Raw genomic sequence first — 56,650 nt, 5'->3', positions numbered from 1 at the left:
TTTTCAGAAGTTTTCGAAGAATTCCTCAACAACTTCAACCACTTGCGCTTCAGATCTCTCGTCAGCGGGAGGCGAATTCTACAGCGTTACACGCTGCTGTCAACACCTCTTTTTCAACTTCCTTTCGACTTCGATGAACTGAAGCAACCTGCCGCCGAAACCTACATAACTCATTGAATCTCAAGGAGTTTTCCGTTTCGACTGCGCCGGAAGTGGGGCGAATTATAGACATCTGAAATTCGCCGTCAACCCTTATTTTCAGCTTTATTCGGATTTGAGCGTAATACGTGCAAATGCCTTCTTGCCCGCCTGGCAAACGTGGGTCGCACCCAGTACATATATAAAGGAGCGATCAACCACCTCACCATCAACACGCACACCGCCGGACGCCAACAGGTCGCGTGCCGCCGCAGAGTTCTTGACCAGGCCTGCCTTATTAAGGACAGCCGCGATCGGCATGTCTTCAGTGGAGGCCAGCTCGATCTCTGGCAGATCATCCGGCAGCTCGCCATCCTTCATGCGGTTACCCGCCGCACGATGAGCATTGGCCGCAGCTTCTTCACCATGGAAACGCGCAACGATCTCTTCCGCCAGCTTGATTTTGACGTCACGCGGATTGGCACCTGCCTCTACATCGGCACGCAGCGCATTGATCTCATCCATCGAGCGGAAGCTGAGCAGTTCGAAGTAACGCCACATCAACGCATCTGGAATCGAAACCAGCTTGCTGTACATGACACCCGGCGCTTCCTGAATGCCGACATAGTTGCCCAACGACTTGGACATCTTCTTCACGCCATCCAGACCTTCGAGCAACGGCATGGTCAGAATGCACTGCGCTTCTTGACCATAACCACGCTGCAGTTCACGCCCCATCAGCAAGTTGAATTTCTGATCGGTGCCGCCCAGCTCGACGTCCGCACGCAGCGCCACCGAGTCGTAACCCTGAACCAGCGGATAGAGGAACTCGTGAATAGCGATCGGCTGATTGGTGGTGTAGCGCTTGTCGAAGTCATCGCGCTCAAGCATGCGTGCGACAGTGTATTGCGAAGTCAGGCGAATGAAGTCAGCCGGCCCCATCTGATCCATCCAGGTGGAGTTGAACGCGACTTCGGTTTTCGCCGGATCGAGAATCTTGAACACCTGAGTCTTGTAGGTCTCGGCGTTTTCCAGAACTTGCTCGCGAGTCAGCGGCGGACGCGTGGCGCTCTTGCCGCTCGGATCACCGATCATCCCGGTGAAGTCACCTATAAGGAAGATCACTTGATGCCCCAGCTCCTGGAACTGACGCAGCTTATTAATAAGCACCGTGTGACCCAAGTGCAGATCCGGAGCGGTTGGATCAAAACCAGCCTTGATACGCAGCGGCTGGCCGCGCTTGAGCTTCTCGATGAGCTCGGACTCGACCAATAGTTCTTCCGCACCACGTTTTATCAGCGCTAGCTGCTCTTCAACCGACTTCATAACAGACCCGCAAGGCTCAGATTCAAAGGGAACCAACCATACAAGATCGCGCACCAATTACAAGTTTTGCCCGGCGCACGGACACCAATCCACAGACGTGATGTCTGTAGACTTGCTTCAGAGATGATTTGGTTATATTTTATACAGTTATTTCATCTTCATCATGTCATTCATCTTTTCCAATTCATCATTTTTCAAAGTCAAAATTACTTATGACCACAGAACCGTCTAAAGCGCCCCCGCTTTACCCGAAGACCCACCTGCTCGCCGCAAGTGGAATCGCCGCCCTTCTCAGCCTGGCGCTACTGGTATTCCCTTCCAGTGATGTTGAAGCCAAAAAGACGACCCTGAGCCTGGAACTGGAAAGTCCTGCTGAACAACTGACACAAGATCAAGACGCTGCTGATGCCGCTCAAGCCACAAATGAGCCAGTAGCCTCACCGTTTGCCCAGATCGAAAATGCGGACGACAACACCTCCGAAACGGCTGAAGCCGCGCCAGCACCCGCTCTGGTTGCTGAAAAACCAAAAACTCCCGGCCACCGCGAAGTCATCGTTTCGAAGGGCGATACGCTGTCCACTCTGTTCGAAAAGGTCGGTCTTCCGGCCGCTGCCGTGCATGAGGTATTGGCCAGCGACAAACAAGCCAAGCAGTTCAGCCAACTGAAGCATGGCCAGAAACTCGAATTCGAACTCAGTCCTGAAGGCCAGTTGACCAGCCTGCACAGCAAGGTCAGCGACGTCGAAACAATCACCCTGACCAAGAATGACAAGGGTTATGCGTTCAACCGGGTGACGGCCAAACCTACGGTTCGTACGGCTTATGTACACGGCGTAATCAACAGCTCGCTGTCGCAGTCCGCCGCCCGCGCAGGCCTCTCCCACAGCCTGACAATGGATATGGCCAGCGTCTTCGGCTACGACGTCGACTTCGCTCAGGACATCCGCCAAGGCGACGAATTCGATGTGATCTACGAGCAGAAGGTCGTCAACGGTAAAGCCGTCGGCACGGGCCCTATCCTCTCCGCCCGCTTCACCAACCGCGGCAAGACTTACACCGCCGTGCGTTACACCAATAAGCAAGGCAACAGCAGCTACTACACCGCTGACGGCAACAGCATGCGCAAGGCGTTCATCCGTACACCGGTGGACTTCGCCCGCATCAGTTCGAAATTCTCCATGGGCCGTAAACACCCGATCCTCAACAAAATCCGTGCTCACAAAGGCGTCGATTATGCGGCGCCACGCGGTACGCCAATCAAGGCTGCCGGTGATGGTAAAGTGCTGTTGGCCGGACGTCGTGGCGGCTACGGCAACACCGTGATTATCCAGCACGGCAATACCTACCGCACGCTGTATGGCCACATGCAAGGCTTTGCCAAAGGTGTGAAGACTGGCGGTACCGTGAAGCAAGGCCAAGTGATTGGTTACATCGGCACCACCGGGCTGTCCACCGGGCCGCACTTGCACTATGAGTTCCAGGTCAACGGTGTCCACGTCGACCCGCTGGGCCAGAAGCTGCCAATGGCTGATCCGATTGCCAAGGCCGAACGCGCTCGCTTCCTCGCACAGAGCCAACCGCTGATGGCGCGCATGGATCAAGAGAAGGCCACCATGCTGGCTTCGAGCAAGCGTTAAGCCATGTCCCTGTATATAGGCGTAATGTCCGGCACCAGCCTCGACGGTCTGGACATTGCCCTGATCGAACAAACCTCGGCGATCAAACTGCTCGCCACGCATTACATTCCCATGCCTGAATCCCTGCGCGCCGAGCTGCTTGGCTTGTGCGCCAGCGGCCCTGACGAAATCGCCCGCTCAGCAATTGCCCAACAGCATTGGGTTGATCTCGCCGCACAGGGCATCCGAACACTGCTCGATCAGCAGCAACTCACCCCAGCAGCCATCCGTGCGATCGGCAGCCACGGCCAGACGATTCGCCATGAGCCGGCACGCGGATTTACTGTGCAGATCGGCAACCCTGCCCTGCTGACCGAATTGACGGGCATTACTGTCGTCAGTGATTTCCGCAGCCGTGACGTCGCAGCGGGTGGTCAAGGCGCGCCACTGGTTCCAGCCTTCCATGAAGCTTTATTCGAAGAGCGTACCGGTAACCAGGCGGTCTTGAATGTCGGCGGTTTCAGCAATCTCAGTCTGATTGAGCCGACCAAGCCTGTAGCCGGTTTCGACTGCGGCCCGGGGAATGTTCTGATGGATGCGTGGATTCACCAGCAACGCGGTGAAAACTACGATCCCAACGGCCAATGGGCCGCCAGCGGAGCGATCGAACCAACGCTGCTGAAAACCCTGCTCAGCGACCCCTTCTTCGTGACCAAAGGGCCGAAAAGTACCGGCCGCGAGGTGTTCAATCTCTCTTGGCTGGAACGGCACCTTGCGCAACTACCCAGCTTCGCACCTGAAAACGTGCAGGCCACGCTGCTCGAACTCACCGCACTGACCATCGTCGAGTCGCTGCAGAGCGCCCAATCCGCTACTCAACAATTGCTGGTCTGCGGTGGCGGCGCGCACAACGCTACGCTGATGAAGCGTCTGGCCGACTTGCTGCCGAACACCACGGTCGCCAGCACTGCGATCCACGGTGTTGATCCGGACTGGGTTGAAGCCATGGCCTTCGCCTGGCTCGCCCATTGCTGCCTCGAAGGCATCGCCGCCAACCGACCGAGCGTCACCGGCGCCATCGGTCTGCGCGTACTCGGCGCTATTTACCCCAACTGAACAAAACCCGGGCAACAAAAAACGCCGCAGAACCGTAAGGCTCTGCGGCGTTTTGTTATCTGCAGCGAAGTACGATCAGATCGAGAACGACGACCCGCAACCACACGTCGTGGTGGCATTCGGATTCTTGATCACGAAGCGTGAACCTTCCAGACCTTCCTGATAATCCACCTCAGCACCGGCCAGGTACTGGAAGCTCATCGGATCAACCACCAGACTCACGCCTTCGCGCTCGACGATGGTGTCGTCCTCGGCCACGTCTTCATCGAAGGTGAAACCGTACTGAAACCCTGAACAACCGCCGCCCGTAACGAATACGCGCAGCTTCAAGCGATCATTCCCCTCTTCATCGACCAGGCTCTTCACCTTGTGCGCGGCACCGTGGGTGAATTGCAAAGCCGTGGGGGTGAAGGATTCGACGCTCATGCTGATTATCTCCCGGCGTTACGCCGCCATAATGCGTGATGACGCGCATTATCCGCTTGTCCGAGAAAATCGGTCAACTATTGTTACGGTATATCAATAAAGCCGACGAGCTGTTCAGAATGCAAAAAGGCCCGATTATCGGGCCTTTTTGCTGTACCGCTTAAAGTGTTACGGCAGCATACCGGCGTGGGACAGGCCGAAGCGCTCGTCCAGACCGAACAGGATGTTCAGGTTCTGCACCGCCTGCCCCGACGCGCCTTTGACCAGGTTATCGATCACCGACAGCACCACCACCAGATCGCCATCCTGCGGACGGTGAACAGCGATACGGCAAACGTTGGCACCGCGCACGCTACGGGTTTCCGGATGGCTACCGGCCGGCATCACATCGACGAACGGTTCGTTGGCGTAACGCTTTTCAAACAGCGCCTGCAGATCCACCGAGCGATCAACCACGGTTGCATACAGCGTGGAGTGAATGCCGCGAATCATCGGCGTCAGGTGTGGAACGAAAGTCAGCCCCACGTCCTTGCCCGCGGCACGACGCAGACCCTGGCGAATTTCCGGCAGGTGACGGTGACCTTTCACCGCATAGGCCTTCATGCTTTCCGACGTCTCGGAGTACAGGGAGCCTACAGCCGCACCGCGACCAGCGCCGCTGACACCGGATTTACAGTCGGCGATCAGACGTGAAGTATCGGCCAGACCTGCTTCCAGCAAAGGCAGGAAGCCCAGCTGTGTAGCGGTTGGATAGCAACCCGGCACCGCGATCAGCCGAGCTTTCTTGATCTGCTCGCGATTGACTTCCGGCAGACCGTAAACCGCTTCATCCAGCAACTCTGGCGCGCCATGCGGCTGGCCGTACCATTTGGCCCACTCGTCAGCGTCTTGCAGACGGAAGTCTGCCGACAGGTCGATGACCTTGGTGCCCGCCGCCAGCAATTCACCGGCCAAGGCGTGCGCGACACCGTGCGGCGTGGCGAAGAACACCACGTCGCAAGCACCGAGGGTTTTGATGTCCGGCACGCTGAAGGCCAGGCCGTCGTAGTGACCGCGCAGGTTCGGGTACATGTCAGCCACGGCCAGACCGGCCTCGGATCGGGAAGTGATGACAGCCACTTCTGCCTGCGGATGCTGCGCCAACAGACGCAGCAGTTCGACACCGGTGTAACCCGTGCCGCCGACGATACCGACCTTGACCATAACCTGCCCTCAAAGAACCCACTGGAAAGCCGTCGATAATAGGGGCCGCGCGGCCCTGCGACAACCGTCAAGGTGACGTGCGGACGCTCAAGCCTCTACTATCCGGGGTACCGTGAATCTGGAATAACTAAAAATGCTCTATCTATGGATCAAAGCTTTTCACATTGTCAGCGTCGTTTGCTGGTTTGCCGGCCTGTTCTATTTGCCGCGCCTGTTCGTTTATCACGCGCAAAGCGAGGACACGATCAGCAAGGAACGCTTCAGCGTCATGGAGCGCAAGTTGTATCGCGGCATCATGGGCCCGGCGATGATTGCGACGCTGATCTTCGGCGGCTGGCTGATCTATCTCAACCCGAGCATCTTCAGCACGGGTGGCTGGATTCACGCCAAGTTGACACTGGTCGTCTTGCTGATCGGTTACCACCATATGTGCGGCGCGCAAGTAAAACGTTTCGCCCGTGGCGAGAACACCCGCAGCCATGTCTTTTATCGCTGGTTCAATGAAGTGCCGGTTCTGATATTGCTGGCTATCGTAATTCTGGTCGTGGTCAAGCCGTTCTAACTTCAACAAGTACCGATCTTTGGGGTGTTCATAATGTCGCTGCCCGCTCTGCTCGAACAACGTCTGCGCCTGCCTGTGGTGGCGGCGCCGATGTTTCTGATTTCCAATCCGGAACTGGTTCTGGCCTGCTGCCGCAATGGCGTGGTCGGCAGCTTCCCGGCACTGAACCAGCGCGAAAGCAGCGGCTTCAAAGCCTGGCTGGAGCAGATCGAGGCGGGCCTGGCGACACTGGACAATCCGGCGCCTTATGCGGTGAACCTGATCGTCCATAACAGCAACCCGCGCTTGCAGGCAGACCTGAACATCTGCGTCGGACACAAGGTACCCATCGTCATCACCAGCCTTGGTGCGGTGAAAGAGCTGGTCGATGCCGTACACAGCTACGGCGGACTGGTGTTCCACGACGTGACAACACGTCGTCATGCCGAGAAAGCCGCCGAGGCTGGCGTCGATGGCTTGATCGCGGTCGCCGCCGGCGCCGGCGGTCATGCCGGCACCTGGAGTCCTTTTTCCCTGATCGCCGAGATCCGTCAGTTCTTCGACAAAACGTTATTGCTTGCAGGATGTCTGAACCACGGCCATGAGATCTTGGCTGCTCAGCTGTTGGGCGCGGATTTGGCCTACTTCGGCACGCGATTTATCGGTACGACTGAAAGTCATGCGCCTGACGCTTACAAGCAGATGCTGCTGACAGCCAAAGCGGCCGACATCATCCATACTCCTGCAGTGTCGGGTGTACCGGCCAGTTTCATGCGTCAGAGCCTGGAAGCGGCCGGCTTCGATCTGGCGGCCCTGCAAGGCAAAGGCGAAGTGAATTTCGGCGACAAGCTCAAACCGATCAATGACGAAGCCAAAGCGTGGAAGACTGTGTGGTCGGCAGGCCAGGGGGTTGGCGACATCACGGATCTGCCGAGCGTCGATCAACTGATCGCGCGCCTTGACGCTGAATACCGGCAAGCCCAGGAACGCGCAGCACAATTGCCAAAACACTGGCCGCGCGGATAAAAACCAGGCCAGTCGACCCAAGGCTGGCCTTACACTGACAACCTTTCAACCCACTCGCGACAAGGATGCCTCGGTAATGAGCGAACCCCGTTACAAGATCGTGTTCGACGGTGCTCTGCAGCCCGGCGTCGATATCACCACGGCCAAGCTCAATCTGGCTGACCTGTTCAAAAGTGACGTGGCCGCCATCGAACGCCTGTTCAATGGCCGCGCCGTGGCACTCAAACGCGACCTGTCCCACAGCGATGCGCAGGCTTACCTGCAAGCACTGAGCAAAACCGGGATTGATGCGCGCATTGAAGCCGAGACGGCGATCGAACTGAATCTGGCGGACGTCCAGGAACACACCACTGTCGTGGCAGAACCGGAGTCACCGTATGCGCCGCCTCGCGCCAGTGTCGGGGAACAGCTGCCGGCGTTCGCCACACTCAAGCCATTCAGCGTCGAAGGCCGCATCGGTCGTCTGCGCTTTCTCGCCTGGACGATGGTGCTGAGCCTGGTCACGCTACCCATTGTCGGGATATTCGCCCTGATGGCGCTTGGCCTGGTCAGTGGCGACTCCACCACTGGCTTGATCATCGGCGGGATCTTCGCCTTCTTCCTGTTTATCGGCTTCCTGATTGTCAGCATTCTGTTCAGCGTCCAGCGCTTGCACGATATCGGCTGGTCGGGCTGGCTCTGGCTGCTGAACCTTGTACCGTTCGTGGGCAGTTTCTTTCCGCTGGTGATCATGGTCGTACCGGGCAATAGCGGCGCCAATCGCTACGGCCCTCCCCCTCCGCCGAACAGCACCGCGGTGAAAGTGCTGTGCTCGCTGTGGATCGTGTTTTTTGCGCTGGTATTTGCCGGCGGCATGCTCGGCGGCATTTCCGCCATCCAGCAGGAATACGAAAGCAATCTGGAAAGCAGCTATGAAAGTGGCTCGGTGACCACTGACGAAGTCGAAGTAGAGGTCGAAACGCCAGCGGATTCCGCCGACGAGGCCGCCGAAGCGGCGCAGGCCCCTGTAGACTCTGCGAAAGAATGAACAGCGCTCCCCGCCGTGACACCCGCGTCGCCGGCGCGGAGCTGTTGCGATGGAGAATTGCATGACCCGTTACGCACTGATCACCGGCGCTTCCAGCGGCATCGGCCTGGCCATGGCCGAAGCGTTGGCCCGGCGTGGCCGCAGCCTGATTCTGGTGGCCCGACAGCGTGATCAGCTGGAAAGCATTGCGATCGAATTGACCCAGCGCTTTGGCGTCGAGGTACTGTTCCGCGCCTGTGATTTGGGCGAACCGTTACGCCTGTCCGGCTTTTTACTGGAGCTGGAAGAAGGTGACCGCCAGATCGACCTGTTGGTGAACTGCGCCGGCATCGGCACCTGTGGCCCGTTTCTCGCGCAGGACTGGATGACCGAGCAGGATCTGATCGAGGTGAATATCCTCGCCCTCACCCGCTTGTGCCACGCCATCGGCAATAGCATGGCGCTACAGGGTGGCGGGCAGATTCTCAACGTTGCCTCGGTCGCCGCGTTCAATCCCGGCCCGTGGATGAGCACCTACTACGCCAGCAAGGCGTATGTGCTGCACTTCTCCGAAGCCTTGCGGGTTGAACTCAAACAAAGTGCGGTGAAGGTTTCGGTGCTCTGCCCAGGCCCGACCCGCACGGCATTTTTCCGCACCGCGCAACTCAACAGCGACAAACTCAAAGCCAGCAAAATGCTGATGAGCCCCGAGGAAGTCGCGCTGTATACCGTGCGCGCCCTCGACAAAAACCGCGCAATCATCATTCCGGGACGACGCAATCGCTGGTTCGCGTTCCTGCCGCGGCTGGGTTCGCGCTGGCTCAACCGCACCATCGTCGGCATGGTCAACAAGGCTTACTGCCCGCGCTGAAATGCCCTACAGGTAAAACACTGGGCGGGACAAGCCGCCCTGAGTACACTCAGACCAGCCCAAACAACGGAGAAAACAGCAGTGGATACTCTGTTCACCAAGATCATCAACCGGGAAATCCCGGCCAAGATCATTTACGAGGATGACCAGGTTCTGGCCTTCCACGACATCGCCCCTCAGGCACCGGTGCATTTCCTGGTGATCCCGAAGAAACCGGTGCGCACGCTCAACGACCTGACTGAGGACGACAAGGCACTGGCCGGGCATATCCTGTTCACTGCGCAGCGTCTGGCACTGGAACTGGGCTGCGAAGAAGGTTTCCGCGTGGTGATGAACTGCAATGAGAAAGGTGGGCAAACCGTCTACCACATTCATATGCACGTACTCGGTCAACGCCAGATGAACTGGCCTCCGGGCTAAGGGCACACCCACCCTGTGGGAGCGAGCAGGCTCGCTCCCACAAAAAGCATCACCGCGAAGCAAATGACCCAGCGCAAACCTTCTGCGGCCGATTCGGTTAAACTGGCCGCCGAGATTCTTCCCGGAGGTCAGCATGACTACCCAACGTCACTACTCGCCAATTGACCGTCTTCTGCTGCAAGCCGATGCCGCGATGCGTACCCTGCTGCCTTTCAGTGGTCAGCCGTACCGTCCGTCGCCAGCGATTCTGCAGCCGGACACGCAAATGAGCGACGAAGACACCCGCCACGTCGCCGGCCTGATGCGTATCAACCACACCGGTGAAGTCTGCGCCCAGGCGCTGTATCAGGGACAGGCGCTGACCGCCAGGCTGCCCCAGGTTCGCGAAGCCATGGAGCACGCCGCCGAAGAAGAGATTGATCATCTGGTCTGGTGCGAACAGCGCATCCATCAGTTGGGCAGCCATACCAGCATTCTCAATCCGCTGTTTTATGGCATGTCGTTCGGAATTGGCGCAGTGGCCGGGTTGATCAGCGACAAGGTCAGCCTCGGGTTTGTCGCAGCGACCGAGCATCAGGTGTGCAAACACTTGAATGAACATCTGGAACAGTTGCCGGCCGAGGACGAAAAGTCCCGGGCAATTCTGGAGCAGATGCGTATTGATGAAGAACATCATGCGCAGAGTGCGCTGGAAGCTGGAGGGTTTCGTTTTCCGGCGCCGGTGAAGTTCGGGATGAGTATTTTGGCCAAGGTGATGACCAAGAGTACTTATCGGATTTGAGAAGTGTATTGCCGGACAGGGCCCCATCGCTGGCAAGCCAGCTCCCACAGGGGTCTTTGTTTCAACAATAAAAAAGGCGACTGTCCTGAGACAGTCGCCTTTTTTGTGTGCGGGAATCTTAGGTCGGCATGTTGCGCGCATAGAAGATTTCGAGCATTTCGTGCTTCACCCGGTCGGTCACCAGAGCACGCTGCTCGGGGGACAGATTGCTGGTGGCGTCGCCGAACAGGTAGTTATCCAGTTCGAAGTTCTTCAGCAGCATTTTGGTGTGAAACAGGTTTTCCTGGTACACGTTCACGTCGGTCATCTGGTACGCGTCGCGAGTGTCTTCGGAAAGGTAGTTCTGGATCGAATTGATCTCGTGGTCGATGAAGTGCTTGTTGCCTTCAACGTCACGGGTGAAGCCACGCACACGATAATCCACAGTCACGATGTCCGAATCGAACTGGTGAATGAGGAAATTGAGCGCTTTCAGCGGTGAGATGACACCACAAGTCGACACGTCGATGTCCACACGGAAAGTTGCAATACCGTCGTCCGGATGGATTTCCGGGTAGGTGTGCACCGTGATGTGACTCTTGTCGAGGTGGGCCAGGATAATTTCGGGCAACGGGCCCGGCGATTCTTCGATCTGGCTTTCAGTCGGGGTTACCGGCTCTTCAGAAATCAGAATCGTGACGCTGGCGCCCTGAGGTTCATAGTCCTGACTGGCAATATTCAGGATGTTGGCACCAATGATCTCGACAACTTCTGTGAGAATCTGCGTCAGGCGTTTCGCGTTGTACTCTTGATTGATGTACTCGACGTAAGCCTGCTGGTCTTGCGGGGTTTCCGCGTAGCAGATGTCATAGATGTTGAAGCTCAAGGTCTTTGTCAGGTTATTGAACCCGTGGAGCTTGAGTTTGCTTTTCACCGTTAAAAACTCTCTATGTATGCGGCGCAGCCGCGTGATCAAGCATGCCCGTCAAGTGCGAACAACGCACCTGCGTAGGACGGTTAACACCTCTTCGCGATGGCGATTTTGGTTATCTGTTCAGGCGGCTGACCTGTCGGCTGACCGATCACTGCCCTGAAAAAAAGTGGCGCATTATGCAGACGTCAGCGGGGGGATCGCCAGAGTCTGCACTGCTTTTATGATAGTTGAATGTCGGTTCAACCGAGTTCGATGATTTCGTAGTCGTGAGTAATCGCTACGCCAGCCGCGCCGAGCATGATCGAGGCTGAGCAATACTTCTCGGCAGACAACTCGATGGCACGCTTGACCTGAGCTTCTTTCAAGCCACGGCCCTTGACCACAAAGTGCATGTGGATCTTGGTGAACACCTTCGGATCTTCGGTCGCGCGCTCGGCTTCGAGGAAGGCTTCACAGCTTTCAACGGCCTGACGGGACTTCTTGAGGATGCTGACCACGTCAAAGTTGCTGCAACCGCCGACACCGAGCAAGAGCATTTCCATCGGGCGAACACCCAGATTACGACCACCGGCGTCCGGCGGACCGTCCATCACCACGACATGACCGCTGCCGGATTCGCCGAGGAACATGGCTTCGCCAGCCCATTGGATGCGTGCCTTCATCGCCAAGACTCCACTGTAGAAAAAAGGGTCGCCAGCTTAGCACAGCGCCCCGGCCTGACAGCGAGCGCTGATCCTAGGACGGATGCCTCTACGACGTAGGTAATTTCTCGAATTTTCGACGAAGTGTCTGTTAAGCTGGCGCCAATTCGCTGGCGCCCATGCCAGCTGTGCAGCGACCGCCTTCAGCGCCTCATAAAAAAACCAAACATCACCGTGCAGTCTTTTCGGGATACAACCATGGTTGCTATTACCCCCACACCCAAAATCAAGAACCTCGACAAGCTGTTGATGCATTGTCAGCGCCGTCGCCATGCGGCCAAGAGCAACATCATTTGTGCAGGTGATCGCTCGGACACGTTGTACTTCATCATCAAGGGTTCGGTAACGATCCTGATCGAGGACGACGATGGTCGCGAGATGATCATCGCCTACCTCAACGCCGGGGATTTCTTTGGCGAACTGGGCCTGTTCGAACAAGCCGGCCAGGAGCAAGAACGCAGCGCCTGGGTGCGGGCCAAGGTTGAATGCGAAACCGCGGAAATCAGCTACACCAAGTTCCGCGAATTGTCGCAGCAGGATCCGGACATTCTTTACGTGCTCAGCGGACAAATCGCACAGCGCTTGCGCAATACCACACGCAAAGTCGGCGATCTGGCGTTCTTTGATGTGACCGGTCGCGTAGCGCGTTGCCTGCTGGAGTTGTGCAAACAGCCAGATGCAATGACCCACCCGGACGGCATGCAAATCAAAGTGACGCGTCAGGAAATCGGGCGGATTGTTGGCTGTTCACGGGAGATGGTCGGTCGCGTGCTCAAGGATCTTGAGGAACGCAACCTGGTCGATGTGAAAGGCAAAACCATGGTGGTCTTCGGCACGCGGTAAACCGGTAACGTCAGGCGCTGTACATCTGCGCCAGCATCAGACGAAACAGCTCATCGAGACGCGCCAAGGCATGTGGCGCGTTGAATTTCTCATGCAGGGCAATGTGGCTTTGCGCCCTCACCCGCTGCTCCAGTCCGCATGCCTCGTTGAAACGATTGACCGCCGCGACCATCGATTCGCGCTCGTCATCCATCAGCATTGCCCCGTGCACCAGGCCGACCGGACGTTGTCCGCCCTGGCTCTGACGCCAGCGCTGGGCGGTGCCGACCATTTTCCGTCCGTCGAGATTGACGTTGAAACGACCGTCGCAAAAGGCGCCGTCGATTTCGCCCAACGATGATGTACCGCCCAACTCATCCAGCAACTGGCAGAGCGGATCGCACAGACGCCGGTAGCCGGTTTCGATGCGGTTCAGATCGCCTTCGCTGCGCGGTGGCGCGTAGACCAGAGCGATATTGATAGTCGCGGCTGATTGCGGGACGGGTTCGCCGCCGGTTTCACGTAACAGAACCGGCCAACCGGCGGCGGCGGAGACTTCGCAGGCATGGTCGAAACCCGGGAGGCGATTGAGGCGGCGCGGCATGACCAACGCGCGATCGCTGGGTTGCCAGAACAGCAGGCCGAATTCTGTGTCGCCGGCGCAGACCGAGGCCAGCAGATCCTGTTCGGCTTGCAGGCCGGCTTCGATGGTCAGGGGGGTTGGCAGCGACATTGAGCACTCCGGCAGATCTTAAATCTTTAGGGATGTTGAGGGACTCTTCGCGAGCAAGCTCGCTCCCACAGGGGAAATGCATTCCATTGTGGGAGCGAGCTTGCTCGCGAATGAGTCGACTCGGTCTAGAGCGAATCAGTCGAGGGTCGAACCGCTGATCGAAGTACCACGCTCCGGGAAGAACAGGCGCTGCAGTTCAGTACCCGGGCTTTCCGCACGCATGAACGCTTCGCCGACCAGGAACGAATACACGTCGCTGATTTCCATCAGCTCGACATCGGCACGGTTAAGGATGCCGCTCTCGGTAATCACCAGACGATCGCGCGGGATGCGCGGCAGCAGGTCGAGGGTGGTTTCCAGACTGACATCAAAGGTATGCAGGTTACGGTTGTTGACCCCCACCAGCGGTGTGTCGAGGGTTTTCAACGCACGCTCCAGCTCATCGCCATCGTGCACTTCGACCAGCACATCGAGACCGACGCTTTTGGCGACGGCGGCCAGCTCGGCCATTTTCACGTCATCCAGTGCGGAGACGATCAACAGCACGCAGTCGGCGCCCAGCGCGCGGGCTTCGACGATCTGGTACGGATCGATCATGAAGTCCTTGCGAATCACTGGCAGGCTGCACGCGGCACGGGCCTGTTGCAGGTAAGCATCGGCGCCCTGGAAGTAATCGATGTCGGTCAGCACGGACAGACAGGTCGCCCCGCCCTTCTCGTAGCTTTTGGCGATGTCGGCGGGAACGAAGTTCTCGCGGATCACGCCTTTGCTCGGCGAAGCCTTCTTGATTTCGGCGATGACCGCCGGCTGCTTTTTCTTTGCTTGCGCCAGCAATGCCTGGGCAAAACCACGGGGTGCATCGGCCGCCTTGGCCAGACTTTCCAGCTCGCTCAGACTGACGCGGGCACTACGCTCGGCGACTTCCTGAACTTTGCGCGCCAGAATGTTTTCCAGAACCGTCGGTACACTCATCCCTCATTCTCCACTTTGAATACCGCGGTAAAGGCACCCAGCTCTTCGAGTTTTTCCCGAGCGAGACCGGTGTGCAGCGCGTCGTGCGCAAGCTCGACACCCTGTTTCAAACTGCTGGCCACGTCAGCGGCATACAGCGCTGCACCGGCATTGAGCACAATCATTTCGGCGGCCTTTTGGCCGTTTTCGGTTTTGCGCTTGCCAAGGGCATCGCGGATCAGCGCCAGCGACGCTTCCGGGCCGTCGACCGAGAGGCCGTGCAGGCTCTGGCTCTTCATGCCGAGGTCTTCCGGCTCGACCCAATATTCAGTGATTTCGTTGTTTTTCAGCTCGGCGACAAAGGTCGGCGCGGCGAGGCTGAACTCGTCCAGACCGTCCTTCGAATGCACCACCAGCACATGCTTGCTGCCCAGGCGCTGCAAGACTTCGGCCAGTGGCCGGCACAGTGCCGGCGTGAACACGCCCACCACCTGATGTTTCACACCGGCCGGATTCGTAAGCGGGCCGAGCATGTTGAACAGCGTACGCAGACCGAGATCGCGGCGCGGGCCGGCGGCGTACTTCATGGCTTTGTGGTGGGTCTGGGCGAACATGAAACCGATGCCGACGTTGTCGATGCAACGCGCGACCTGCACCGGCGTCAGGTTCAGATAAATGCCGGCAGCTTCGAGCAAGTCGGCGCTGCCGCTCTTGCCCGATACCGCACGGTTACCGTGCTTGGCCACCGTGCAACCGGCCGCGGCTACAACAAAGGAAGAAGCCGTCGACACGTTGAAGATGTTCGCGCCGTCACCGCCGGTACCAACCACATCAACGACGCCGTCGAGGGTTTTCAGTTCGACCTGATCAGCCAGCTCACGCATCACCGACACGGCACCGACGATCTCGTCGATGCTCTCGCTCTTCATGCGCATGGCCATCATGAACGCGCCGATCTGCGCGTCGCTGCATTGGCCGGTCATGATTTCGCGCATCACATCGCGCATTTCATCGGTGCTGAGGTCGAGGTGATCGACGATACGGCTCAGGGCTGTCTTGATATTCATGGGAAGTCCTTAGCGCGTGCCGCCGGTTTGTTTGAGGAAGTTGGCAAACAGTTCATGGCCCTGCTCGGTCAGGATCGACTCGGGGTGGAACTGTACACCCTCAATGTTCAGGGTCTTGTGACGCAGGCCCATGATTTCGTCGACGGAGCCGTCATCGTGCTGGGTCCAGGCGGTCAGCTCCAGGCAATCAGGCAACGTGTCGTGCTTGACGATCAGCGAGTGGTAGCGGGTAACCGTCAGCGGATGATTCAGACCGGCGAAAACGCCCTTGTCCTCGTGGAATACCGGACTAGTCTTACCGTGCATCACTTGCCGGGCACGCACTACATCACCGCCAAAGGCTTGGCCGATGGACTGATGGCCGAGGCAGACGCCGAGGATCGGCAGTTTGCCGGCAAAGTGCTTGATGGCTTCGATGGAGATGCCGGCTTCGGTCGGCGTGCAAGGACCAGGGGAAACCACGATGCGCTCAGGCTTGAGCGCTTCGATTTCGGCGATGGTCAGTTCGTCGTTGCGCACGACTTTGACTTCGGCACCCAGCTCGCCGAGGTATTGCACAACGTTGTAAGTAAAGGAGTCGTAGTTGTCGATCATCAGCAACATGGCGTTTCGAACCTCTTGAATTCTGACTTGGAGACAGCCTTCAGATGACTTGCCCGCAGGGCGCTGCACGATGTCGGACGCAGACAGGTGCGTCGGCACAGCGGCATTTCAAACGGGCAAGGAAGGCAAAGCGATACAGATCCGGCGAAGCCGGCAGAAAAGATTCAGGCGCGCCAACGCCAGCGGGCGTGTGCCTTGATGACTTGATCCAGAAGTTTGCTGGTGATCAACACGGGGGAGGTCTCGTTCATACGTTCCGGCACAGTAACTTAGCTGGGCGGAGCGTGCAATATGGCCGGGGCTTTGGCGGATAAATCCAGGGGAGGATTCACGACCGATGGCAAAACGCCGGGAGTTTTTGGTACTGTCGTTTCGTTCACCTACAACAATAAATAAACGGACTTGCTCATGATCAAACAGACGTTGTTTGTACCGCTGGCCGGATGCTTGCTCGCACTGGCCTGCGCCCAGGCCAATGCTGCGCCCAATCCCTATTCGAATTTCATTGTTTTCGGCGACAGCCTGAACGATGCCGGGACCTTTACCGACACGGGTGGCCCGGCCGGCGCCACTCAGCGTTACACCAACCGGACGGGGCCGGTGTATCTGGACGGCAGCGGCGAACTGCGCTCGCTGAACTCCACACAATTGCTGGGCGGGCGGCTGGGCTTCAGCCCCGACCAGACCGCCTCCTCAAGTTCGGCCGTACGCGCTAATGAAGGCCTGCCGGACGGCAACAACTGGGCAGTCGGCGGTTATCGCACCGACCAGATTCTCGACTCGATCACCACGCAATCAGCCACGGGCGAACGCACCCGCGCCGGATACCTGCCGTCGAACGGCTTTCGCGCCGATCCCAACGCGCTGTACTACATTTCCGGTGGCGGTAACGACTTCCTGCAAGGGCGAATTCTCAGCCTGCCGCAAGCCAACGCCGCCGCCGATCGCCTCGCTGACAGCGTGCAGACGCTGCAAACCGCCGGTGCCAAATACGTGATGGTCTGGCTGTTGCCTGATGTCGGCCTGACGCCGGCCATCAACGGTACGCCGCTGCAAGCCTTCAGCAGTCAACTCGCCGGCCAGTTCAACAACCAGTTGGTCACGCGCCTGCAAGGCATCAACGCCGAAATCATTCCGTTGAACATTCCGGTATTGCTCTCGGAAGTCTTTGCCGATCCGGCACGCTTTGGTTTGGCGACTGATCAGAACCTGACCGCGACTTGCTTCAGCGGCAGCGGCTGCACCGAGAACGCCCGTTACGGGATCAACAGTGCGACCCCCGACCCGACCAAGCTGATTTATAACGACGGCGTGCACCCGACCGAAGCCGGCCAGAAACTGATCTCCGACTACGCCTACTCCCTGCTCGCGGCACCGTGGGAACTGACGCTGTTGCCGGAAATGGCCCACGCCACTCTGCGCGCGCATCAGGATGAACTGCGCAGCCAATGGCAAGCCGATTGGGAAAACTGGCAGGCGGTCGGCCAATGGCGGGCAATTGTCGCCGCGGGTGGCCAGCATCTGGATTTCGATAGCCAGAGCAGCGGCGCCAGCGCCGACGGTAGCGGCTACAACCTCAACGTCGGTGGCAGCTATCGTCTGAATGACGCCTGGCGCGTCGGCGTGGCAGGCGGTTTCTATCGGCAGACGCTGGAAGCCGGTCATAACGACTCGGACTACAAACTCAACAGCTATCTGGCCACCGCATTTGCCCAGTTCCAGCAGAATCGCTGGTGGGCTGACATGGCGTTGACCGGCGGCAAACTCGACTACGACAACCTCAAGCGCAAGTTCGACCTCGGCGCCAGCGAGGGTGCGGAGAAAGGCGATACCGACGGCCACCTGTGGGCCTTCAGCACCCGTGTCGGTTACGACATTGCCCAGCCGGGCAGCGAGTGGCATCTGTCGCCGTTCGTCAGCGCCGACTACGCCAGCGTTGATGTCGACGGTTATTCAGAGAAGAGCAACCGCGCTACCGCACTGAGCTTCGATGATCAGTCCCGCGATTCGAAACGCCTCGGTGTTGGTATTCAGGGCAAGTACAACATCACCCCGCAAACCCAGGTGTTCGGCGAATATGCCCACGAGCGTGAATACGAAGATGACGTGCAGAAGGTCAACATCGCGCTGAATACTCTGCCGGCCAATGACTTCAAACTCGAAGGCTATACGCCGCAGAGCCATTTGAACCGCTTGAGCCTGGGCGTCAGCCACAAGCTCACGGCTGATCTGGCGCTGCGCGGCGGGTATACGTTGCGCAAGGATGATGACTTTACCCAGCAAGGCGTTAACGTCGGCGTTGTGCTCGACTTCTAAATCGCCGGCACAAAAAAGCGGCGCCCTCACAGGCGCCGCTTTTTTAATGGCTACACACAAATCGAATGTGGGAGCGAGCTTGCTCGCGAAAGCGGTGGGTCAGCCAGCATAAATATTGACTGACGGGGCCTCTTCGCGAGCAAGCTCGCTCCCACAGGGAAGATCAGTGATCAGTCCGGGGTTTGTTCGGCCAGGGCCACGGCGCGGAACATTGCGCGGCGTTTGTTCAGGGTTTCTTCCCATTCCAGCGCCGGCACCGAGTCGGCGACGATGCCGCCACCGGCCTGCACGTGCAGTTCACCGTTTTTGATCACGGCAGTACGGATCGCAATCGCGGTGTCCATGTTGCCGTTCCAGGCGAAGTAACCGACCGCCCCGCCATACACACCACGCTTGACCGGTTCCAGTTCGTCGATGATTTCCATCGCGCGAATCTTCGGCGCGCCCGACAACGTACCCGCCGGCAGAATCGCCCGCAGCGCATCCATCGCCGTCAGTCCTTGTTTCAACTGACCGGTGACGTTGGAAACGATGTGCATCACGTTGGAATAACGCTCGATGACCATCTTCTCGGTGAGTTTCACCGAGCCGATTTCCGAAACGCGCCCGGTATCGTTACGACCGAGGTCGATCAGCATCAAGTGCTCGGCGATCTCCTTGTCGTCCGACAGCAGGTCTTGTTCCAGCGCCACGTCCGCTTCTTCGGTCGCGCCGCGTGGGCGAGTACCGGCAATCGGGCGCACGGTGATCAAGTTGTCTTCAACGCGCACCAGCACTTCCGGCGAACTGCCGACAACGTGGAAATCGCCGAAGTTGAAGAAGTACATGTATGGCGTCGGGTTGAAGCAACGCAGCGCGCGATACAGATCGATCGGTGCAGCCTTGAAATCGATCGACATGCGCTGCGACGGCACGACCTGCATGCAGTCGCCGGCCAGGATGTATTCCTTGATGGTGTCGACGGCTTTTTCGTAATCGTTCTGGGTGAAACTGGAGCGGAACACCGGATCAGCCGCTTGCTGCTTGCTGAAGTCCAGGCCCCGACGCGGGGTGATCGGCTGGCGCAGTTGCTCCAGCAGTTCCTGCAAACGTGCCTGACCTTGTTCGAAAGCATCGGCCTGCGCAGGGTCGGCCAGCACGATCGCGTGCATCTTGCCGGCGAGGTTGTCGAACACCACGACGGCGTCGGAGACCATCAGCAGAATATCCGGTACACCCAGTGGATCCGGGTTCGGGCACTTGCCCAAGCGCTTCTCGACATAACGCACGCAGTCGTAACCGAAGTAACCGACCAGACCACCATTGAAACGTGGCAGACCGGCGATGGTCGGCACGTTGTAGCGCGCTTTGAAGGTTTCGACGAAGGCCAGCGGGTCTTCAACGTCGTGGCTTTCGGTCTCGATGCCATCAACGGTGATGCTGACGTGATGGTCGTGAACGCGCATGACCGTGCGGCACGGCAGGCCGATGATCGAGTAACGGCCCCATTTCTCGCCGCCCTGCACCGATTCGAGCAGGTAGGAGTTGGGCTGGTCAGCCAGTTTCAGGTAGATCGACAGCGGTGTGTCGAAGTCGGCCAGGGTTTCGCAGGCCAACGGAATGCGGTTGTAGCCGTCAGCGGCCAAGCGCAGGAATTCTTCGCGGATCATAAGGTGCCTCGTGGTGTGAGGGGCAAATCAGTCAGGTATGCAAACGCGCCGGCAGGCCGGCCAGGAACAAGTCAGGCGCGCCAACGCCAGCGGGCCAGGGCCTTGATGACTTTCATCCAGAGTTTGCGAGTGACCACCACGATGGCGTTTCCAGAATGGGATTGAGCAGCGTCGGGCAACGTTATCTCAGCGGCGGAACCTAGGCAACCGGGAATTAGCTTGCGCAGATCGTCGATCACCAGTGCCGGCGATTCTTCGGCAATCGGCCTGCCGTGGTTGTAGCCGTAACTCAGCGCCACGCATTTGACCCCCGCCGCTTTCGCCGCCAGCACGTCGCTGCGCGAGTCGCCGACGAACAACGATTGCGAGGCCGGGATGTTGGCCATTTTCATCACGAAGAACAGCGCCGCCGGATCGGGTTTTTTCTGCGGCAAGGTATCGCCGCCGATGATCCACTTGAAGTAGCGGCCGATCTTCATCTGATCCAGCAACGGCGCGACGAAACGCTCCGGCTTGTTGGTGATCAGCGCCATGGCCACGCCCTGCTTTTGCAGCCACTTGAGGGTATCGCGCACACCGGGATAGACCACGGTCAGCTCATGGCTGGCGCCGTAAGCTTGCATGAACACTTCCAGCGCGTGCTCGGCTTCAACGTCATCCACTGCTGAATGATCGATGCCACCGGCCAAGGCGCGGCGCACCAATACCGGCGCGCCGTTGCCCACCCACTCGCGCACCGAATCGATGCCGGCAGGCTGACGGCCGAGGGAGAGCAGCATGGTGTCCACCGCGGCTGCCAGGTCCGGAACCGAGTCGATCAGCGTGCCATCCAGATCGAACATCACCAGCCGTGGCAGTTTCCCCGGGAACAGCTGCTCAAACCCGCTCATGGGCGCGCCAGCGCCAGTTCGGAGCGCATCTTGTCGATGACTTCCTGATAGTTCGGCGCATTGAAGATTGCCGAGCCGGCGACAAAGGTGTCAGCGCCAGCGGCGGCGATTTCGCGGATGTTGTTGACGTTGACGCCGCCGTCGATTTCCAGACGGATGTCACGGCCCGAGGCATCGATGATCGCCCGCGCTTCGCGCAGTTTATCGAGGGTGCCGGGAATGAATTTCTGCCCGCCGAAACCCGGGTTGACGCTCATCAGCAAGACCATGTCGACCTTGTCGATCACGTACTTGAGCACGTCCAGCGGGGTCGCCGGGTTGAACACCAGGCCGGATTTGCAGCCGCCTTCACGGATCAGTTGCAGCGAGCGATCAACGTGCAGGGTGGCTTCCGGGTGGAAGGTGATGTAAGTCGCGCCGGCTTCGATGAAGTCGCCGACGATGCGATCCACCGGGCTGACCATCAAATGCGCGTCGATCGGCGCGGTGACGCCGTACTTGCGCAATGCCGCGCAGACCATCGGGCCAATGGTCAGGTTCGGTACGTAGTGGTTGTCCATGACGTCGAAGTGAACGAAGTCGGCGCCAGCGGCGAGAACATTGTCTACTTCCTCGCCGAGGCGGGCGAAGTCGGCGGAGAGAATCGACGGAGCAATTACGAAGGGCTGCATGACGCACCTTTTCTGAGCTAAATCACGATGGCGCGCATTGTATACCTCAAGTTTCCAAGCGCGCACCGTGACCGCGATGATTGGGTTATGCCATGACGCAGGACCGGCGCAGCCTCAATACGCCGCGCGGTAGATCTTCTCGATATCCACAGCGCTGAGTTTGCGCGGGTTGTTGCGCATCAGGCGCTCGATCCCGGCCGCTTCCACCGCCATCGCCGGGATCGCTTCTTGCGGCACGCCGAAACTGCGCAGGCCGGCCGGAATTTCCACGGCCGCGCACAAATCGGTCATCGCCTGCACGGCTTTGTCTGCGGCCTCGGCGGCACTCAGATGAGCGGTCTTCACCCCCATGGCTTCGGCAATATCCTGCATGCGTTCGACGCAAGCCATCTTGTTCCAGGTCATGACATACGGCAGCAGCAAGGCATTGCTGACGCCATGGGCAATGTTGAAGCGTCCGCCCAGCGGATAGGCCAGCGCATGCACCGCGCCGACCCCGGCATTACCGAACGCCATGCCGGCCATCAGGCTGGCAGTGGCCATGTCTTCACGGGCTTGCAGGTTGGCGCCGTTGGCATAGGCCTTGGGCAGCGCTTTGGCAATCAGCTTGATCGCGCCGATGGCCAGCGAGTCGGTGATCGGCGAGGCGTTGACCGACAGATAGGATTCGATGGCGTGCACCAGCGCGTCGACGCCACTGGCGGCGGTGACGCTGCGTGGGCAAGTCAGGGTCATTTGCGGGCTGACCAGAGCGACATCCGGCAATAGATAGTCGCTGACGATGCCTTTCTTCAGTTGCGCGACTTTGTCGGAGAGGATCGCCACGTTGGTGACTTCGGAACCGGTGCCGGCGGTGGTCGGGATGGCGATCAGCGGCGGGCCTTTGCGCGGTACCTGATCAACGCCGAACAGATCTTCCAGTGCGCCATGGTAACCGGCGTAGGCCGCAACACTTTTAGCAATGTCGATGGCACTGCCGCCACCGAGGCCGATCAAGCCGTCATGCCCGCCCTCGCGGTAAACGCGCATGCAATCTTCGACGATAGCGATTTCCGGGTCTGGCAATACGCGATCGAAAATCTCGTAGTCGCGCCCGCCCAATTGGCACAGAGCCAGCTCAACGGTGCCGGATTTGACCAGCGCGGCGTCGGTGACGATCAGGGGATTGTCGATGTCGAGGCGCGTGAGTTCGGGGGCCAGTTGCTCGATGGCTCCGGCGCCGGTGATCAGTTTGTGGGCGATTTTGAACTGGGACAGACTCATCGTGCGCAGCCTCTTATAGATGTGGGAGCTGGGCACAAGATTAGCTGGGGTTTTGGGGTTGTCTGCTATTCACTCCATGAATGACCAACGAATACCCCCTGTCACTGATTGTTCCCACGCTCTGCGTGGGAATACCGCCGGGGACGCTCTGCGTTCCATTCGCGAGCTGGAACGCGGAGCGTCCCGAGAGGCATTCCCACGCAGAGCGTGGGAACGATCAGCGTCAGACTTGGGCAGTACGCAGTTTTTCGCTGCGGCCACGTAGCCATTCCAGCGTCAGCAGCAGGATTACCGAGAAGGCGATCAGCAAGGTCGCCGCAGCCGCAATCGTCGGACTCAGGTTCTCGCGTATCCCGCTAAACATCTGCCGAGGCAACGTCGCCTGCTCAGGCCCGGCAAGAAACAGCGTCACCACTACCTCATCAAACGAAGTCGCAAAGGCAAACAGCGCCCCGGAAATCACCCCCGGCGCAATCAGCGGCAAGGTCACCCGGCGGAACGCGGTCAACGGCGATGCACCAAGACTCGCCGCAGCACGCACCAGATTATGGTTAAACCCCTGTAACGTCGCCGACACCGTGATGATCACAAACGGTACACCCAGCACCGCGTGCACGACGATCAGCGAGAAGAAGCTGTTGCCCAAGCCCAGCGGCGCGAAGAACAGATAACTCGCCACGCCGATGATTACCACCGGCACCACCATCGGCGAAATCACCAGCGCCATCACCAGCGCTTTACCGGGAAAGTCACCGCGAGTCAGGCCAATCGCCGCCAGCGTGCCGAAAACCATCGCCAGCACCGTCGCCGCCGGTGCGACGATGATGCTGTTCTTCAGCGCGCGCATCCATTCCGCTGAGGCGAAGAAATCCTGATACCAGTGCAGCGAGAAGCCCTGCAGCGGATAGACCAGAAAACTCCCCGAGTTGAACGACAGCGGAATGATCACCAGCACCGGCAGGATCAGGAACAACAGAATCAGGCCGCAGAGGATCCGCAGGCTGTAGAACCACACCCGTTCGATGGGCGACATGTAAGGACTCAGCATCTCGAATTCCCCTTAGCTCAGGCGCAGGCGACTGGCGCCGACCAGCCAGCTGTAAATCAGATAAAGCACCACCGTCGCCAGCAGCAATAGCCCGCCCAGTGCGGTGGCCATGCCCCAGTTGATGCTGGTGTTGGTGTAGAAAGCGACGAAGTAGCTGACCATTTGATCGTTCGGGCTGCCGAGCAGCGCCGGGGTGATGTAGTAGCCAATGGCGAGGATGAACACCAACAGGCAACCGGCGCCGACACCGGCATAGGTCTGCGGGAAGTACACCCGCCAGAAACTGGCGAACGGGTGGCAGCCGAGGGAAATCGCCGCGCGCATGTAGGTCGGCGAGATGCCTTTCATCACGCTGTAGATCGGCAGGATCATGAACGGCAGCAGGATGTGCACCATCGAGATGTATACGCCGGTGCGGTTGAACACCAGTTCCAGCGGTTTATCGATGATGCCCATGGCCATCAGACCGCTGTTGATCAACCCACCGGATTGCAGCAGTACGATCCACGCCGCGACGCGCACCAGAATCGATGTCCAGAACGGCAACAGCACCAGAATCATCAGCAGGTTGCTTTGCCGCGAGGGCAGGTTCGCCAGCAGGTACGCCAGTGGATAAGCCAGCAGCAGGCAGATCACGGTGATGACCAGGCCCATCCAGAAGGTACGGGCGAAAATGTCGAGGTAGATCGCCTGATCCGGAGTGGCCGGGGCGATTTCGCCGAGGTCGTCGATGCGGTGATCGACGGACGCCAGCAAGTAATAAGGGGTGATGCTGCTGGTGTTGCGTTTGACCGCTTGCCAGTAGGCCGGGTCGCCCCAACGTTCGTCGAGACCTTCCAGCGCTTCTTTATAAGAGGCCGGTTCGCTGGCGAAGGGTAGCGCCCGGGCGGTTTTGGTCAGCAGGCTGCGGTAGCCGGCCAACTCCATGTTCAAGCGCTTGGACAGATCGCCCAGCGTCTGGTTTTTACGTGCTTCGGCGAGATCTTCGCCAGCGGCTTTGTAGACCGGTTCAGCGGGCAGGCCGCGGCCGTCCCAACTGGCGATGGCCGCCACGGTGCGCGGCATGCCGCCGACCACTTCGGGGTTGCCGACGCTTTTGTAGAGCAGCGCCACGATCGGCACCAGAAACACCAGCAACAGAAACAGCACCAGCGGCGCAATCAGCGCTTGAGCCTTCCAGCGGTTGACCCGCTCGGCGCGCTTGAGCTTCTGCTTCAAGGTGGGGCTGTTGCCCTCGTTCAGGGGAACGGCGATGGCCATGACGTACTCCGCAAATCTTTGATCGTTACAGAGGTGGCGAATACCACCTCGAACTTTTGCTACTGATCGTTCCCACGCTCTGCGTGGGAATGAATCCAGTGACGCTCTGCGTCACACGGGGACGCGGAGCGTCCCGGGCGGCATTCCCACGCAGAGCGTGGGAATGATCATCCGGAAAGCCGTCGGCCCGTATGCTCGGGTTATTTCGCCGCCCAGGAATTGAAGCGCTGCTCCAGTTGCTCGCCGTTGTCAGCCCAGAAGCTGACGTCGATCTGCACCTGGTTGGCGATGTTTTCCGGGGTGGTCGGCATGTCTTTCAGGACATCCTTGGCCAGCAACGGTACGGCTTGGGTGTTGGCCGGGCCGTAGGCGATGTTTTCCGAGTAGATCTTCTGCTGCTGCGGCTGCACCGAGTAGGCGATGAATTTCTTCGCCGCTTCGGCGCGCTTGGCGTCCAGACCTTTCGGGATGGCCCAGGCGTCGAAGTCGTAGATGCCGCCGTTCCACACCACTTTCAGGTTGGATTCTTTCTGCACGGCAGCGATGCGACCGTTGTAGGCCGAGCTCATCACCACGTCACCGGAAGCGAGGTATTGCGGCGGTTGCGCACCGGCTTCCCACCACTGGATGTTCGGCTTCAGCTCATCGAGCTTCTTGAATGCACGATCCTGGCCGCCCTTGCTCGCCAGTTCCTTGTAGACGTCTTTCGGCGCAACGCCGTCGGCCATCAGAGCGAATTCGAGGGTGTATTTGGCGCCCTTGCGCAGGCCACGTTTGCCCGGGAATTTCTTGGTATCCCAGAAATCCGCCCAACTGGTTGGCGCGGTTTTCAGCTTGTCGGCGTTGTAGGCCAGCACGGTCGACCAAACAAAGAAGCCCACGCCGCACGGCTGAATCGCGCCTTTTACGTAGTCTTCAGTCTTGCCGAACAGTGCCGGGTCGAGTTGTTCGAACATGTCTTCGTCGCAGCCACGGGACAGCTCTGGCGATTCAACCTCCACCAGATCCCACGACACGCTCTTGGTGTCGACCATGGCTTTGACCTTGGCCATTTCGCCGTTGTATTCGCCAGCGACGATCTTGCCGTTGCCCGCCGCTTCCCACGGTGCATAGAAGGCTTTGACTTGCGCCGCCTTGTTCGCCCCGCCAAACGACACCACGGTCAAATCGGGGCCTGCGGCCATTGCGCTGGCCGCACCCATCAGGCCCAGGGTCAGGGCGGTGAACTTCAGGGATCTCAACATTTATTGTTCTCTCCACGTGCAGGGTTGGTGTTGGTATTGCCGGGGCGATCAGTTCGCCTCTAAAAGCGGGTCAAGCGCGCGAACGTGCTCGACCTGCCAGCCAAGCGGAACCACGTCCCCGACAGCAAGCGCAGGATCGAGCTCGGCAATCGGCTGTTTCACGAAGAAGTCGGTCTTGCCGCAGACTTCCAGGCGCACCCGGACGTGGTCGCCCAGATAGATGAATTCCGCCACCCTCCCTGAGAAGCGGTTGACGCATTGATCGCTCGAACCGTTGAGGCTGACGCGCTCCGGACGGATCGACAGGGTCACCGGTTCGCCGGTCTGGCCGACATTGACCGCCAGCGCCTCGACCTTTTCGCCACGACCCAACTCGACCACGCAACGCTCGCCGCTCTGGCTAAGCAGGCGACCGTTGAGGCGGTTGTTCTCACCGATGAAGTTGGCGACGAAGGTGTTTTTCGGCTCCTCGTAAAGGGTTCGCGGCGGGGCGATCTGCTGGATCTCGCCTTGATGGAATACCGCAACGCGATCGGACATGGTCAGCGCTTCACCCTGATCGTGGGTCACGTAGACCACGGTCACGCCGAGGCGCTGGTGCAGGTGTTTGATTTCCATCTGCATGTGTTCACGCAGTTGTTTGTCGAGAGCGCCGAGCGGTTCATCCATCAGCACCAGTTGCGGTTCGAACACCAGCGCGCGGGCCAACGCCACACGTTGTTGCTGACCGCCGGACAACTGCGCCGGGTAGCGCGAGGCGAACGCGTCGAGCTGAACCATGCTGAGGACTTTCTTCACGCGGTCGCTGACGTCGCTTTTGTTCAGGCCACGCACGGTCAGCGGGAAGGCGAGGTTTTCTGCCACGGTCATGTGCGGGAACAGCGCGTAGTTCTGGAACACCATGCCGATGTCGCGCTTGTGCGGCGGCACGTTATTGATCGAGCGCCCGGCGAGGAGGATTTCGCCGGCAGTCGGCGTTTCGAAACCGGCGAGCATCATCAGACTGGTAGTCTTGCCCGAACCGGACGGCCCGAGCAGGGTGAGGAATTCGCCTTTGCGAATGTCCAGGTTGAGGTCTTTGACGATCAGGTTCTCGCCGTCGTAGCTCTTCTGCACTCCACGAAAGCTGACCAGCACATCACTGGCCCCTGCGTTTGTATCGACCTGGCTCATACCCACACCTTTGTTGTTGATGACTGCTTGTGGGTTAAGCCTAGTGGCTGCTGACAGCCGCGCAAATCGGGGCGCAGGAGAGAATCGCCTCAGCCGGATGGAAGGTTGGGGGTAGGGATTGCCCTACACGGATGGCGCGCATTGGCAAGCGAGCGACGAGTGCCAGGCTGCAAGCCGCAAGCAGCGGCAAAAGCGGTTGTCGCTTATGGATATGCCCACATTCTCAGGCAATACAAAGCAACCTGTGGGAGCTGGCTTGCCAGCGATAGCGATGGGTCAGCCGACATTGATGTGACTGACATGCCCTCATCGCTGGCAAGCCAGCTCCCACAGGGATTAGTGGTGTATCTAGAGGAGTTTGTGTTCCATCGCATATTTGACCAGTTCGGCCAGCGAGGTGATGTTGAGCTTCTGCATCAGCCGCGCCTTGTGGGTGCTGATGGTTTTGCTACTGAGGGCCAGTTGTTGGGCGATGTCATTGACGTTGGCGCCTTGGGCGAGGCGTTCGAATACCGAAAACTCGCGCTCGGACAGCAGAGAATGCAACGGCCGGGCATCGGTCAGGCCGACTTCAAAGACCATGCGATCGGCCAGATCGGGATCGATGTAACGCCCACCTGCCGCGACTTTGCGAATGGCAGTGAGCAGCAGCGCCGGATCGCTGTCCTTGGTCGCATACCCGGCCGCACCGACCTTCAGCGCCCGCGCAGCCATCTGCGCTTCATCGTGCATCGACAACACCAGAATCGCTGGAGGGTTGTTCAACGCGCGGATCCGCGGGATCGCTTCCAGGCCATTGACGCCGGGCATGGAGATGTCGAGCAGCACCACTTCGCACGGCACGCTGCGCAGAATCTCGAGCAACTGTTCGCCATTGCTCGCCTCACCCACCACTTGCAGGTCCTTGGCCAGGCCAATCAATTGCTTGATGCCTTCGCGGACGATGGTGTGGTCTTCGGCTACCAGTACACGGATCAAATCTTTTCTCCAGATTTCAGGTACACACCAATCCCTGTGGGAGCGAGCCTGCTCGCGATAGCGTCAGCCCAGACACCACAAACCTTCAAACCTCACTCGCCGGCACCCGCACCAGCAGACTGGTGCCCTCCCCCGGCTCACTTTCCAGCACCAACCGCCCGCCCATGATCAGCACCCGCTCACGCATGCCGACCAAACCAAACGACGTCGGCCGACCGGCAGCGGCGACGAATCCTACGCCATCATCACTAACCGTCAGACACAATTCATCGCCTTCCAGCGCCAGCGTCAGCTCGACAGTATGCGCCTGGGCATGACGCATCACGTTGGTCAATGCTTCCTGCAAGATCCGGAACAAGCCAATCGCCTTGGCATCACTGAGCACCGGCAGGTTGTCCGGCACCTGCACCAGACACGGAATCTGCGTACGCGCCTCGAACCGTCGCGCCTGCCATTCGATTGCCGACGCGATCCCGGCGTCCAGAATCGGTGGGCGCAACGCCGTGGCCACATCGCGCACCAACTGGAACAACTGCGCGATCAGGCGCTTCATGCTGTTCAGCCGCTCATTCAGGCCCGGATCGAGTTGCGCGTAGGCCAGTTCGCACATTGAGGTTTCCAGCTTCAGCACCGTGAGCATCTGCCCCAATTCATCGTGAACCTCGCGGGCAATGCGTGCTTTCTCTTCCTCACGCACGCTTTCGAGGTGCGCCGACAGTTCGCGCAATTGCTCGCGCGATGCCGCCAGTTCCAGCTCGATACGCTTGCTCTCGGTAATGTCCCAGACGATGCCGTCCCACACGTAGGCGCCATCCTCCAGCTGCCGGGTGATCGCCTTGATCTCGGCCCAGCGCTGCTCGCCCTGCCGCGTGAGGATTCGGCCCTGCCACGACCAGTCGCTGTCAGTGTCCAGCGCCTGATCCTGAGTAGCGTGATAACTGGCCTTGTCGTCCGGATGCACCAGACTGCGCAAACCCATGTCGCGATGGGCGATAGCAGCCGGCGCATAGCCGACCAGACTCTCGCTGCCTTCACTGATGTACGCGAAGTCGATCTGCCCGGTCACCGGTGCCCGCTCCAGACGGAACACCAGCCCCGGCACGTTGGCGGCAATGCCCTGCAAACGCGCCTCGCTTTCCTGCAACGCCGCCAGGGCGCGACGGCGCTCGGTAACATCGGTGAGGTAAACCACCAGGTATTCGCTGTCGCGAAAGCGCAGAAAACTCAGCGACACGTCCGCAGGCAACACACGGCCGTCAGCGCACACACAATTGGTTTCGAAACTCAGCGGCCCTTCTTCGCTGGCCCGCGCGCGCTTCCACAGGTTGAGCCAGCGATCCATGTGCAGCCCGGGCTCGAAGTCGATCAGCGGACGCTCGATCAGTCCGCCGGATGGATAACCGAGCATGATTTCCGCCGCGCGATTGGCGTATCGCACATGGCTGTCCCAATTGACCCAAAGGATGCCGACGGTGCTTTGGTCGATGGAAAATTGGGTCAAGCGCAGGGCTTCCTCACTCGCCGCGCGCAAGGCAATGTCCTCGCGCGCCGCCAACAGGCGCTGTTCGAGGCTGTGCTGCTGGCGGCGCTGCCAGAACACAATGGCCACGCAACTGAGCATCATCACCGCAAACAGCAGGCTGAGGTTCTGCCAGAACCCCGGCGACTCCGACAGCCGTGGGTATTTGGGTTGCAGCCATTGATTGTGCAGTTGCTCGAGATCCTTGGCCGGGATCGCACGCAGGGCGCTCTGGACGATGCCGGCCAGCTCCGGCCAGTCGCGGCGCGAACCCACCCGCAACAACTGCGGCAAACCGATATCGCCGACCACCACCAGCTCGGCGAACTCCGGTTCTGCCGACAATCGTCCAAGCTGCGCTTCATCGACCACCGCGTAAGTGGCCTGCTGACTCAACAGCAACTGCAACGCCTGGCGCTCCAGCGGCACACCTTGCAGATTCAGATGCGGATAGTTGCCGCGCAAATAGTCGGCGGTAGTGCTGGGCATGCGCACGGCGACGCGAGTCTGGCTGTCGATTTTCTCCAGATCGACCACGCCGCTGGCCTTCTGATCGCTGACCACCAGTTGCGGTACACGCATGTAAGGATCGGAGAACTGCCACAGGCGCAGCGCACTCGGGGTTTGGCTGAGACCGGGAGCGATGTCGATCTCGCCCTCGCGCGCAGCGGTCTCCAGTTGCTCAAGGTCTGGGAAATTACGCCAGCTCAATTCGACGTTGAGGGCCTTGGCCAGCAGCTTCATCAACTCGACGTTGGCCCCGGACAACTTCTGCAAACGCCGGTCGTATTGCGCATACGGCGCCTGCAAGACCAGGCCAACCCGCAATTCATCGTGTTGCACGAGCCAGTGTTGCTGGCCCTCCGACAATTGCGCGACGTGCGACGGTGGCGCAGGTGCCGCCCACCCCATCAAGGGAAGCCACACCCAGCCGATAACCCACAGGCAGCAAAATCGCTTCATTGAAGTCTCATACACTGACAAATTCTGACCAACCCATTAGGCTGCCGGGATACTTTCTGGCCTGGAATAACCGATGCCCTCTGTTTATCGCCTGGCAATGCCAGCATTGTGCCTGTCGCTGATCCTGCCTTGTGCGTTTTCCGTCAGCGCCGCTGACCCCGCCCCTGCGGCAGAAAAACCGGCTGAAGAAAAACCGGCCGAACGCCAGCCATTGCTTGAGCGTAGTCAGGAAGAAGCCGCAGCACTCAGCCGTACGGTTCCGGCGCAAGAGCAGCAACAGTTGCAGGCCGGCAGCGACACCTTCCTCGCCCTGTGGAAAACCGCGAACACCGCTGAACCCAAAGGCGCGGTGATTATCATCCCCGGTGCCGGCGAAACCGCTGACTGGCCGCAAGCAATCGGCCCGTTACGACAGAAATTGCCGGACGCCAAGTGGAGCAGCCTGAGTATCACCCTGCCCGACCTGCAAAGCGATGTCATCGCCCCGCGCGTGGTTGCCGCCGCTGCGGCACCAAAAGCCGCCGAGACGGGCAGCAAGGACGCCACCACCGCGCAGCCGATCGAGCAAGCCGCTGGCGGTGAAGCCGAAGTCGCCGATCAAGTCGTCGCTGAAACCAGCGAAGAGCAATCCAAGGCTGATGCCGAGCGAATTTTCGCCCGCATTGACGCAGCGATTGCCTACGCCGAACAACAGAGTGCGCGCAGCATTGTCGTCCTCGGTCACGGCACCGGCGCCTATTGGGCCGCGCGATACCTGAGCGAAAAGCAAACCGCGCAGATAGAGAAATTCGTCATGGTCGACGCGCAGACACCTGCCAAGGCCAAGCCGCAACTGGCGGAGTTGACGCCGACATTGAAATTGCCGACCGCGGATATTTTCTACATGGACAAGCCGCTGGATCGCAATGCGGCGCTGGAGCGCATGCAGGCGAGCAAGCGTTTGAAGACGTCGGCGTTCAGTCAGGTGGCGCTCAAGGCCTTGCCGGATAACAAGGCTGAGCAGGAACAACTGTTTCGCCGGGTGCGTGGCTGGTTGAATCCGCAGACCCCGGACTGACCGAATAAGACCGAGACGCCTTCATTCGCGAGCAAGCTCGCTCGCTCGCACAGTTGATCGAGTTCCCTGAGTTGGAATGCGATCGAATGTGGGAGCGAGCTTGCTCGCGAAGGGGCCATTACCGGCAACACATCTTTAACGACTAACGAAAATCCCGCCGCTCACGAATCAATGTGTAGGCATTGTGCAGCTCGCGCGTGCGCTCGGTCGCTTCACGCACCTGCAATGGCGTCGCCCCCGTACCGGCAATCTTGTCCGGGTGATGACGACTGAGCAGGCGCCGATAAGCGCGCTTGATCTGCGCCGGTTCGCTGGACGCCGACACGCCCAGCAAGCGCATCGCCTCTTGATAGCTCACCGCCGCACTGACGATCGGACGTTTGCCCGGTTCGTAATCGCTGGCCAGCGCCTGCACCTGATGCGTCGTCCAGCCTAGCCACTTGCCCCACTGCACCAGCAGTTCACGCTCGCTGACACCCGCGCGGCCATCGGCCCAGACCATCCGCCAACAGGCACGCAATACGCCTTCGGCGGCATGGGGCTGCGCACTCAGGCGTCGCAGATAACCGCGCAGATTGTCGCTGCCGGACTTGCCCCGGTTGAACGCGGCAATGGCACGACGCGTCGCCGGCTCGCTCATCTCCAGCGCCCGCATCTCGTTGCGTGCCTGCTGGATATGCCCATCGGTGACGCGACCGTCGCTCTTGGCCAGACGCCCGAGCAACACGAACAGCAATTCATCATTGCGCAGCATCGGCTGGCCGCCGAGTTTTTCACGCAAGTGCCCCCAGCTCTGCAAATGCAGACGCCGATCCAGCGCCTGTCCCAACAATGCCCCAAGCATGGCCCCCGGAATGCTGGCGATCGCAAAACCCGCTCCGGCTCCAATCAGAGTCCCTGGCCACAACATATCAGCGACTCGCTTTTATCAAGGTTTCAGCTTCGGCCAGACGCTCGTGCGTTCCGACATCGACCCAGTGACCTTTCAGACGCTCGCCCGTGACTTCACCAGCGGCCATGGCCTTGCGCAGCAGCGGTGCCAGTTTGAAAGCACCGTCGCTGCAGCCATCGAACAGTTGCGGATGAAGTACGGCGATGCCGCTGTAGGTCAGGGTTTGCGCGTCAGGTTGGCCGTCGTGCACCTCACCGTCGATCAGTGTGAAATCACCGCTCGGGTGGTGCGCCGGATTGTCGGCCAGTACCAGATGCGCGAGCCCGTTGATCGGCTGGTGCAACACGCTGAAGTCGTAGTCGGTCCAGATATCTCCATTGACCACCAGGAAGGCATCGTCGCCGAGCAGTGGCAGCGCACGGAAAATGCCACCACCGGTTTCCAGCGGTTCACCTTCCGGCGAATACTCAATGCTCACGCCAAGCTGCGAACCATCACCCAGGTAATCTTCGATCTGCTGGCCGAGCCAGGCGTGGTTGATCACGATCTCGTTGAACCCTGCGGCCGCCAAAGCGCGCAGGTGATACTCGATCAAGGGCACGCCACCGGCACGTACCAGCGGTTTCGGCGTGGTCAGGGTCAGCGGGCGCATGCGCTCGCCCTTGCCTGCCGCCAGAATCATTGCCTTCATGCTGTTGCTCCACCCCGCAGGCTGGTGAACAGCGCTTGCAGCTCCGCCAGTTCCGGACGACGCGCGATCACTGCTTCTATATAAGAGAAGAAGCGCGGCACGTCGGCCAGATAACGCGGCTTGCCATCGCGATGGCAGATGCGCGCAAAGATGCCGATGACTTTCAGATGACGCTGCACGCCCATCAGGTCGCTGGCACGCAGGAAGTCTTCGAAGTCCGGCTGCACCGGAATGTTCAGCGCCGAGGCTTGCTCCCAGTAACGTTGCAGCCAGCCGCGCACGCGCTCTTCAGGCCAACTGAGGAAGGCGTCCTTGAACAGGCAGGTGACGTCGTAGGTCACCGGGCCGTAGACCGCATCCTGGAAATCCAGCACGCCGGGATTCGGCTCGCTGAGCATCAGGTTGCGCGGCATGTAGTCGCGGTGCACCAGCACTTTCGGTTGGGCGAGTGCACTGTCGATCAGCAGATCACTGATCTGTTGCCATTGTTGTTGCTGAGCCGCGTCGAACTCCACGCCGAGCTCACGTTTCACGTACCACTCAGGGAACAGTTCCAGTTCACGGCGCAGCAACGCGACGTCGTAACTCGGCAACGGCGCGACCATCGGCAACTGCTGAAAAGCCAACAGTGCTTGCAGGGCATCATCGAACAAAGCATCGGCATTTTCGCCATCGATCACGTCGAGATAGGTCTTGTTACCCAGGTCATTGAGCAAAAGAAATCCGCGTTCGAGGTCTTCGGCATAAATTTTCGGCACATTTATTCCGGATTTCGCCAGCAAAAAGGCGATATCCACGAACGGTTTGCAGTTTTCCTGCGGTGGCGGCGCGTCCATCACGACGAAGCTGCGCCCCTCACCTTCCCAGCGGAAGTAACGGCGAAAACTCGCGTCGCTGCTGGCCGCGGTCAACGTGGCCGGGGGCACGACGCCCCAACCCTGATCTGCAAACAGGATTGCCAACTGCTCATCGAGCCAAACTTTCAGGTGTTGCAAGCGTACATCTTGGTCAGGCATTGCAAGGGTCTCCGACGGCGCTAGCCGTCAAGCGGGTCATGCTTTATTATCCAGCATCTTTTTCAGACCATCGAGAGGCGTGCGGCCCACACCGCGGGCAGATGGCACGCAGGAAGCCCGGACTAATAAGATGGCATTGAAATCCCCCGCGTTTCGTAAAAAATTTCCGTTGTTGGTAACCGGCAGTCTGCTGGCTATGCAACCTCTGGCCAGTCAATTCGTTGTAGCCGCCGAGCAGTATGACTGCTCCGTCTCGGCTGCGGGTGGTTGGGCCTGTGCGCCCAAATCAACCGCTGCTGCGTTGCCGCCGCGTCCGGTGCATGACGGCAGTGCCGTCAGCGCCACTGGCGAAGCTGCGACAGAGAACGGCTCGACGACCGACACTGCCCCGAAAACGGCACTCGTCACCGAAGCCAAAGGCCGTGGCCTGAAATCCCGTAGCGAAGACTTCAGTCACCTCGACTGGGTTCCGCGCGAGAAACTCACCGCCGCCCAATTGGCCGAGACCGGGCCTTACTGCTCTGGTGCTTATATCGAACCGATTCGTCCTGGCATGAATGACAAGACGAACAAAAGCGATGCTCCGACCTTTATCGGCGCAAAAGCCTCGCGCTATAACACCGATGATCAAGTCGGTACGCTGGCCGGCGATGTCGTCCTGCGTCAGGGCAGCATGCAGGTCGAATCCGACGAGGCGAGCCTGTATCAGGCCGAGAGCCGCGCCGAACTCAATGGCGATGTACGCATCCGCGATAACGGCGCGCTGATCGTCGGCGACCATGCCGATGTGCAGCTCGACACCGGTGAAGCCAAGGTCGACAACGCCGAATACGTGATGCACAAATCGCGCATTCGCGGTAACGCGCTGTACGCCAAGCGTGCCGAAAACGCGATCATCCGTTTGAAGGACGGCACTTACACCACGTGCGAACCGAACAGCAACGCCTGGCAGCTCAAGGGCAACAACATCACCTTGAACCCGGCCACCGGTTTCGGTACCGCGACCAACGTGACGCTGCGCGTAAAAGACATTCCGATTCTGTACACGCCGTACATCTACTTCCCGATCGACGACCGTCGCCAGTCGGGTTTCCTGCCGCCGACCATCGGTACCGGCAGCGATACCGGCTTCATGCTGGTCACTCCGTACTACTTCAACCTGGCGCCGAACTACGACGCCACGTTGTACCCGCGCTACATGAGCAAGCGCGGCATGCTGGTGGAAGGTGAGTTCCGTTACCTGACCAAGTCGAGTGAAGGTCAGTTCGGTGCGGCGTATCTGAATGATGACGATACCGAACGCAGCAAGCAGACCGACTACGAAAAAACCCGCTACATGTACAACTGGCAGCACAAGGGCGGTCTCGACTCCCGTGTGCTCACCCAGGTTGACTACACCAAGATCAGCGATCCGTATTACTTCCAGGATCTGCAAACCGATCAGATTGGTGTGAAGTCCAGCGACTTCGTCAATCAGCAGGGTTCGGTGACTTATCGTGGCGATAATTACACCGCCCGCCTGAATGCTCAGCAGTACCAGCTGGCAACCGTTTCGAACATCACACCGTATGGTCGTCTGCCGCAGATCACTTTCAATGGTCAGCTGCCGTACCATCCGGAAGGTTTGAATTTCGATTACGAAACCGAGCTTGTCCGCTTTGATCGTGATCTGAAAACCGGCAACTTCATCGATGAGGATGGCAATGCGTCACCTCGCCTGGATACCAACGTTCAAGGTCTGGCCCGCGCTAACGGCGACCGTCTGAACCTGAAGCCTGGTGTCAGTCTGCCAATGAGCTGGACCTATGGCTTCCTGAAGCCATCGCTCAAGTACCAGTACACCCAGTACCAGTTGGACCTGGACAGTACCGGCAAGTCCCAGATCGCTGCTCAGCAAGATGCCGCCAATGCGGCAGGTAGCGAGTACATCGGCGGCAAGTTCGGTAGCAACCAGAACCGCGGCGTACCTATCGCGAGCATCGACAGTGGTCTGTACTTCGACCGCAATACGTCTTTCTTCGGCAAGAACTACCGTCAGACACTGGAACCGCGACTGTTCTACCTCTATGTACCTGAGGAGAATCAAGAAGACATTCCAGTATTCGACACCAGCGAGTACACCTTCAACTACGCCTCGCTGTTCCGCGACAACCGCTTCTCCGGTGCCGACCGTGTCGGCGACGAGAACAAGCTGTCGCTGGGCGTGACCAGCCGCTGGATCGAAGACGACGGTTTCGAACGTCAACGCATCAGCGTTGGTCAGGCCGTGTATTTCAAAAATCGTGAAGTACAGCTGCCAGGCATTGATCCAAAAACCCGGGACGATGCGAAATCCAAAGTATCGCCATACGCCCTGGAATACGAATACCGCTGGAACCGCGATTGGCGCACCACGGCCGACTACAACTGGGACCCGGACAGCCGCAGCCCGCGCTCCGGCAGTGCGATGTTCCACTACCAGCCTGAAGACAACCCGAACAAGGTTATCAACGCCGGCTATCGCTATCGCAATGACCAGGTTCGTTATGACCAGACCACCGGTAAGTGGTCGGTGGGCGGAGGTGACTACGGCACTCCAGGCACACCTGGCTACGTGAAGGACTACTACAAGATCCAGCAGCATGACTTCTCGGTCATCTGGCCGATCGTTCCACAATGGAACGCTATCAGCCGCTGGCAGTACGACTACAACCGTAACCGTACGCTGGAAGCCTTCGGTGGTTTCGAGTACGACAACTGCTGCTGGAAACTGCGCCTGATCAACCGTTACTGGGTTTCCTATGACGAATTCAGTCAGGAAGCTCCGCAAAACGAAAAAGGCGACCATGGCGTCTTCCTCCAAATTGTTCTGAAGGGACTCGGCGGCCTCACTGGCGCCAAGGTAGAGAGCTTCCTCGACAAAGGCATTCAAGGTTATCGTGAACGTGAAGACCAAGCTTTCTGATTGTCTGCGCCCGCTGATGCTGGGCGCGCTGTTCCTGGGTACTGCGGCCAACGCTGCAGTTCAATCCATCGACAAAGTGGTAGCGATCGTCGACAACGATGTGGTCATGCAGAGCCAACTGGATCAGCGCGTCCACGAAGTTCAGCAGACCATCGCCAAGCGTGGCGGCGGTCTGCCGCCTCCGGGCGTGCTGGACCAGCAGGTACTCGAGCGTCTGATCGTCGAAAACCTGCAATTGCAGATCGGCGAGCGTTCCGGCATCCGCATTACCGATGAAGAACTGAACCAGGCGGTCGGCACCATTGCCCAGCGCAATAACATGACGGTTGATCAGTTCCGCGCTGCTCTGGCTCACGACGGCTTGTCCTATGACGACGCCCGTGACCAGATCAAGCGTGAAATGATCATCAGCCGTGTGCGTCAGCGTCGTGTGGCAGAACGCATTCAGGTCTCCGAGCAGGAAGTGAAAAACTTCCTCGCCTCCGATCTGGGCAAAATGCAACTGTCCGAAGAACTGCACCTGGCCAACATCCTGATTCCGACCCCGGAAAGCGCCAACTCTGATGCGATTCAGAGCGCTGCCCGTCAGGCCATGGAGGTTTACCAGCAACTCAAGCAAGGCGCTGACTTCGGTCAGATGGCAGTGGCCAAATCCGGCAGCGACAACGCACTGGAAGGCGGCGACATGGGCTGGCGTAAAGCCGCGCAACTGCCACCACCGTTCGACCGAGAGTTGAGCAGCATGGCTGTCGGCGACATCACTCAGCCTGCGCGCACACCGGGTGGTTTCATCATCCTCAAGCTGCTGGCAAAACGCGGTGGCGAGGCGCAGATGCGCGACGAAGTGCATGTCCGTCACATCCTGGTCAAGCCAAGCCCGATCCGTGACGAAGCCAAGACCAAAGCGCTGGTTCAATCGCTGTACGAGCGCATCCTCGCCGGTGAGGATTTCGCTGAACTGGCGAAAAACTACTCCGAAGACCCGGGCTCCGCGCTTAATGGCGGCGACCTGAACTGGATCGATCCGAACGCACTGGTGCCGGAATTCCGCGAAGTGATGGCCAAGACCCCGCAAGGTCAGCTGTCCAAGCCATTCCAGACTCAATACGGCTGGCACGTTCTGGAAGTCCTTGGCCGTCGCGCCACCGACAGCACCGAACAAGCCCGCGAGCAGCAAGCCATGACCGTACTGCGTAACCGCAAATACGACGAAGAGCTGCAAACCTGGTTGCGTCAGATCCGTGACGAAGCGTACGTAGAGATCAAACTTCCTGGTGCAGACCAGGCAGCGCAGTGAAACCCCAGCGTTTCGCGCTGACACCCGGCGAACCAGCCGGCATCGGTCCCGACCTGTGCCTGCTGCTCGCCTCGCAAGCCCAGCCACATCCCCTGATTGCCATCACCAGCCGCGACCTGCTCCTCGAGCGGGCCGCGCAGCTGGGGCTGGCCGTCACTTTGCTGGAGGTTGCGCCTGGCAGCTGGCCGGATCTTCCGGCACCCGCAGGCAGCCTGTACGTCTGGGATACACCGCTCAGCGCCCCCGTGGTCGCCGGGCAACTGGACAAGGCCAATGCCGCTTTCGTCCTTGAAACCCTGACCCGTGCCGGCAATGGTTGTCTCAACGGCGACTTCGCCGGGATGATCACTGCGCCTGTACACAAAGGCGTGATCAATGAGTCAGGCATCGCGTTTTCCGGACACACCGAATTTCTCGCTGACCTGACCCATACCGCACAAGTGGTGATGATGCTTGCCACCCGCGGCTTGCGCGTGGCGCTGGTCACGACTCACCTGCCCCTGCGCGACATCGCCGATGCAATCACACCGGAGCGGCTGGAGCGGGTCACGCGGATTCTGCACAGCGACTTGCAAAACAAATTCGGCATCGCCCAGCCACGCATCCTGGTTTGCGGGCTCAACCCCCACGCCGGAGAAGGCGGACACCTGGGCCATGAAGAAATCGACATCATTGAACCAACATTAGAGCGCCTGCGCGGCGAGGGCATGGACCTTCGTGGCCCGCTGCCTGCCGACACTCTGTTTACCCCCAAATATCTGGAGCACTGCGACGCAGTGCTGGCGATGTACCACGACCAGGGCCTGCCTGTGCTCAAGTACAAAGGCTTCGGCGCTGCCGTCAACGTGACCCTTGGCCTGCCGATCATCCGCACGTCGGTCGACCACGGCACCGCCCTCGATCTGGCCGGCAGCGGCAAGATCGACACCGGCAGCCTGCAAGTCGCCCTGGAAACCGCCTACCAGATGGCCGAGACCCGTTTATGACCGAGCAATACCAACACAAGGCGCGCAAACGCTTTGGCCAGAACTTCCTGCACGATGCCGGCGTCATCGACCGCATCCTGCGCTCCATCAGCGCCAAACCTGACGATCGCCTGCTGGAAATCGGCCCGGGCCAGGGCGCACTGACCGCCGGCCTGCTTAATTCCGGCGGGCAACTCGACGTGGTGGAACTGGACAAGGACCTGATCCCGATCCTCAACCAGCAGTTTGCCGGCAAGAGCAATTTCAACCTGCATCAGGGCGATGCGCTGAAGTTCGACTTCAACACGCTCAACGCCGCGCCGAACAGCCTGCGCGTGGTCGGCAACCTGCCGTACAACATCTCGACGCCGCTGATTTTTCACCTGCTGAACAACGCCGGCATCATTCGCGACATGCACTTCATGCTGCAGAAAGAAGTGGTCGAACGTCTGGCTGCCGGCCCTGGCGGTGGTGACTGGGGTCGCCTGTCGATCATGGTTCAATACCATTGCCGCGTAGAGCACCTGTTCAACGTCGGCCCAGGCGCGTTCAACCCGCCGCCGAAAGTCGACTCGGCCATCGTTCGCCTGGTACCGCACGCCGTGCTGCCGCACCCGGCCAAGGATCACAAGTTGCTGGAGCGCGTCGTCCGCGAAGCGTTCAACCAACGCCGCAAGACCCTGCGCAACACTCTCAAGCAACTGCTGAGCAATGCCGAGATCGAAGCCGCCGGCGTCGATGGCAGTTTGCGCCCGGAGCAATTGGATCTGGCCGCGTTCGTACGCTTGGCCGACCAACTCGCCATTCAGGTCCCGGCCTCCCCCGCCGCCGACTGACAAACGATGAGCGCTATCGGGCAGGACGCCACTCTGGTTTACTGCCCGATACTTGCCTAGACTGATTCCCCATCAGCTACGCCCCGCGTTCCGCTTCGTTTAAGGCCCTTTGCATGTCCGATTCCCGTTACCAGGTCGATGTCAGCGTCGTTACCCGCTATCTGGCAGACCAATCGCAACCCGAGCACGACCGCTTCGCCTTCGCCTACACCATCACTGTGCAGAACAACGGCGCCATCCCGGCCAAGCTACTTTCGCGGCACTGGGTGATCACCGACGGTGATGGCCATGTAGAGGAGGTGCGCGGCGCTGGCGTGGTCGGCAAACAACCGTTGATCGAGGCCGGCGAAAGCCACACCTACAGCAGCGGCACGGTGATGACCACCAAGGTTGGCACCATGCAGGGCACCTATGAAATGGTCGCCGACGACGGCAAACATTTCGACGCCATCATCAAGCCTTTCCGCCTGGCGGTGCCCGGAGCCCTGCACTGATGGCGACGTATGCCGTCGGCGACCTGCAAGGCTGCCTTGAGCCGCTCAAATGCCTGCTCAAGCAAGTAGCGTTCGACACGAAACTCGATCGGCTATGGCTGGTGGGTGATCTCGTCAACCGAGGCCCGCAATCACTGGAAACCCTGCGCTTTTTGTATGGCATGCGTGAATCGCTGGTCTGCGTGCTGGGCAACCACGATCTGCACCTGCTGGCTGCGGCCAAGAACATTGAGCGTTTAAAGAAGTCCGACACTCTGCGCGAGATTCTCGAAGCGCCGGACTGCGCCGAATTGCTTGAATGGGTGCGCCAGCAAAAGCTGATGCACTACGACGAGCAGCGTGACGTCGCCATGGTCCACGCCGGCATTCCGCCGCAATGGTCACTGCGTCGCGCCTTGAAATGCGCTGACGAAGTCGAAACCGCCCTGCGTGACGACAATCTGTTTCCCGCCTATCTCGACGGCATGTATGGCAATGAGCCGGCGAAATGGGACAACGATCTCAAAGGTTTGGCCCGCCTGCGCGTCATCACCAACTATTTCACGCGCATGCGCTTCTGCACTGCCGAAGGCAAGCTCGACCTCAAAAGCAAGGAAGGCCTCGACACTGCCCCGCCCGGCTACAAACCGTGGTTCCAGCACCGGGACCGCAAGACCAAAGGCCTGCGCATCATCTTCGGTCACTGGGCGGCACTCGAAGGCAATATCCATGAGCCGGGCATCTCGGCACTGGACACCGGTTGTGTCTGGGGCGGCAGCCTGACCCTGATGAACGTCGACAGCGGTGAACGCCTGTCGTGCAAATGCGATGAACATGGCGGCCTCGCCCCGACCGTCGCACCACTTATCCCCGAAACTTCGCCAGTCAGCACACCGCGTTAGACTGCGATTTCAGCCGCGTAACAGGAACCCGCCATGAGCGAATTCAAACGAATCCCCCCGGAACAGGCCCAGGCCCTGCGTGAGCAAGGTGCTGTCGTCGTCGACGTGCGCGACCCGGCCACTTTTGCCGCCCTGCACATCAGCGGCTCGAAGCATCTGGACAATCACTCGCTGCACGCCTTCATCCAAGGCGCCGACCTCGACGCACCGACCGTGGTCGTCTGCTACCACGGCAATTCCAGCCAGGGCGCAGCGGCGTACCTGATCAGCCAGGGCTTCTCCGACGTCTACAGCATGGACGGCGGCTTTGAGCTGTGGCGTACGACTTATCCTGCGGAAACTGCGCAAGGCACCGCCGAATAATTTTTTTGCAACGCGCAGGCCCCGGCTGCCGTGGGCCTGCGCGGGCAGACGAACGGTCTTGCCACAACTAATTACGTATCTCGCCTTTACCTCCTGAATTCCCAACTATCCTTAAGCCCAGGCCATCCAAAACAGGGGAGAGCCGGTACACCGGCGCACGGGTCATCGGGAGTGACTTTCACGATTGTCGATCGTGGAAGTGTTCTGGGGGGTAAACAAACAGCTGCCAAAACGGTTGTTTGCCAGCATCGACTGAGTGATCCGGCGTCGGCTCCACGTATCGAGCGAGGTGACGTCATGAGTATCTTTAGCCACTTCCAACAACGCTTCGAGTCCACACGCCAGGAAGAACTCTCGCTGCAAGAGTACCTGGAGCTGTGCAAGAAAGACCGTAGCGCCTACGTTTCCGCCGCCGAGCGTCTATTGCTGGCCATCGGCGAACCGGAACTGCTCGACACCTCGACCAACTCGAGGCTGTCACGCATTTTCTCCAACAAGGTAATCCGTCGCTATCCGGCCTTTGAAGACTTCCACGGGATGGAAGAATGCATCGACCAGATCGTCTCGTATTTCCGCCACGCCGCCCAAGGCCTGGAAGAGAAGAAACAAATCCTTTATCTGCTCGGCCCCGTCGGTGGCGGTAAATCGTCTCTGGCCGAGAAGCTGAAACAACTGATCGAAAAAGTGCCCTTCTATGCGATCAAGGGCTCGCCGGTATTCGAATCGCCACTGGGTCTGTTCAACGCCACCGAAGATGGCGCGATCCTCGAAGAAGATTTCGGCATCCCGCGGCGCTACCTGAACACCATCATGTCGCCGTGGGCGACCAAACGCCTGGCCGAATTCGGCGGCGACATCAGCCAGTTCCGCGTGGTCAAGCTGTACCCGTCGATTCTCAACCAGATCGCCGTGGCCAAGACCGAACCGGGCGACGAGAACAACCAGGACATTTCCGCTCTGGTCGGTAAAGTCGACATCCGCAAACTCGAGGAATACCCACAGAACGACGCCGACGCTTACAGCTACTCCGGTGCGCTGTGCCGGGCCAACCAGGGCCTGATGGAATTCGTCGAAATGTTCAAGGCACCGATCAAGGTGCTGCACCCATTGCTGACCGCCACACAGGAAGGCAACTACAACAGCACCGAAGGCCTCGGCGCGATTCCGTTCACCGGGATCCTGCTCGCCCACTCCAACGAATCGGAGTGGCACACCTTCCGCAACAACAAGAACAACGAAGCGTTCATCGACCGGATCTACATCGTCAAAGTACCGTACTGCCTGCGCGTCAGCGACGAAGTGAAGATCTACGACAAACTGCTGTTCAACAGTTCTCTGGCCAAAGCGCATTGCGCGCCAGACACCTTGAAAATGCTCGCGCAGTTCACCGTGCTGTCACGCCTCAAGGAGCCGGAAAACTCCAACATCTATTCGAAGATGCGGGTCTACGACGGCGAAAACCTCAAGGACACCGATCCGAAGGCCAAGTCGATCCAGGAATATCGCGACTCGGCAGGTGTCGACGAAGGCATGAACGGTCTGTCGACCCGCTTCGCCTTCAAAATCCTGTCCAAGGTCTTCAACTTCGACCCGCATGAAATCGCCGCCAACCCGGTGCACCTGCTCTATGTGCTGGAACAGCAAATCGAACAGGAACAATTCCAGGCTGAAACCCGTGAGCGCTATCTGCGCTACCTGAAAGAGTACCTGGCACCGCGTTATATCGAATTCATCGGCAAGGAGATCCAGACCGCTTATCTCGAATCCTACAGCGAGTACGGCCAGAACATCTTCGACCGTTACGTGCTGTACGCAGACTTCTGGATTCAGGATCAGGAATACCGCGATCCGGAAACCGGCGAGATCCTCAACCGCGTCGCCCTGAACGAAGAACTGGAGAAAATCGAGAAACCGGCCGGCATCAGCAATCCGAAGGATTTCCGCAACGAAATCGTCAACTTCGTACTGCGCGCCCGGGCCAACAACAACGGCAAGAACCCGACCTGGCTCAGCTACGAAAAACTGCGTGTGGTCATCGAGAAGAAAATGTTCTCGAACACCGAAGATCTGCTGCCAGTCATCAGCTTCAATGCCAAGGCGAGCAAAGAGGATCAGCAGAAACACAACGACTTCGTTACACGTATGGTCGAGCGCGGCTACACCGACAAACAGGTACGTCTGCTGTCCGAATGGTACCTACGGGTCCGGAAATCGCAGTAAAACAGCTACAAGCTTCAAGCTTCGGGCTGCAAGAACAAGGCATGTGAACCCCGGCACATGGGTAACGGCTTTTACTTGCGGCTCGCAGCTCACAACTTGAAGCTGCCCGGAGGGCCACGTATGAGCTATGTGATCGACCGACGTCTCAATGGCAAGAACAAGAGCACGGTGAACCGCCAGCGTTTCCTGCGGCGTTACCGTGACCACATCAAGAAGGCTGTCGAAGAGGCGGTCAGTCGGCGTTCCATTACCGATATGGAACACGGCGAACAGATCAGCATCCCCGGTCGTGACATCGACGAACCGGTGCTTCACCACGGCCGCGGTGGCAAGCAGACCGTGGTTCATCCCGGTAACAAGGAGTTCACTGCCGGCGAGCATATTGCCCGCCCACCGGGAGGTGGCGGCGGGCGCGGTCCGGGCAAGGCCGGCAATTCCGGCGAGGGCATGGACGAGTTCGTCTTCCAGATTACACAGGAAGAATTCCTCGAGTTCATGTTCGAAGACCTCGAGTTGCCGAACCTGGTCAAACGCAACCTCAGTGGCACCGACACGTTCAAAACCGTACGCGCCGGGATCAGCAACGAAGGCAACCCGTCGCGCATCAACATCATCCGCACGTTGCGTTCAGCCCATGCGCGACGCATTGCGCTGTCCGGCAGCAGCCGGGCCAAACTGCGTGAGGCCAAAGCAGAACTTGAGCGTCTGAGACGCGAAGAACCAGACAACTTCGGCGATATTCAGGAACTCGAAGCGGAAATCGAGAAACTCAGTGCGCGTATTCATCGCGTGCCGTTCCTCGACACTTTCGACCTGAAATACAATTTGCTGATCAAACAGCCCAACCCCAGTTCAAAAGCCGTGATGTTCTGCCTGATGGACGTCTCTGGCTCCATGACCCAGGCGACCAAGGACATCGCCAAGCGCTTTTTCATCCTGTTGTACCTGTTCCTTAAACGGAACTACGACAAGATCGATGTAGTGTTCATCCGCCACCACACCAGCGCCCGGGAAGTCGACGAAGAGGAGTTTTTCTATTCGCGGGAAACCGGCGGCACCATTGTCTCCAGCGCCCTGAAACTGATGCAGGAGATCATGGCCGAGCGTTATCCGAGCAACGAGTGGAACATTTACGCGGCGCAGGCTTCCGACGGCGACAACTGGAACGACGACTCACCGATCTGCCGCGACATCCTGATCAACCAGATCATGCCGTTTGTGCAGTACTACACTTACGTGGAGATTACTCCGCGCGAACATCAGGCCTTGTGGTACGAGTACGAACGCATCGCCGACGCCTTTTCTGACACTTTTGCCCAGCAGCAACTGGTCTCGGCCGGGGATATCTATCCGGTCTTCCGTGAACTCTTCCAGCGCAGGTTAGTGACATGACCGCCAAAGAGCAGAAGCGCCAACCCATTTCCACCGGCTCCGAATGGACATTCGAGCTGATCCAGACCTACGACCGCGAGATCGCCCGTATCGCGGCCGGCTATGCGCTGGATACCTACCCCAACCAGATCGAAGTGATCACTGCCGAGCAGATGATGGACGCCTATGCCTCGGTGGGCATGCCGCTGGGTTACCACCACTGGTCCTACGGCAAACACTTCCTCAGCACCGAGAAATCCTACAGCCGCGGGCAGATGGGCCTGGCGTACGAGATCGTGATCAACTCCGATCCGTGCATTGCCTATCTGATGGAGGAAAACACCATCTGCATGCAGGCGCTGGTTGTAGCGCACGCGTGCTACGGCCACAACAGCTTCTTCAAGGGCAATTACCTGTTCCGCACCTGGACTGACGCCAGCTCGATCATCGATTACCTGGTGTTCGCCAAGCAGTACATCATGCAGTGTGAGGAGCGCCATGGTATCGATGCGGTGGAGGACCTGCTCGACTCCTGCCACGCGCTGATGAACTACGGCGTCGACCGCTACAAACGCCCGTATCCGATTTCCGCCGAAGAGGAACGGCGTCGACAAAAGGATCGCGAAGAACACATGCAGAAGCAGATCAACGATCTGTGGCGCACCATTCCCAAAGGCGCAGACAAGTACAGCGACAAGGACAACGCACGCTTTCCGGCCGAGCCGCAGGAAAACATCCTGTACTTCATCGAGAAGCACGCGCCGTTGCTGGAGCCGTGGCAGCGCGAGATCGTGCGGATCGTGCGCAAGATCGCCCAGTACTTTTATCCTCAACGCCAGACCCAGGTGATGAACGAAGGCTGGGCGACGTTCTGGCACTACACACTGATGAACGACCTGTACGACGAAGGGCTGGTCACCGATGGCTTCATGATGGAATTCCTCACCTCGCACACCAGCGTGGTGTTCCAGCCAGGTTTCGACAGCCCCTACTACAGCGGCATCAACCCGTACGCACTGGGTTTTGCCATGTACCGTGACATTCGGCGCATGTGCGAAGAACCCACCGAGGAAGATCGTCACTGGTTCCCGGAGATCGCCGGCACCGACTGGCTATCGACCATCAAGTTCGCCATGAGCAGCTTCAAGGATGAGAGCTTTATCCTGCAGTATCTGTCACCCAAGGTGATCCGTGATCTGAAGCTGTTCAGCATCATGGATGACGACCAGAAGGACGATTTGCTGGTGCCGGCCATCCACGACGAACCCGGTTACCGGATCATTCGCGAAACCCTCGCGGCGCAGTACAACCTCGGCAATCGTGAGCCGAACGTGCAGATCTACAGCATTGACCGGCGCGGTGATCGCTCACTGACCTTGCGTCACCAACAGCACGACCGCAAACCCTTGGGCGATTCCACCGAAGAGGTGCTCAAACACTTGCATCGCCTGTGGGGCTTCGACATTCACCTGGAAACCCTGCAAGGCGACCAGATCATGAAAACCCATCACGTGCCGCCCCGCAGCGAGCACAGCGAAGGCGATTACGGACGACTCGACCTCGCCGTCATTCATCTTTGATCCGCTTCCAGCCTCCGAAAGTTCGACGCAAGGGTTATCCTGTCGGGCTAACGGAGGTTTTTTCATGCAGATTTTCAAGGTCGGCGGCGCGGTTCGTGATCGCCTGCTCGGCAAACCGGTCACGGATATCGATTGGGTCGTGGTCGGCGCGACCACGGAAGAAATGCTCGCCAAGGGCTATCGCCCGGTCGGCGCGGATTTCCCGGTGTTCCTGCACCCGAAAAGCGGTGAGGAGTACGCCCTCGCCCGCACCGAACGCAAAAGCGGACGCGGTTATGGCGGTTTCACTTTTCACGCCAGCCCCGAGGTAACGCTTGAAGAGGACCTGATTCGCCGCGACCTGACCATCAACGCCATGGCCGAGGACGATCAGCACAATCTGACCGATCCCTACCATGGCCAGCGCGATCTTGAAGCCCGAATCCTGCGCCACGTTTCTCCGGCGTTCGCCGAAGATCCTCTGCGGGTGCTGCGTGTTGCCCGCTTCGCGGCGCGCTATGCCGGGCTCGGTTTTAGCGTTGCGCCAGAGACGCTTGAGCTGATGCGCCAGCTCAGCGAATCCGGTGAACTGGAGGCGCTGACCGCTGAGCGCAGCTGGAAAGAAATTTCCCGTGCGCTGATGGAAGATCAACCGCAGGTGTTCATTCAAGTGCTTCGCGACTGCGGCGCGCTGAAGGTGCTGATGCCGGAAGTCGACGCGCTTTTTGGTGTGCCACAACCGGAAGCGCATCACCCGGAAATCGACACCGGCCTGCACACGCTCAGCGTGCTCGAGCAATCGGCGCTGCACAAACAACCGCTGACCGTACGCTGGGCGTGTCTGCTGCACGACCTCGGCAAAGGTCTGACACCGGAAGCAGAATGGCCACGGCACATCGCCCATGAGCACAAAGGGCTGAAGCTGATCAAAGCGGTCAACGAACGCTTCAAGGCACCGAAGGACTGCCAGGAATTGGCTTTGCTGGTTGGCCAGTACCACACCCATGGCCATCGGGCGCTGGAGCTGAAAGCTTCGACGCTTCAGGAGTTACTGCAAAGTTTTGATGTGTATCGCCGACCGCAGCGTTTTGAAGAGTTTATTGCTGCATGCGAAATGGACGCTCGCGGACGCAAAGGGCTGGAGCAGAGAAGTTATCCACAGGCGGAATATTTGCGTGGTGCGGCAAAGGCTGCTCGGGAAGTGGCGGTTCAGCCGTTGCTGGAGAAAGGATTCAAGGGGCCGGAGTTGGGTGAAGCGCTGAAGCGTGAGCGACTCAAGGCGTTGAAGGCTTACAAAGACAACGCTTGAAGCAAGATCAAAAGATCGCAGCCTGCGGCAGCTCCTACATGGAAAATACGCGTTTCTGTGTAGGAGCTGCCGCAGGCTGCGATCTTTTGCTTTTAAAGGTTCGAAGGCGTGAGCTGCTGCCCGCACCACTCAAACCCGACCGGCGCCAACACTTGATCAATCTGCGCCTCTGTCCACAACGTCGCGAAGCTTTTTCCCACACCGGGATGCACGCGATCCGGCGCAATCAGCGACAGCGGCCACAGCACAAAAGCGTTTTTCAGAATTTCCGCGCGCGGCAAAACCAGACCGTCGAAATTCCCAGCCAGTTCGCCATACAGCAGCACGTCGATATCCAGCGGCAGCCCCTTGCGATCCGGTGCATAGCGCCCGTTATCCGCCTCAATGAACTTCAAGCGGCGATCCAGTTCCATCAATGGCAGGTCGGTATAGGCCGACACCACAAAGTTGAAGAACGGCCCACTCTTGATGCCCACCGGTTGGCTTTCGAAAACCGGCGAACAGCGGATATCCACCAGAAACGTCGCCAATGCGTCGAGACCCGCGCGCAAATGGGTTTCGCGCTCGATATTGCTACCGAGCCCGAGGTACACCTGAGTCAGCGACATCCGCGCTCGATCTCCACGCCCACGCCACCCTTGGCCGCTGGCACCGCGCCAGGCTTGGTCAGCTTCAGACGCACCCAAGTGATCTTGAATTCATCCATCAGCACCGCGACCAGACGCTCGGCGAAGGTCTCGACCAGTTGAAACTGCGCCTGCTCGGCAAAGGCCTGGATTCGCGTGGAAACGCTGGCATAGTCGAGCGCCAGGGTCAGGTCGTCACCGGCGGCGGCCGGACGATTGTCCCAGGCGAAGCTCAGATCAAGTCGCAGACACTGTCGGATGCCGCGCTCCCAGTCGTAGGCACCAATCACGGTGTCGACTTCCAGGCCCTCGATAAACACTCTGTCCAAGCACTTTTCTCCGCTGCACGACAAGGGCGCAATGCGCCGTTAGAATCAGGGCGTCCTCGCCCGGAATAGTTAGCATGTTTTGGTTACTGGCGACTCTCGCCTACCTGCTCGGCTCGCTGTCCTTCGCCATTTTGCTCAGCCGCCTGACCGGAAACCCGGATCCGCGAATGAGTGGCTCAGGCAATGCCGGCGCCACCAACATGCTGCGCCTGGTCGGTCGCAAACTGGCGATCCTGACCCTGCTCGGTGATTTGTGCAAAGGCCTGGTGCCGGTGCTGATCGCCTCGGCTGTGGGCCTTTCGCTACAGGATCAGGCGTGGATCGGCGTGTGCGCCGTGATCGGTCACCTGTTCCCGCTGTATTTCCGCTTCCGTGGCGGCAAAGGCGTCGCCACCGCTGCCGGCATGCTGCTCGGTCTGTATCCACCGGCCGCGCTGCTGGCGGTATGTGCCTGGCTGCTGACGTTCTACCTGACACGCACCAGCTCCCTGGCAGCGTTGATCGCCACGCCTTTGACCTTGCCACTGCTGGCCTGGCAGGAACCGGAAGCGCTGTTACCGATGAGCGCGCTGACCTTGCTGATCGTCTGGCGTCATCGCGGCAATCTACGCGACCTGTTTGCCGGGCGCGAACGGCATTTTTAAATACCGTCCAAGGGCGCCACTGATCACAACGCCGACAACTGCTCCATCGGCCAGCGCGCCTGCACGCTGATCGCCAGACTTTCCTGCTGACCGGCCTGCAAGCGCTGGCACCCGGCAAACGCGATCATCGCGCCATTGTCGGTGCAGAACTCGGGACGCGCGTAAAACACATCGCCCTTCATGTCACCGAGCATCTTCTCCAAGGAGACGCGCAACGCCTTGTTCGCGCTGACGCCGCCAGCGATCACCAGACGCTTCATGCTCGCCTGTTTGAGGGCACGCTTGCACTTGATGGTCAAAGTCTCCACCACGGCCTGCTGGAACGCCAGCGCGATGTCGCAACGGGCTTGCTCGTTGTCGTCCCCGGCGCTGACGCACTGCTGCCAGGCGTTGAGAGCAGAGGTTTTCAGACCACTGAAGCTGAATTGCAGACCCGGGCGATCGCACATCGGACGCGGAAAGGTGAAACGTCCGGCGACGCCCTTCTCGGCCAGTTTGGCGATTTCCGGTCCACCCGGATAATTGAGGCCCATCATCTTCGCGGTTTTGTCGAACGCTTCACCGGCCGCGTCGTCGAGCGTCTCGCCGAGCAGACTGTATTGGCCGATGCCATCGACCTGAACCAGTTGCGTATGACCGCCGGAGACCAACAAAGCGACGAACGGGAATTCTGGTGGTTTTGGCTCCAGCATCGGTGCCAGCAAGTGACCTTCCATGTGGTGCACGCCGAGGGCCGGAATGCCCCAGGCGAACGCCAGCGCCTGAGCGCAGGAAGCACCCACCAGCAACGCGCCAACCAGGCCAGGACCCGCGGTGTAGGCGATCGCATCGATCTCGGTCGGCACGCAGTCGGCTTCGGCCAACACCTGACGAATCAAGGGCAGCATGCGCTTGACGTGGTCACGCGAGGCCAGCTCCGGCACTACACCGCCATAGGCGCGGTGCAGGTCGATCTGACTGAACAGTGCGTCGGCCAGCAGACCGCGCTCACTGTCATATAATGCGACGCCGGTTTCGTCGCAGGAGGTTTCTAATCCCAGTACTAGCATGGGTTTGCGCCTTGTTTAGGCTGACTTCGAAGGCGCGCATAATAGTCGCCGCGTGATGCCCCGACCAGCGGTTTTCGATCAGAGGCTTTGCATTCCGAGCGATGAGGGGTTAACATCCGCAACCCTTAAAAACCGACGTCTTCAAGTGCTCTTTTGCCGCGAGGATGTTGACCCCGGTAATGAATGAAGGTAGCTCTGGATGCCAGCCGTCAAAGTTAAAGAGAACGAACCCTTCGACGTAGCTCTGCGTCGTTTCAAGCGCTCCTGCGAAAAAGCCGGTGTACTGGCTGAAGTTCGTAGCCGCGAATTTTACGAGAAGCCAACTTCTGAGCGTAAGCGCAAAGCAGCAGCCGCTGTTAAGCGTCACGCCAAGAAAGTTCAGCGCGAACAGCGCCGCGCCGTTCGTCTGTACTAATACACAGACGTTCGTAGCAAGCTTCTTGCCTAAGCCCGGCCCTCAGCCGGGCTAATGGCATTTGCGTAAAACGCTTGATGCTTCACCGTCGAAGCCGCACACGCGACCGAGACAAATCTGCTTCACGCGTCAGACCTGGCTCTTTTGCCAGCGGTGCACGTCTTTTCTGACGAGCCTTTCAAGGCTACTGACGAGCACACCCACTGATTCCTCTCACGACGATCAGCCCAAGGCACCTGCATGCGTGCCCGTTTTATTGAGCTATCCGAGGCCCTCAACCGGCCGTCAGCGGATTCAGCGCAACACTTTCAAATAGTCGAAAACTGATGAGCACTAACGTCAGTGGATTTTCGGCAGATACACTTCCCGACAGCGATTACGCAGACGACACCGGTCGAGCCGCCAATTTTGCGCGCCTACAGTAACGACCCGCGTCCGAATGCCCTTCGTATCGGACTATTTACAGCGCAGACGACGAGAACGCCATGGCCGGGCTGATTCCCCAGAGCTTCATTGACGACCTGCTGAACCGCACCGACATCGTCGACGTGGTGAGCTCGCGCGTGCAATTGAAGAAGGCCGGCAAGAACTACACCGCCTGTTGCCCGTTTCACAAAGAGAAAACCCCGTCCTTCAGCGTCAGCCCCGACAAGCAGTTCTACTACTGCTTCGGCTGTGGCGCGGGCGGCAACGCCCTCGGCTTCCTGATGGATCACGACAATCTGGATTTCCCCCAGGCTGTCGAAGATCTGGCCAAAGCCGCCGGCATGGAAATCCCTCGCGAAGAAAGTGGCCGCCCACACAAGCCGCGCCAGCCGACCGATTCGCCGCTGTATCCCCTACTCACCGCTGCCGCCGACTTTTATCGGCAAGCCCTCAAGAGCCATCCATCGCGCAAAGCTGCCGTGGATTACCTCAAGGGCCGCGGCTTGACTGGCGAGATCGCCCGGGACTTCGGTCTCGGCTTCGCACCGCCGGGCTGGGACAACCTGTTCAAGCATTTGAGCAGCGACACGCTTCAGCAAAAAGCCATGATCGACGCCGGCCTGCTGATCGAGAACGCCGAAACCGGCAAACGCTATGACCGCTTCCGCGATCGCGTGATGTTCCCGATCCGCGACACCCGTGGGCGCATCATCGCGTTCGGTGGGCGCGTGCTGGGCGATGACAAACCCAAGTACCTGAACTCACCGGAGACCCCGGTATTCCATAAAGGCCAAGAGCTTTATGGCCTCTATGAAGCGCGCAAAAACAACCGCAACCTCGACGAAATCATCGTCGTCGAAGGCTATATGGACGTCATTGCCCTCGCCCAGCAGGGCCTGAAAAATGCCGTCGCAACGCTGGGTACCGCGACCAGCGAAGAACATTTGAAGCGCCTGTTCCGCGTCGTGCCCAACGTATTGTTCTGTTTCGACGGCGACCAGGCTGGCCGCAACGCCGCCTGGCGCGCACTGGAAGCGACACTTTCCAGTCTGCAGGACGGGCGCCGTGCACGATTCCTGTTTTTGCCTGAAGGTGAAGACCCGGACACGCTGGTGCGCGCCGAAGGCACCGATGCCTTCAAGGCCCGGATCAATCAGCATGCGCAGCCGCTGGCGGATTATTTCTTCCAGCAACTGACGGAAGAAGCCGATCCGCGCTCGCTCGAAGGCAAGGCACACATGGCCACCCTCGCCGCACCGCTGATCGACAAAGTGCCGGGAGCCAACCTGCGCATCCTGATGCGTCAACGCCTGACCGAAATCACCGGTCTGAGCAGCGAAACCGTCAGCCAACTGGCGCAAAGCGCGCCACAGGAAGCACCGCCCGCCTACGATCCGGGCATCGATTACGACGCAATGCCGGATTACAGCGACTACCATCAGCCGCAGGCACAGGACATGTATGTGCCGCAGCAAGAGTGGACGCCGAAAAAGCCTGGCGCCGGCGGCAAGAAGTGGGACAAAAAACCCTGGGACAAGAATGGCAAGCGTGGCGGCGATCGCGATCAGCAACGCCCACGCACGCCGATCGGCGTCGAGTCGCCGACCCTGACCGCCCTGCGTACATTGCTCCATCACCCGCAATTGGCCGAGCGCGTCGAAGATGCCGGACACATTGCGGACGAGAATCAGACCAACGCCCAGTTACTTGTGGCGCTGCTCGAAGCCGTACAGAAGAATCCCAAGCTAAACTCATTTCAGTTGATCGCGCGATGGCACGGCACTGAACAGGGTCGCCTGCTCAAGGCACTGGCAGAAAAGGAATGGCTGATTGACGGAGATAACCTTGAACAACAGTTTTTCGACACCATTACTAGCTTGTCAGCCCGCCAACGCGAGCGAAATCTGGAACAGTTGCTCAGGAAAGCGCGTCAAAGCGAACTGAGCATTGAAGAGAAAAATCAACTGCGCGACCTATTAAGTCGCAATGTTTCCGCATCAAACCCGACCTCAACTGGCGCGTGAGGTCATAGCTCAGGTATAATCCTCGGCTTGTTTTTTGCCCGCCAAGACCTTCAGTGGATAGGGTGTTATGTCCGGAAAAGCGCAACAGCAGTCTCGTATTATTGAGTTGATCAAACTGGGTCGTGAGCAGAAGTATCTGACTTACGCCGAGGTCAACGACCACCTGCCCGAGGATATTTCAGATCCTGAGCAGGTGGAAGACATCATCCGCATGATTAACGACATGGGGATCCCCGTACACGAGAGTGCTCCGGATGCGGACGCCCTTATGTTGGCCGACGCCGATACCGACGAGGCCGCTGCGGAAGAAGCAGCCGCTGCGTTGGCAGCGGTGGAGACCGATATCGGTCGCACCACTGACCCGGTGCGCATGTACATGCGTGAAATGGGTACGGTCGAGCTTCTGACTCGTGAAGGCGAAATCGAAATCGCCAAACGGATCGAAGAAGGCATTCGTGAAGTGATGAGCGCTATCGCGCACTTCCCTGGCACGGTTGACCACATTCTCTCCGAGTACACTCGCGTCACCACCGAAGGTGGTCGCCTGTCCGACGTCCTGAGCGGTTATATCGACCCGGACGACGGCATTGCGCCGCCTGCCGAAGTGCCGCCGCCTGTCGAAGCGAAAGTGGCGAAAGCCGACGACGAGACCGACGACGATGAAGCCGAATCTTCCGATGACGAAGAAGAAGCCGAAAGCGGTCCGGATCCGGTCATCGCTGCGCAACGCTTCGGCGCCGTGGCTGATCAGATGGAAATCACCCGCAAGGCCCTGAAAAAGCACGGTCGCAGCAACAAGGCAGCGATTGCCGAGTTGCTCGCACTGGCCGAGCTGTTCATGCCGATCAAACTGGTGCCGAAGCAATTCGAAGGCCTGGTCGAGCGTGTTCGCAGTGCCCTGGATCGTCTGCGTCAGCAAGAGCGCGCGATCATGCAACTGTGCGTACGTGATGCACGTATGCCACGCGCCGATTTCCTGCGTCAGTTCCCGGGCAACGAAGTCGACGAAAGCTGGTCCGACGCCCTGGCCAAAGGCAAGAGCAAGTACGCCGAAGCCATCGGTCGCGTACAGCCGGACATCATTCGTTGCCAGCAGAAACTGACTGCTCTGGAAACCGAAACCGGTCTGACCATCGCAGAAATCAAGGATATCAACCGTCGCATGTCGATCGGTGAGGCCAAGGCCCGCCGCGCGAAGAAAGAGATGGTTGAAGCCAACTTGCGTCTGGTGATCTCGATCGCCAAGAAGTACACCAACCGTGGTCTGCAATTCCTCGATCTGATCCAGGAAGGCAACATCGGCTTGATGAAAGCGGTAGACAAGTTCGAATACCGTCGTGGTTACAAGTTCTCGACTTATGCCACCTGGTGGATCCGTCAGGCGATCACTCGCTCGATCGCCGACCAGGCCCGCACCATCCGTATCCCGGTGCACATGATCGAGACGATCAACAAGCTCAACCGTATTTCCCGGCAGATGTTGCAGGAAATGGGTCGCGAACCGACCCCGGAAGAGCTGGGCGAACGCATGGAAATGCCTGAGGACAAGATCCGCAAGGTATTGAAGATCGCTAAAGAGCCCATCTCCATGGAAACGCCGATCGGTGATGACGAAGACTCCCATCTGGGTGACTTCATCGAAGACTCGACCATGCAGTCGCCAATCGATGTCGCCACTGTTGAGAGCCTCAAAGAAGCGACTCGCGAAGTGTTGTCCGGCCTCACTGCCCGTGAAGCCAAGGTATTGCGCATGCGTTTCGGTATCGACATGAACACCGACCACACACTCGAAGAAGTGGGCAAACAGTTTGACGTAACGCGTGAGCGGATCCGTCAGATCGAAGCCAAGGCACTGCGCAAGCTGCGCCACCCGACGCGAAGCGAGCATCTGCGCTCCTTCCTCGACGAGTGATACCAGAACCCCCGGCCCAGGCCGGGGGTTTTGTTTTGTGGCAGATTAAATTCCTCGCACCACCCCTCCCCCGCATACCCCGTCTACACTCGAAAC

The 56,650-nt window shown here is 59.2% G+C and carries 51 protein-coding genes; 26 read left to right on the top strand and 25 right to left on the bottom strand.

Going from position 1 to position 56,650, the window contains the following annotated elements; translation table 11 throughout:
• Positions 1-264 precede the first annotated feature (264 nt).
• The gene (tyrS, locus tag WA225_RS27530) at positions 265-1,464 is read right to left on the bottom strand and encodes a tyrosine--tRNA ligase (protein WP_064119296.1); all 1,200 of its coding nucleotides are present in this window, start codon (positions 1,462-1,464) and stop codon (positions 265-267) included.
• Between the two features lie 212 nt (positions 1,465-1,676).
• Between tyrS and WA225_RS27525 the strand changes: the two genes are divergently transcribed.
• Complete coding sequence (locus WA225_RS27525; protein ID WP_422610378.1) at positions 1,677-3,101, top strand: peptidoglycan DD-metalloendopeptidase family protein; 1,425 nt, start codon at positions 1,677-1,679, stop codon at positions 3,099-3,101.
• A gap of 3 nt (positions 3,102-3,104) precedes the next feature.
• Positions 3,105-4,196, top strand: coding sequence for an anhydro-N-acetylmuramic acid kinase (locus WA225_RS27520; RefSeq protein ID WP_422610377.1), 1,092 nt, complete (start codon positions 3,105-3,107; stop codon positions 4,194-4,196).
• A gap of 75 nt (positions 4,197-4,271) precedes the next feature.
• On the opposite strand, the gene erpA is transcribed toward WA225_RS27520, so the two are convergent.
• Positions 4,272-4,622, bottom strand: a complete 351-nt coding sequence (erpA, locus tag WA225_RS27515; protein ID WP_008077999.1) for an iron-sulfur cluster insertion protein ErpA — start codon at positions 4,620-4,622, stop codon at positions 4,272-4,274.
• A gap of 168 nt (positions 4,623-4,790) precedes the next feature.
• A complete protein-coding gene (gene argC, locus WA225_RS27510; protein ID WP_422610376.1) occupies positions 4,791-5,825 on the bottom strand; it encodes an N-acetyl-gamma-glutamyl-phosphate reductase in 1,035 nt (344 codons plus the stop codon).
• A gap of 133 nt (positions 5,826-5,958) precedes the next feature.
• On the opposite strand from argC, the gene hemJ reads away from it, so the two are divergent.
• The 6 genes from hemJ to coq7 all read left to right on the top strand — a co-directional run bounded on the left by hemJ (position 5,959) and on the right by coq7 (position 10,470).
• Positions 5,959-6,387 (top strand): protoporphyrinogen oxidase HemJ, encoded by a 429-nt coding sequence (hemJ, locus tag WA225_RS27505; protein WP_422610375.1) that lies wholly within the window; start codon positions 5,959-5,961, stop codon positions 6,385-6,387.
• 33 nt (positions 6,388-6,420) lie between these two features.
• Positions 6,421-7,392 carry an NAD(P)H-dependent flavin oxidoreductase gene (locus WA225_RS27500; protein ID WP_422610374.1) on the top strand — a complete coding sequence of 324 codons (972 nt, stop codon included), beginning with the start codon at positions 6,421-6,423 and terminating at the stop codon, positions 7,390-7,392.
• Positions 7,393-7,468: 76 nt separating this feature from the next.
• A complete protein-coding gene (locus tag WA225_RS27495; RefSeq protein WP_422610373.1) occupies positions 7,469-8,419 on the top strand; it encodes a DUF805 domain-containing protein in 951 nt (316 codons plus the stop codon).
• A 61-nt stretch (positions 8,420-8,480) separates the two neighbouring features.
• Positions 8,481-9,269 carry an SDR family NAD(P)-dependent oxidoreductase gene (locus WA225_RS27490; RefSeq protein WP_422610372.1) on the top strand — a complete coding sequence of 263 codons (789 nt, stop codon included), beginning with the start codon at positions 8,481-8,483 and terminating at the stop codon, positions 9,267-9,269.
• Between the two features lie 81 nt (positions 9,270-9,350).
• A complete protein-coding gene (locus WA225_RS27485; protein ID WP_003228789.1) occupies positions 9,351-9,689 on the top strand; it encodes a histidine triad nucleotide-binding protein in 339 nt (112 codons plus the stop codon).
• A 133-nt stretch (positions 9,690-9,822) separates the two neighbouring features.
• Positions 9,823-10,470 (top strand): 2-polyprenyl-3-methyl-6-methoxy-1,4-benzoquinone monooxygenase, encoded by a 648-nt coding sequence (coq7, locus tag WA225_RS27480; protein WP_422610371.1) that lies wholly within the window; start codon positions 9,823-9,825, stop codon positions 10,468-10,470.
• Positions 10,471-10,588: 118 nt separating this feature from the next.
• Here coq7 and speD read toward each other — a convergent pair whose 3' ends face one another.
• Complete coding sequence (gene speD, locus WA225_RS27475; RefSeq protein ID WP_422610370.1) at positions 10,589-11,383, bottom strand: adenosylmethionine decarboxylase; 795 nt, start codon at positions 11,381-11,383, stop codon at positions 10,589-10,591.
• Positions 11,384-11,622: 239 nt separating this feature from the next.
• Positions 11,623-12,045, bottom strand: a complete 423-nt coding sequence (locus WA225_RS27470) for an OsmC family protein (protein ID WP_007941657.1) — start codon at positions 12,043-12,045, stop codon at positions 11,623-11,625.
• Between the two features lie 237 nt (positions 12,046-12,282).
• Here WA225_RS27470 and crp point away from each other — a divergent pair, with 237 nt between their 5' ends.
• The gene (gene crp / locus WA225_RS27465) at positions 12,283-12,927 is read left to right on the top strand and encodes a cAMP-activated global transcriptional regulator CRP (protein ID WP_401244222.1); all 645 of its coding nucleotides are present in this window, start codon (positions 12,283-12,285) and stop codon (positions 12,925-12,927) included.
• A gap of 10 nt (positions 12,928-12,937) precedes the next feature.
• Here crp and WA225_RS27460 read toward each other — a convergent pair whose 3' ends face one another.
• From WA225_RS27460 to WA225_RS27445, 4 genes are all read right to left on the bottom strand, one after another.
• The gene (locus tag WA225_RS27460) at positions 12,938-13,639 is read right to left on the bottom strand and encodes a lipoate--protein ligase family protein (protein ID WP_422610369.1); all 702 of its coding nucleotides are present in this window, start codon (positions 13,637-13,639) and stop codon (positions 12,938-12,940) included.
• 135 nt (positions 13,640-13,774) lie between these two features.
• On the bottom strand, positions 13,775-14,611 hold the full coding sequence (trpC, locus tag WA225_RS27455; protein ID WP_422610368.1) for an indole-3-glycerol phosphate synthase TrpC: 837 nt from the start codon (positions 14,609-14,611) through the stop codon (positions 13,775-13,777).
• Positions 14,608-15,657, bottom strand: coding sequence for an anthranilate phosphoribosyltransferase (trpD, locus tag WA225_RS27450; RefSeq protein WP_422610367.1), 1,050 nt, complete (start codon positions 15,655-15,657; stop codon positions 14,608-14,610). The genes trpC and trpD overlap by 4 nt, the downstream gene beginning before the upstream one ends.
• A 9-nt stretch (positions 15,658-15,666) precedes the next feature.
• Complete coding sequence (locus WA225_RS27445; protein ID WP_095050324.1) at positions 15,667-16,260, bottom strand: aminodeoxychorismate/anthranilate synthase component II; 594 nt, start codon at positions 16,258-16,260, stop codon at positions 15,667-15,669.
• 408 nt (positions 16,261-16,668) lie between these two features.
• Between WA225_RS27445 and estP the strand changes: the two genes are divergently transcribed.
• Complete coding sequence (gene estP / locus WA225_RS27440; RefSeq protein WP_422610366.1) at positions 16,669-18,576, top strand: esterase EstP; 1,908 nt, start codon at positions 16,669-16,671, stop codon at positions 18,574-18,576.
• Positions 18,577-18,746: 170 nt separating this feature from the next.
• On the opposite strand, the gene trpE is transcribed toward estP, so the two are convergent.
• From trpE to WA225_RS27390, 10 genes are all read right to left on the bottom strand, one after another.
• Positions 18,747-20,225, bottom strand: coding sequence for an anthranilate synthase component I (gene trpE / locus WA225_RS27435; protein ID WP_422610365.1), 1,479 nt, complete (start codon positions 20,223-20,225; stop codon positions 18,747-18,749).
• A 71-nt stretch (positions 20,226-20,296) separates the two neighbouring features.
• Positions 20,297-21,115, bottom strand: coding sequence for a phosphoglycolate phosphatase (locus WA225_RS27430; protein ID WP_422610364.1), 819 nt, complete (start codon positions 21,113-21,115; stop codon positions 20,297-20,299).
• Entirely contained in the window at positions 21,112-21,786 is a 675-nt protein-coding gene (rpe, locus tag WA225_RS27425) for a ribulose-phosphate 3-epimerase (protein WP_007918813.1), read from the bottom strand. Before rpe ends, WA225_RS27430 begins: the two co-directional genes overlap by 4 nt.
• Before the next feature lie 114 nt (positions 21,787-21,900).
• Positions 21,901-23,049 carry an iron-containing alcohol dehydrogenase gene (locus WA225_RS27420; protein WP_422610363.1) on the bottom strand — a complete coding sequence of 383 codons (1,149 nt, stop codon included), beginning with the start codon at positions 23,047-23,049 and terminating at the stop codon, positions 21,901-21,903.
• A 223-nt stretch (positions 23,050-23,272) separates the two neighbouring features.
• A complete protein-coding gene (locus WA225_RS27415; protein ID WP_008027084.1) occupies positions 23,273-24,097 on the bottom strand; it encodes an ABC transporter permease in 825 nt (274 codons plus the stop codon).
• Between the two features lie 12 nt (positions 24,098-24,109).
• On the bottom strand, positions 24,110-25,357 hold the full coding sequence (locus tag WA225_RS27410; RefSeq protein WP_034155096.1) for an ABC transporter permease: 1,248 nt from the start codon (positions 25,355-25,357) through the stop codon (positions 24,110-24,112).
• 200 nt (positions 25,358-25,557) lie between these two features.
• On the bottom strand, positions 25,558-26,601 hold the full coding sequence (locus WA225_RS27405) for an ABC transporter substrate-binding protein (RefSeq protein WP_422610362.1): 1,044 nt from the start codon (positions 26,599-26,601) through the stop codon (positions 25,558-25,560).
• Positions 26,602-26,649: 48 nt separating this feature from the next.
• Positions 26,650-27,774 (bottom strand): ABC transporter ATP-binding protein, encoded by a 1,125-nt coding sequence (locus WA225_RS27400; RefSeq protein WP_038363353.1) that lies wholly within the window; start codon positions 27,772-27,774, stop codon positions 26,650-26,652.
• A gap of 348 nt (positions 27,775-28,122) precedes the next feature.
• Positions 28,123-28,752 (bottom strand): response regulator, encoded by a 630-nt coding sequence (locus WA225_RS27395; RefSeq protein WP_422610361.1) that lies wholly within the window; start codon positions 28,750-28,752, stop codon positions 28,123-28,125.
• Positions 28,753-28,837: 85 nt separating this feature from the next.
• Positions 28,838-31,234 (bottom strand): PAS domain-containing sensor histidine kinase, encoded by a 2,397-nt coding sequence (locus tag WA225_RS27390; protein ID WP_422610360.1) that lies wholly within the window; start codon positions 31,232-31,234, stop codon positions 28,838-28,840.
• A gap of 73 nt (positions 31,235-31,307) precedes the next feature.
• On the opposite strand from WA225_RS27390, the gene WA225_RS27385 reads away from it, so the two are divergent.
• On the top strand, positions 31,308-32,291 hold the full coding sequence (locus WA225_RS27385; RefSeq protein ID WP_422610359.1) for an alpha/beta hydrolase family protein: 984 nt from the start codon (positions 31,308-31,310) through the stop codon (positions 32,289-32,291).
• 142 nt (positions 32,292-32,433) lie between these two features.
• On the opposite strand, the gene WA225_RS27380 is transcribed toward WA225_RS27385, so the two are convergent.
• Genes WA225_RS27380 through WA225_RS27370 form a run of 3 tightly spaced genes read right to left on the bottom strand, consistent with a single transcriptional unit; the run spans position 32,434 to position 34,890 of the window.
• Positions 32,434-33,201, bottom strand: a complete 768-nt coding sequence (locus tag WA225_RS27380) for a TerB family tellurite resistance protein (protein ID WP_422610358.1) — start codon at positions 33,199-33,201, stop codon at positions 32,434-32,436.
• Between the two features lies 1 nt (position 33,202).
• On the bottom strand, positions 33,203-33,874 hold the full coding sequence (gene murU, locus WA225_RS27375) for an N-acetylmuramate alpha-1-phosphate uridylyltransferase MurU (RefSeq protein ID WP_422610357.1): 672 nt from the start codon (positions 33,872-33,874) through the stop codon (positions 33,203-33,205).
• A complete protein-coding gene (locus tag WA225_RS27370) occupies positions 33,871-34,890 on the bottom strand; it encodes an aminoglycoside phosphotransferase family protein (protein ID WP_422610356.1) in 1,020 nt (339 codons plus the stop codon). Before WA225_RS27370 ends, murU begins: the two co-directional genes overlap by 4 nt.
• A gap of 130 nt (positions 34,891-35,020) precedes the next feature.
• Here WA225_RS27370 and WA225_RS27365 point away from each other — a divergent pair, with 130 nt between their 5' ends.
• From WA225_RS27365 to WA225_RS27315, 11 genes are all read left to right on the top strand, one after another.
• Positions 35,021-37,834, top strand: a complete 2,814-nt coding sequence (locus WA225_RS27365; RefSeq protein ID WP_422610355.1) for an LPS-assembly protein LptD — start codon at positions 35,021-35,023, stop codon at positions 37,832-37,834.
• A complete protein-coding gene (gene surA / locus WA225_RS27360; RefSeq protein ID WP_422610354.1) occupies positions 37,809-39,131 on the top strand; it encodes a peptidylprolyl isomerase SurA in 1,323 nt (440 codons plus the stop codon). Before WA225_RS27365 ends, surA begins: the two co-directional genes overlap by 26 nt.
• Positions 39,128-40,117, top strand: coding sequence for a 4-hydroxythreonine-4-phosphate dehydrogenase PdxA (gene pdxA, locus WA225_RS27355; RefSeq protein WP_422610353.1), 990 nt, complete (start codon positions 39,128-39,130; stop codon positions 40,115-40,117). Before surA ends, pdxA begins: the two co-directional genes overlap by 4 nt.
• Complete coding sequence (gene rsmA, locus WA225_RS27350; RefSeq protein ID WP_008085201.1) at positions 40,114-40,932, top strand: 16S rRNA (adenine(1518)-N(6)/adenine(1519)-N(6))-dimethyltransferase RsmA; 819 nt, start codon at positions 40,114-40,116, stop codon at positions 40,930-40,932. The genes pdxA and rsmA overlap by 4 nt, the downstream gene beginning before the upstream one ends.
• 113 nt (positions 40,933-41,045) lie before the next feature.
• On the top strand, positions 41,046-41,426 hold the full coding sequence (apaG, locus tag WA225_RS27345; RefSeq protein WP_242208948.1) for a Co2+/Mg2+ efflux protein ApaG: 381 nt from the start codon (positions 41,046-41,048) through the stop codon (positions 41,424-41,426).
• Positions 41,426-42,307: a symmetrical bis(5'-nucleosyl)-tetraphosphatase gene (locus WA225_RS27340; RefSeq protein WP_422610352.1), complete on the top strand. Its 882-nt coding sequence runs from the start codon at positions 41,426-41,428 to the stop codon at positions 42,305-42,307. The genes apaG and WA225_RS27340 overlap by 1 nt, the downstream gene beginning before the upstream one ends.
• 33 nt (positions 42,308-42,340) lie before the next feature.
• Positions 42,341-42,670: a thiosulfate sulfurtransferase GlpE gene (glpE, locus tag WA225_RS27335; RefSeq protein ID WP_016983139.1), complete on the top strand. Its 330-nt coding sequence runs from the start codon at positions 42,341-42,343 to the stop codon at positions 42,668-42,670.
• A gap of 297 nt (positions 42,671-42,967) precedes the next feature.
• On the top strand, positions 42,968-44,890 hold the full coding sequence (locus WA225_RS27330) for a PrkA family serine protein kinase (protein ID WP_007910115.1): 1,923 nt from the start codon (positions 42,968-42,970) through the stop codon (positions 44,888-44,890).
• A 120-nt stretch (positions 44,891-45,010) separates the two neighbouring features.
• Positions 45,011-46,282, top strand: a complete 1,272-nt coding sequence (locus tag WA225_RS27325; RefSeq protein ID WP_422610351.1) for a YeaH/YhbH family protein — start codon at positions 45,011-45,013, stop codon at positions 46,280-46,282.
• Positions 46,279-47,841 carry a SpoVR family protein gene (locus WA225_RS27320; RefSeq protein ID WP_158953245.1) on the top strand — a complete coding sequence of 521 codons (1,563 nt, stop codon included), beginning with the start codon at positions 46,279-46,281 and terminating at the stop codon, positions 47,839-47,841. The genes WA225_RS27325 and WA225_RS27320 overlap by 4 nt, the downstream gene beginning before the upstream one ends.
• Before the next feature lie 64 nt (positions 47,842-47,905).
• Positions 47,906-49,129 (top strand): multifunctional CCA addition/repair protein, encoded by a 1,224-nt coding sequence (locus tag WA225_RS27315; RefSeq protein WP_422610350.1) that lies wholly within the window; start codon positions 47,906-47,908, stop codon positions 49,127-49,129.
• A gap of 92 nt (positions 49,130-49,221) precedes the next feature.
• On the opposite strand, the gene folK is transcribed toward WA225_RS27315, so the two are convergent.
• Complete coding sequence (gene folK / locus WA225_RS27310; protein WP_422610349.1) at positions 49,222-49,737, bottom strand: 2-amino-4-hydroxy-6-hydroxymethyldihydropteridine diphosphokinase; 516 nt, start codon at positions 49,735-49,737, stop codon at positions 49,222-49,224.
• Positions 49,728-50,084 carry a dihydroneopterin aldolase gene (gene folB / locus WA225_RS27305; protein WP_042561393.1) on the bottom strand — a complete coding sequence of 119 codons (357 nt, stop codon included), beginning with the start codon at positions 50,082-50,084 and terminating at the stop codon, positions 49,728-49,730. Before folB ends, folK begins: the two co-directional genes overlap by 10 nt.
• A 74-nt stretch (positions 50,085-50,158) precedes the next feature.
• Here folB and plsY point away from each other — a divergent pair, with 74 nt between their 5' ends.
• Positions 50,159-50,728 (top strand): glycerol-3-phosphate 1-O-acyltransferase PlsY, encoded by a 570-nt coding sequence (plsY, locus tag WA225_RS27300; RefSeq protein ID WP_064119262.1) that lies wholly within the window; start codon positions 50,159-50,161, stop codon positions 50,726-50,728.
• A gap of 23 nt (positions 50,729-50,751) precedes the next feature.
• On the opposite strand, the gene tsaD is transcribed toward plsY, so the two are convergent.
• Positions 50,752-51,777: a tRNA (adenosine(37)-N6)-threonylcarbamoyltransferase complex transferase subunit TsaD gene (tsaD, locus tag WA225_RS27295; protein ID WP_422610348.1), complete on the bottom strand. Its 1,026-nt coding sequence runs from the start codon at positions 51,775-51,777 to the stop codon at positions 50,752-50,754.
• A 199-nt stretch (positions 51,778-51,976) separates the two neighbouring features.
• On the opposite strand from tsaD, the gene rpsU reads away from it, so the two are divergent.
• From rpsU to rpoD, 3 genes are all read left to right on the top strand, one after another.
• Positions 51,977-52,192 (top strand): 30S ribosomal protein S21, encoded by a 216-nt coding sequence (rpsU, locus tag WA225_RS27290; protein ID WP_002551877.1) that lies wholly within the window; start codon positions 51,977-51,979, stop codon positions 52,190-52,192.
• Between the two features lie 485 nt (positions 52,193-52,677).
• Entirely contained in the window at positions 52,678-54,642 is a 1,965-nt protein-coding gene (gene dnaG / locus WA225_RS27285; protein ID WP_422610347.1) for a DNA primase, read from the top strand.
• A 67-nt stretch (positions 54,643-54,709) separates the two neighbouring features.
• Positions 54,710-56,554: an RNA polymerase sigma factor RpoD gene (gene rpoD / locus WA225_RS27280; protein WP_422610346.1), complete on the top strand. Its 1,845-nt coding sequence runs from the start codon at positions 54,710-54,712 to the stop codon at positions 56,552-56,554.
• The last annotated feature ends 96 nt before the right edge of the window (positions 56,555-56,650 follow it).

It is taken from the genome of Pseudomonas sp., from assembly GCF_049300855.1.
Taxonomy (GTDB): Bacteria; Pseudomonadota; Gammaproteobacteria; order Pseudomonadales; family Pseudomonadaceae; genus Aquipseudomonas.
This window is presented reverse-complemented; position numbering and strand designations above follow the sequence as displayed.

Excerpts from the sequence above, each read along its gene's own strand:
- tyrS (WP_064119296.1), bottom strand. The coding sequence starts at position 1,464 with ATGAAGTCGGTTGAAGAGCAGCTAGCGCTGATAAAACGTGGTGCGGAA.
- WA225_RS27525 (WP_422610378.1), top strand. The coding sequence starts at position 1,677 with ATGACCACAGAACCGTCTAAAGCGCCCCCGCTTTACCCGAAGACCCAC.
- WA225_RS27520 (WP_422610377.1), top strand. The coding sequence starts at position 3,105 with ATGTCCCTGTATATAGGCGTAATGTCCGGCACCAGCCTCGACGGTCTG.
- erpA (WP_008077999.1), bottom strand. The coding sequence starts at position 4,622 with ATGAGCGTCGAATCCTTCACCCCCACGGCTTTGCAATTCACCCACGGT.
- argC (WP_422610376.1), bottom strand. The coding sequence starts at position 5,825 with ATGGTCAAGGTCGGTATCGTCGGCGGCACGGGTTACACCGGTGTCGAA.
- hemJ (WP_422610375.1), top strand. The coding sequence starts at position 5,959 with ATGCTCTATCTATGGATCAAAGCTTTTCACATTGTCAGCGTCGTTTGC.
- WA225_RS27500 (WP_422610374.1), top strand. The coding sequence starts at position 6,421 with ATGTCGCTGCCCGCTCTGCTCGAACAACGTCTGCGCCTGCCTGTGGTG.
- WA225_RS27495 (WP_422610373.1), top strand. The coding sequence starts at position 7,469 with ATGAGCGAACCCCGTTACAAGATCGTGTTCGACGGTGCTCTGCAGCCC.
- WA225_RS27490 (WP_422610372.1), top strand. The coding sequence starts at position 8,481 with ATGACCCGTTACGCACTGATCACCGGCGCTTCCAGCGGCATCGGCCTG.
- coq7 (WP_422610371.1), top strand. The coding sequence starts at position 9,823 with ATGACTACCCAACGTCACTACTCGCCAATTGACCGTCTTCTGCTGCAA.
- WA225_RS27470 (WP_007941657.1), bottom strand. The coding sequence starts at position 12,045 with ATGAAGGCACGCATCCAATGGGCTGGCGAAGCCATGTTCCTCGGCGAA.
- crp (WP_401244222.1), top strand. The coding sequence starts at position 12,283 with ATGGTTGCTATTACCCCCACACCCAAAATCAAGAACCTCGACAAGCTG.
- WA225_RS27460 (WP_422610369.1), bottom strand. The coding sequence starts at position 13,639 with ATGTCGCTGCCAACCCCCCTGACCATCGAAGCCGGCCTGCAAGCCGAA.
- trpC (WP_422610368.1), bottom strand. The coding sequence starts at position 14,611 with ATGAGTGTACCGACGGTTCTGGAAAACATTCTGGCGCGCAAAGTTCAG.
- trpD (WP_422610367.1), bottom strand. The coding sequence starts at position 15,657 with ATGAATATCAAGACAGCCCTGAGCCGTATCGTCGATCACCTCGACCTC.
- WA225_RS27445 (WP_095050324.1), bottom strand. The coding sequence starts at position 16,260 with ATGTTGCTGATGATCGACAACTACGACTCCTTTACTTACAACGTTGTG.
- estP (WP_422610366.1), top strand. The coding sequence starts at position 16,669 with ATGATCAAACAGACGTTGTTTGTACCGCTGGCCGGATGCTTGCTCGCA.
- trpE (WP_422610365.1), bottom strand. The coding sequence starts at position 20,225 with ATGATCCGCGAAGAATTCCTGCGCTTGGCCGCTGACGGCTACAACCGC.
- WA225_RS27430 (WP_422610364.1), bottom strand. The coding sequence starts at position 21,115 with ATGAGCGGGTTTGAGCAGCTGTTCCCGGGGAAACTGCCACGGCTGGTG.
- rpe (WP_007918813.1), bottom strand. The coding sequence starts at position 21,786 with ATGCAGCCCTTCGTAATTGCTCCGTCGATTCTCTCCGCCGACTTCGCC.
- WA225_RS27420 (WP_422610363.1), bottom strand. The coding sequence starts at position 23,049 with ATGAGTCTGTCCCAGTTCAAAATCGCCCACAAACTGATCACCGGCGCC.
- WA225_RS27415 (WP_008027084.1), bottom strand. The coding sequence starts at position 24,097 with ATGCTGAGTCCTTACATGTCGCCCATCGAACGGGTGTGGTTCTACAGC.
- WA225_RS27410 (WP_034155096.1), bottom strand. The coding sequence starts at position 25,357 with ATGGCCATCGCCGTTCCCCTGAACGAGGGCAACAGCCCCACCTTGAAG.
- WA225_RS27405 (WP_422610362.1), bottom strand. The coding sequence starts at position 26,601 with ATGTTGAGATCCCTGAAGTTCACCGCCCTGACCCTGGGCCTGATGGGT.
- WA225_RS27400 (WP_038363353.1), bottom strand. The coding sequence starts at position 27,774 with ATGAGCCAGGTCGATACAAACGCAGGGGCCAGTGATGTGCTGGTCAGC.
- WA225_RS27390 (WP_422610360.1), bottom strand. The coding sequence starts at position 31,234 with ATGAAGCGATTTTGCTGCCTGTGGGTTATCGGCTGGGTGTGGCTTCCC.
- WA225_RS27385 (WP_422610359.1), top strand. The coding sequence starts at position 31,308 with ATGCCCTCTGTTTATCGCCTGGCAATGCCAGCATTGTGCCTGTCGCTG.
- WA225_RS27380 (WP_422610358.1), bottom strand. The coding sequence starts at position 33,201 with ATGTTGTGGCCAGGGACTCTGATTGGAGCCGGAGCGGGTTTTGCGATC.
- murU (WP_422610357.1), bottom strand. The coding sequence starts at position 33,874 with ATGAAGGCAATGATTCTGGCGGCAGGCAAGGGCGAGCGCATGCGCCCG.
- WA225_RS27370 (WP_422610356.1), bottom strand. The coding sequence starts at position 34,890 with ATGCCTGACCAAGATGTACGCTTGCAACACCTGAAAGTTTGGCTCGAT.
- WA225_RS27365 (WP_422610355.1), top strand. The coding sequence starts at position 35,021 with ATGGCATTGAAATCCCCCGCGTTTCGTAAAAAATTTCCGTTGTTGGTA.
- rsmA (WP_008085201.1), top strand. The coding sequence starts at position 40,114 with ATGACCGAGCAATACCAACACAAGGCGCGCAAACGCTTTGGCCAGAAC.
- apaG (WP_242208948.1), top strand. The coding sequence starts at position 41,046 with ATGTCCGATTCCCGTTACCAGGTCGATGTCAGCGTCGTTACCCGCTAT.
- WA225_RS27340 (WP_422610352.1), top strand. The coding sequence starts at position 41,426 with ATGGCGACGTATGCCGTCGGCGACCTGCAAGGCTGCCTTGAGCCGCTC.
- glpE (WP_016983139.1), top strand. The coding sequence starts at position 42,341 with ATGAGCGAATTCAAACGAATCCCCCCGGAACAGGCCCAGGCCCTGCGT.
- WA225_RS27330 (WP_007910115.1), top strand. The coding sequence starts at position 42,968 with ATGAGTATCTTTAGCCACTTCCAACAACGCTTCGAGTCCACACGCCAG.
- WA225_RS27325 (WP_422610351.1), top strand. The coding sequence starts at position 45,011 with ATGAGCTATGTGATCGACCGACGTCTCAATGGCAAGAACAAGAGCACG.
- WA225_RS27320 (WP_158953245.1), top strand. The coding sequence starts at position 46,279 with ATGACCGCCAAAGAGCAGAAGCGCCAACCCATTTCCACCGGCTCCGAA.
- WA225_RS27315 (WP_422610350.1), top strand. The coding sequence starts at position 47,906 with ATGCAGATTTTCAAGGTCGGCGGCGCGGTTCGTGATCGCCTGCTCGGC.
- folK (WP_422610349.1), bottom strand. The coding sequence starts at position 49,737 with ATGTCGCTGACTCAGGTGTACCTCGGGCTCGGTAGCAATATCGAGCGC.
- plsY (WP_064119262.1), top strand. The coding sequence starts at position 50,159 with ATGTTTTGGTTACTGGCGACTCTCGCCTACCTGCTCGGCTCGCTGTCC.
- tsaD (WP_422610348.1), bottom strand. The coding sequence starts at position 51,777 with ATGCTAGTACTGGGATTAGAAACCTCCTGCGACGAAACCGGCGTCGCA.
- rpsU (WP_002551877.1), top strand. The coding sequence starts at position 51,977 with ATGCCAGCCGTCAAAGTTAAAGAGAACGAACCCTTCGACGTAGCTCTG.
- dnaG (WP_422610347.1), top strand. The coding sequence starts at position 52,678 with ATGGCCGGGCTGATTCCCCAGAGCTTCATTGACGACCTGCTGAACCGC.
- rpoD (WP_422610346.1), top strand. The coding sequence starts at position 54,710 with ATGTCCGGAAAAGCGCAACAGCAGTCTCGTATTATTGAGTTGATCAAA.